Annotated in this window: 51 protein-coding genes and 2 pseudogenes (2 of these 53 only partly in view); 26 read left to right on the plus strand and 27 right to left on the minus strand. The window is 75.4% G+C overall.

Annotated elements, in window-relative coordinates:
• From K1J57_RS28915 to dnaK, 11 genes and pseudogenes are all read left to right on the plus strand, one after another.
• On the plus strand, positions 1-384 hold the 3' portion of the coding sequence (locus K1J57_RS28915; protein WP_220561864.1) for a DUF5996 family protein. It extends 576 nt beyond the left edge of the window; the window shows 384 of its 960 coding nt (coding positions 577-960); its start codon lies off the left edge, out of view; it ends in the stop codon at positions 382-384.
• Positions 385-577: 193 nt separating this feature from the next.
• Positions 578-1042, plus strand: coding sequence for a MarR family winged helix-turn-helix transcriptional regulator (locus tag K1J57_RS28920; protein WP_220561865.1), 465 nt, complete (start codon positions 578-580; stop codon positions 1040-1042).
• Between the two features lie 243 nt (positions 1043-1285).
• Positions 1286-2338 carry a pirin family protein gene (locus K1J57_RS28925; protein WP_220561866.1) on the plus strand — a complete coding sequence of 351 codons (1053 nt, stop codon included), beginning with the start codon at positions 1286-1288 and terminating at the stop codon, positions 2336-2338.
• 157 nt (positions 2339-2495) lie between these two features.
• Positions 2496-2894, plus strand: coding sequence for a GNAT family N-acetyltransferase (locus K1J57_RS28930; RefSeq protein WP_220561867.1), 399 nt, complete (start codon positions 2496-2498; stop codon positions 2892-2894).
• A complete protein-coding gene (locus K1J57_RS28935; protein WP_220561868.1) occupies positions 2891-3349 on the plus strand; it encodes a carboxymuconolactone decarboxylase family protein in 459 nt (152 codons plus the stop codon). Before K1J57_RS28930 ends, K1J57_RS28935 begins: the two co-directional genes overlap by 4 nt.
• A gap of 228 nt (positions 3350-3577) precedes the next feature.
• Positions 3578-4114 (plus strand): PadR family transcriptional regulator, encoded by a 537-nt coding sequence (locus tag K1J57_RS28940; protein ID WP_220561869.1) that lies wholly within the window; start codon positions 3578-3580, stop codon positions 4112-4114.
• Positions 4111-4851, plus strand: coding sequence for an ABC transporter ATP-binding protein (locus K1J57_RS28945; RefSeq protein WP_220561870.1), 741 nt, complete (start codon positions 4111-4113; stop codon positions 4849-4851). Before K1J57_RS28940 ends, K1J57_RS28945 begins: the two co-directional genes overlap by 4 nt.
• Complete coding sequence (locus tag K1J57_RS28950; protein WP_220561871.1) at positions 4851-6635, plus strand: ABC transporter permease; 1785 nt, start codon at positions 4851-4853, stop codon at positions 6633-6635. Before K1J57_RS28945 ends, K1J57_RS28950 begins: the two co-directional genes overlap by 1 nt.
• Before the next feature lie 113 nt (positions 6636-6748).
• Positions 6749-7204, plus strand: a complete 456-nt coding sequence (locus K1J57_RS28955) for a hypothetical protein (protein ID WP_220561872.1) — start codon at positions 6749-6751, stop codon at positions 7202-7204.
• Positions 7205-7382: 178 nt separating this feature from the next.
• Positions 7383-8024, plus strand: a pseudogene (locus K1J57_RS33795) (serine/threonine-protein kinase); the annotation flags it as partial.
• A gap of 93 nt (positions 8025-8117) precedes the next feature.
• Positions 8118-9578, plus strand: a pseudogene (gene dnaK, locus K1J57_RS33800) (molecular chaperone DnaK); the annotation flags it as partial.
• Between the two features lie 117 nt (positions 9579-9695).
• On the opposite strand, the gene K1J57_RS28965 reads toward dnaK, so the two are convergent.
• From K1J57_RS28965 to K1J57_RS28980, 4 genes are all read right to left on the minus strand, one after another.
• Positions 9696-10226, minus strand: coding sequence for a type I-E CRISPR-associated protein Cas6/Cse3/CasE (locus K1J57_RS28965; protein ID WP_220561874.1), 531 nt, complete (start codon positions 10224-10226; stop codon positions 9696-9698).
• A 221-nt stretch (positions 10227-10447) separates the two neighbouring features.
• Positions 10448-11770 (minus strand): aspartate--tRNA(Asn) ligase, encoded by a 1323-nt coding sequence (gene aspS / locus K1J57_RS28970; RefSeq protein WP_220561875.1) that lies wholly within the window; start codon positions 11768-11770, stop codon positions 10448-10450.
• Positions 11771-12363: 593 nt separating this feature from the next.
• Positions 12364-13548, minus strand: a complete 1185-nt coding sequence (locus tag K1J57_RS28975; RefSeq protein WP_220561876.1) for a 4-hydroxybenzoate 3-monooxygenase — start codon at positions 13546-13548, stop codon at positions 12364-12366.
• Between the two features lie 76 nt (positions 13549-13624).
• Entirely contained in the window at positions 13625-14365 is a 741-nt protein-coding gene (locus K1J57_RS28980; RefSeq protein ID WP_255646673.1) for an IclR family transcriptional regulator, read from the minus strand.
• A 68-nt stretch (positions 14366-14433) separates the two neighbouring features.
• Here K1J57_RS28980 and pcaH point away from each other — a divergent pair, with 68 nt between their 5' ends.
• The 5 genes from pcaH to K1J57_RS29005 are packed head-to-tail and all read left to right on the plus strand — an operon-like array spanning position 14434 to position 18542.
• Positions 14434-15216 (plus strand): protocatechuate 3,4-dioxygenase subunit beta, encoded by a 783-nt coding sequence (gene pcaH, locus K1J57_RS28985; protein WP_220561877.1) that lies wholly within the window; start codon positions 14434-14436, stop codon positions 15214-15216.
• Positions 15213-15803 (plus strand): protocatechuate 3,4-dioxygenase subunit alpha, encoded by a 591-nt coding sequence (gene pcaG, locus K1J57_RS28990; RefSeq protein WP_255646675.1) that lies wholly within the window; start codon positions 15213-15215, stop codon positions 15801-15803. Before pcaH ends, pcaG begins: the two co-directional genes overlap by 4 nt.
• Positions 15800-17029: a lyase family protein gene (locus K1J57_RS28995; protein WP_220561878.1), complete on the plus strand. Its 1230-nt coding sequence runs from the start codon at positions 15800-15802 to the stop codon at positions 17027-17029. Before pcaG ends, K1J57_RS28995 begins: the two co-directional genes overlap by 4 nt.
• Positions 17026-18219, plus strand: coding sequence for a 4-carboxymuconolactone decarboxylase (pcaC, locus tag K1J57_RS29000; protein WP_220561879.1), 1194 nt, complete (start codon positions 17026-17028; stop codon positions 18217-18219). The genes K1J57_RS28995 and pcaC overlap by 4 nt, the downstream gene beginning before the upstream one ends.
• 56 nt (positions 18220-18275) lie before the next feature.
• Entirely contained in the window at positions 18276-18542 is a 267-nt protein-coding gene (locus K1J57_RS29005) for a hypothetical protein (RefSeq protein WP_220561880.1), read from the plus strand.
• Between the two features lie 49 nt (positions 18543-18591).
• Here the strand turns inward: K1J57_RS29005 and K1J57_RS29010 are convergent, their stop codons facing one another.
• Both K1J57_RS29010 and K1J57_RS29015 read right to left on the minus strand, forming a co-directional pair.
• A complete protein-coding gene (locus K1J57_RS29010) occupies positions 18592-19449 on the minus strand; it encodes an NAD(P)H-binding protein (protein WP_220561881.1) in 858 nt (285 codons plus the stop codon).
• A 144-nt stretch (positions 19450-19593) separates the two neighbouring features.
• Entirely contained in the window at positions 19594-20784 is a 1191-nt protein-coding gene (locus tag K1J57_RS29015; protein ID WP_220565854.1) for an AI-2E family transporter, read from the minus strand.
• 236 nt (positions 20785-21020) lie between these two features.
• On the opposite strand from K1J57_RS29015, the gene K1J57_RS29020 reads away from it, so the two are divergent.
• From K1J57_RS29020 to K1J57_RS29030, 3 genes are all read left to right on the plus strand, one after another.
• On the plus strand, positions 21021-21386 hold the full coding sequence (locus K1J57_RS29020) for a helix-turn-helix domain-containing protein (RefSeq protein ID WP_220565855.1): 366 nt from the start codon (positions 21021-21023) through the stop codon (positions 21384-21386).
• Positions 21387-21515: 129 nt separating this feature from the next.
• The gene (locus K1J57_RS29025; protein WP_220561882.1) at positions 21516-22445 is read left to right on the plus strand and encodes a universal stress protein; all 930 of its coding nucleotides are present in this window, start codon (positions 21516-21518) and stop codon (positions 22443-22445) included.
• Positions 22446-22450: 5 nt separating this feature from the next.
• The gene (locus K1J57_RS29030) at positions 22451-23485 is read left to right on the plus strand and encodes an ArsR family transcriptional regulator (protein WP_255646676.1); all 1035 of its coding nucleotides are present in this window, start codon (positions 22451-22453) and stop codon (positions 23483-23485) included.
• 33 nt (positions 23486-23518) lie between these two features.
• On the opposite strand, the gene K1J57_RS29035 is transcribed toward K1J57_RS29030, so the two are convergent.
• The 3 genes from K1J57_RS29035 to K1J57_RS29045 all read right to left on the minus strand — a co-directional run bounded on the left by K1J57_RS29035 (position 23519) and on the right by K1J57_RS29045 (position 26192).
• Entirely contained in the window at positions 23519-24337 is an 819-nt protein-coding gene (locus tag K1J57_RS29035; RefSeq protein WP_220561883.1) for an NAD(P)H-binding protein, read from the minus strand.
• A gap of 113 nt (positions 24338-24450) precedes the next feature.
• The gene (locus K1J57_RS29040; protein WP_220561884.1) at positions 24451-25164 is read right to left on the minus strand and encodes a pyridoxamine 5'-phosphate oxidase family protein; all 714 of its coding nucleotides are present in this window, start codon (positions 25162-25164) and stop codon (positions 24451-24453) included.
• 74 nt (positions 25165-25238) lie between these two features.
• Positions 25239-26192 (minus strand): NAD(P)-dependent alcohol dehydrogenase, encoded by a 954-nt coding sequence (locus K1J57_RS29045; protein WP_220565857.1) that lies wholly within the window; start codon positions 26190-26192, stop codon positions 25239-25241.
• Positions 26193-26314: 122 nt separating this feature from the next.
• Here K1J57_RS29045 and K1J57_RS29050 point away from each other — a divergent pair, with 122 nt between their 5' ends.
• The 4 genes from K1J57_RS29050 (at position 26315) to K1J57_RS29065 (ending at position 31374) form a co-directional block, all read left to right on the plus strand.
• A complete protein-coding gene (locus tag K1J57_RS29050) occupies positions 26315-26965 on the plus strand; it encodes a TetR/AcrR family transcriptional regulator (protein WP_220561885.1) in 651 nt (216 codons plus the stop codon).
• 13 nt (positions 26966-26978) lie between these two features.
• Positions 26979-28415, plus strand: coding sequence for a PLP-dependent aminotransferase family protein (locus K1J57_RS29055; RefSeq protein ID WP_220561886.1), 1437 nt, complete (start codon positions 26979-26981; stop codon positions 28413-28415).
• Between the two features lie 407 nt (positions 28416-28822).
• Positions 28823-29620, plus strand: a complete 798-nt coding sequence (locus K1J57_RS29060) for a siderophore-interacting protein (protein ID WP_220561887.1) — start codon at positions 28823-28825, stop codon at positions 29618-29620.
• A gap of 146 nt (positions 29621-29766) precedes the next feature.
• Entirely contained in the window at positions 29767-31374 is a 1608-nt protein-coding gene (locus tag K1J57_RS29065; RefSeq protein WP_220561888.1) for a glycoside hydrolase family 10 protein, read from the plus strand.
• A 79-nt stretch (positions 31375-31453) separates the two neighbouring features.
• Here K1J57_RS29065 and K1J57_RS29070 read toward each other — a convergent pair whose 3' ends face one another.
• The 3 genes from K1J57_RS29070 to K1J57_RS29080 all read right to left on the minus strand — a co-directional run bounded on the left by K1J57_RS29070 (position 31454) and on the right by K1J57_RS29080 (position 34357).
• A complete protein-coding gene (locus K1J57_RS29070; protein WP_220561889.1) occupies positions 31454-32212 on the minus strand; it encodes a thioesterase II family protein in 759 nt (252 codons plus the stop codon).
• A gap of 208 nt (positions 32213-32420) precedes the next feature.
• Positions 32421-33074: a response regulator transcription factor gene (locus K1J57_RS29075; RefSeq protein ID WP_220561890.1), complete on the minus strand. Its 654-nt coding sequence runs from the start codon at positions 33072-33074 to the stop codon at positions 32421-32423.
• Positions 33059-34357, minus strand: coding sequence for a sensor histidine kinase (locus tag K1J57_RS29080; protein ID WP_220561891.1), 1299 nt, complete (start codon positions 34355-34357; stop codon positions 33059-33061). The genes K1J57_RS29075 and K1J57_RS29080 overlap by 16 nt, the downstream gene beginning before the upstream one ends.
• Positions 34358-34788: 431 nt before the next feature.
• On the opposite strand from K1J57_RS29080, the gene K1J57_RS29085 reads away from it, so the two are divergent.
• The gene (locus K1J57_RS29085) at positions 34789-35952 is read left to right on the plus strand and encodes an acyltransferase family protein (RefSeq protein ID WP_220561892.1); all 1164 of its coding nucleotides are present in this window, start codon (positions 34789-34791) and stop codon (positions 35950-35952) included.
• Positions 35953-36039: 87 nt separating this feature from the next.
• On the opposite strand, the gene K1J57_RS29090 is transcribed toward K1J57_RS29085, so the two are convergent.
• Positions 36040-37806, minus strand: coding sequence for an ABC transporter ATP-binding protein (locus tag K1J57_RS29090; protein ID WP_255646678.1), 1767 nt, complete (start codon positions 37804-37806; stop codon positions 36040-36042).
• Between the two features lie 229 nt (positions 37807-38035).
• Positions 38036-39784, minus strand: coding sequence for an ABC transporter ATP-binding protein (locus K1J57_RS29095; RefSeq protein ID WP_255646679.1), 1749 nt, complete (start codon positions 39782-39784; stop codon positions 38036-38038).
• A gap of 373 nt (positions 39785-40157) precedes the next feature.
• Between K1J57_RS29095 and K1J57_RS29100 the strand changes: the two genes are divergently transcribed.
• Both K1J57_RS29100 and K1J57_RS29105 read left to right on the plus strand, forming a co-directional pair.
• Positions 40158-41162, plus strand: a complete 1005-nt coding sequence (locus K1J57_RS29100; RefSeq protein ID WP_220561893.1) for an iron-siderophore ABC transporter substrate-binding protein — start codon at positions 40158-40160, stop codon at positions 41160-41162.
• Positions 41163-41295: 133 nt separating this feature from the next.
• Positions 41296-42087: a DUF4097 family beta strand repeat-containing protein gene (locus K1J57_RS29105; RefSeq protein ID WP_220561894.1), complete on the plus strand. Its 792-nt coding sequence runs from the start codon at positions 41296-41298 to the stop codon at positions 42085-42087.
• A gap of 255 nt (positions 42088-42342) precedes the next feature.
• On the opposite strand, the gene K1J57_RS29110 is transcribed toward K1J57_RS29105, so the two are convergent.
• The 13 genes from K1J57_RS29110 to K1J57_RS29170 form a co-directional block, all read right to left on the minus strand.
• A complete protein-coding gene (locus K1J57_RS29110; protein ID WP_220561895.1) occupies positions 42343-43062 on the minus strand; it encodes a TetR/AcrR family transcriptional regulator in 720 nt (239 codons plus the stop codon).
• A 127-nt stretch (positions 43063-43189) separates the two neighbouring features.
• Positions 43190-44584 carry an amidohydrolase family protein gene (locus tag K1J57_RS29115; RefSeq protein WP_220561896.1) on the minus strand — a complete coding sequence of 465 codons (1395 nt, stop codon included), beginning with the start codon at positions 44582-44584 and terminating at the stop codon, positions 43190-43192.
• Positions 44581-44973, minus strand: a complete 393-nt coding sequence (locus tag K1J57_RS29120; RefSeq protein ID WP_220561897.1) for a gamma-glutamylcyclotransferase — start codon at positions 44971-44973, stop codon at positions 44581-44583. Before K1J57_RS29120 ends, K1J57_RS29115 begins: the two co-directional genes overlap by 4 nt.
• On the minus strand, positions 44970-45824 hold the full coding sequence (locus tag K1J57_RS29125; protein WP_220561898.1) for an ABC transporter ATP-binding protein: 855 nt from the start codon (positions 45822-45824) through the stop codon (positions 44970-44972). The genes K1J57_RS29120 and K1J57_RS29125 overlap by 4 nt, the downstream gene beginning before the upstream one ends.
• The gene (locus K1J57_RS29130) at positions 45821-46687 is read right to left on the minus strand and encodes an ABC transporter ATP-binding protein (protein ID WP_220561899.1); all 867 of its coding nucleotides are present in this window, start codon (positions 46685-46687) and stop codon (positions 45821-45823) included. Before K1J57_RS29130 ends, K1J57_RS29125 begins: the two co-directional genes overlap by 4 nt.
• Positions 46684-47583, minus strand: coding sequence for an ABC transporter permease (locus tag K1J57_RS29135; RefSeq protein WP_220561900.1), 900 nt, complete (start codon positions 47581-47583; stop codon positions 46684-46686). Before K1J57_RS29135 ends, K1J57_RS29130 begins: the two co-directional genes overlap by 4 nt.
• Complete coding sequence (locus tag K1J57_RS29140; protein WP_220561901.1) at positions 47580-48653, minus strand: ABC transporter permease; 1074 nt, start codon at positions 48651-48653, stop codon at positions 47580-47582. Before K1J57_RS29140 ends, K1J57_RS29135 begins: the two co-directional genes overlap by 4 nt.
• A gap of 77 nt (positions 48654-48730) precedes the next feature.
• Positions 48731-50344, minus strand: a complete 1614-nt coding sequence (locus K1J57_RS29145; protein ID WP_220561902.1) for an ABC transporter substrate-binding protein — start codon at positions 50342-50344, stop codon at positions 48731-48733.
• Between the two features lie 213 nt (positions 50345-50557).
• Complete coding sequence (locus K1J57_RS29150; RefSeq protein ID WP_220561903.1) at positions 50558-52297, minus strand: hydantoinase B/oxoprolinase family protein; 1740 nt, start codon at positions 52295-52297, stop codon at positions 50558-50560.
• Positions 52294-54375 (minus strand): hydantoinase/oxoprolinase family protein, encoded by a 2082-nt coding sequence (locus K1J57_RS29155; RefSeq protein ID WP_220561904.1) that lies wholly within the window; start codon positions 54373-54375, stop codon positions 52294-52296. Before K1J57_RS29155 ends, K1J57_RS29150 begins: the two co-directional genes overlap by 4 nt.
• Entirely contained in the window at positions 54372-55667 is a 1296-nt protein-coding gene (locus K1J57_RS29160) for an amidohydrolase family protein (RefSeq protein WP_220561905.1), read from the minus strand. The genes K1J57_RS29155 and K1J57_RS29160 overlap by 4 nt, the downstream gene beginning before the upstream one ends.
• Positions 55661-56857, minus strand: coding sequence for an FAD-binding oxidoreductase (locus K1J57_RS29165; RefSeq protein WP_220561906.1), 1197 nt, complete (start codon positions 56855-56857; stop codon positions 55661-55663). The genes K1J57_RS29160 and K1J57_RS29165 overlap by 7 nt, the downstream gene beginning before the upstream one ends.
• Positions 56854-57671, minus strand: partial view of an FAD/NAD(P)-binding oxidoreductase gene (locus K1J57_RS29170; RefSeq protein ID WP_220561907.1) — the 3' portion only. The gene runs 595 nt beyond the window's last position; only the last 818 of its 1413 coding nucleotides appear in the window; the start codon falls outside the window, past its right edge; it ends in the stop codon at positions 56854-56856. The genes K1J57_RS29165 and K1J57_RS29170 overlap by 4 nt, the downstream gene beginning before the upstream one ends.

Raw genomic sequence — 57671 nt, forward strand, 5'->3', positions numbered from 1 at the left:
GCGCCGCCGCACCCGGGCGGAGCCCCCAACTGCGGGGACTGGGTCATGGTCGAGGGGTACTCGCGGGAGCTGTCCAGCTGCGGGTTCTGGCCCGGCGGCGGCGAGGGGGGCGCCTTCTACTCCTACGCCTACCCCGCACCCGAGGGGTTCGCCGACCACCCGGTCGGCCCCGAGGGCGCGTACTACAGCACCGAGTACCAACAGTTCCTGTTCCCCTACGAGGCCGCCCGCTCCGCTCCCGACCCCGACCGCGCGGTCGCGGAGTTCCTGCGCACCACCTACGAGGCCGCCGCGGACCTCGGGCGCTGGGACCGCACCGCGCTGGAGGACGACCCCCTGCGGTGGCGGGAGGAGGCGGCGTCCCGGGTGAACGGCGAGGGCTGACCGGGGCCGCCCGCCGGCCTCGGCGCCGGCTGCCGGGTCCCGCCGCCGGTCGGCGGGGCCGCCGCGGCCCGCCGGCCCGCGCACCGGAGCGGGGCCCGGCGGGCGGGTCGGCGGGCGCCTCCCCACCGGGGGCGCACCGGCGCCGATCGGGTTCAAGTGGATGAGGTGTCAACCACTTCGTTACACTGCGCCCATGAACGCGACGCCGCGCTGGCTGGCCCCGGACGAGAAGGCGGCCTGGGACGGCTTCATCCGGATGCAGGAGACGCTGCTGGGGCGCCTGGGCAGGCTCCTCCAGGCCGACTCGGGGATGTCCGCCTCCGACTACATCGTGCTCGCCAACCTCACGGAAGCGGGCGGGCGGATGCGCTTCCTGGAACTGGCCAGGCTGGTGCACTGGGAGAAGAGCCGCATGTCCCACCAGGTCTCCCGGATGGCGAAGCGCGGGCTGGTGGCCAAGGAGGACTGCCCCGACGACGCCCGCGGCGCGTTCGTCGTCGTCACCCCGGAGGGGTACGAGGCGATCGAGGACGCCGCGCCGCAGCACGTCGAGCACGTTCGCCGCCTGTTCATCGACGCCCTGACGCCGCACCAGCTCAGCACCTTCGCCCGGCTCACCAGGCGCGTCTCGGACCACATGGCCGAGCAGCCGGACTGACCGAACACCACGGCGGGGATCCCGCCTGGAGGGGACGGGGAGGGTGTACGCCCGGCACGGGCCGTCCCGGACTCCGCGCGGCACCGTCAGGGGACCCGGGGCCGTCGACGCGGGACGTCCGGCCCGTCCCCTACTCCACCGCGGTGCGCCGAAGGGGGACCGCACACCGCCCGGGGCGGAGGGAGCACGGCACCGTGTCCGTGCCCACCGAGTCCGTGCCCGCCGACCAGAAGGAAGAGCGCGATGACCAACCAAGAGACCCGGCCGGACACGCACGTGTGCGCCGACGGCGGGCTGCCCGGCCCGCTGGCCGCACGCGAGGACGGGGTGCCGGTCGAGATCATCACCGCCCGCGACGTGCCCCTGGGCGGGCCGCGCGCGATGAACGTGCGCCGCACCCTGCCGCAGCGCCAGCGCTCGCTGATCGGGGCGTGGTGCTTCATCGACCACTACGGCCCCGACGACGTGGCGGCCACCGGCGGCATGGACGTGGCACCACACCCGCACACGGGGCTGCAGACGGTCAGCTGGCTGTTCGAGGGGGCCATCGCCCACATCGACTCCGGCGGCCACAGCGCGGACGTCCTCCCCGGGGAGGTCAACCTGATGACGGCGGGGGCGGGCATCTGCCACTCCGAGACCTCCACCGCGGACTCCGGCCGGCTCCACGGGGTCCAGCTCTGGGTCGCCCTGCCGGAGGAGGCCAGGCACAGCCCGGAGCGCGGGTTCGAGCACTTCGTCCCCGAACCCGTCGGGTTCCCCGGGGGCTCCGCGCTGGTCTTCCTCGGCTCGCTGCTGGGCTCGCGGTCGCCGGTGGCCACGTACACGCCGCTGGTGGGCGCCGAATTGCGCCTCGACCCCGGCGCTGAGCTCACCCTCTCCGTCGACCCCGGGTTCGAGCACGGGCTCCTGGTGGACACGGGCGGGAGCGTCACCCTCGAAGGGGTGCACGTCCCCAAGGACGCCCTGGGCTACACCGGCATCGGCGCCCGGACACTGCGCGTCGCCAACGGGGGCTCCGAGCCGGCCCGGCTCGTGCTCCTGGGCGGCGCCCCCTTCGGCGAGGAGGTCGTCATGTGGTGGAACTTCCTGGGCCGGACGACGGAGGAGATCAGCCGGTACCGCGAGGAGTGGGAGGCCCAGGGCGAGCGCTTCGGCCGCGTCGAGGGGTACGTGGGTCACGGCGGCCCGGGCAGGAACCGCGAGGGGATGTCCAGGATCCCCGCCCCGGAGCTGCCCCCGGTCCGGATGCGGCCGCGCAAGAACCCGCCGCCCCACGCGCAGCTCAACGGCTGACCGGCGCCGCCTGTCCCGCCGACCGTACCGGTCCCGCCGGCCCGGCCGCCACCCGCCCCGCACGGGCGCACGAACCAACGCGACCACCGCACCCACCACTCCCGCCGTCCCCACCACCGACCCGGCCGGGCACCGTCCCCGCAGAGAGGCAGCCGAGATGACCGAACAGCACACCGACAGGACGGGCGCCCCCGTGTCCATAGCCCTGGACCGGACGCGCGCCGTCAGCGCCTACACCGTGAGCACGCAGGACGGCGCCCTCGCCGGGCGCGCGGACTTCGTCGACCCGCCCGGTGCCCCCGGCGAGCGCGTCTTCTTCCACACCGAGGTCGCCCCGGAGTTCGGCGGCCGCGGCCTGGCCGGGCTGCTCGTCCGCGAGGCCCTGGCCGACGCGGTCCGCGGGAACCTCACCGTCGTGCCCGTGTGCCCGCTCTTCGCCGCGCACCTGAAGAAGCACGGCGAGGAGTACACGGCCGGGGGCGGGCGGTTCCGCCGGCCCAGACCGGCCGACCTGGCCCTGGTCGAGGAGACCGTCAGGGGCGGGGGCGACGCGTGAGCGCGGAACGCCCCTACATCGACAAGGAGCACCCCGAGGTCTACCGGGCGATGGTCAAGGCGGCCGCCGCCTCCCGGACCGCGGCGAACGAGGCCGGGCTGGGCGACGACCTCATCGAGATGATCAACATCCGGGTGTCCCAGATCAACGGGTGCCCGACCTGTCTGAGCATCCACGCCGCGAAGGCGCGCAAGGCCGGTGTCGAGCAGAGCACGCTGGACGTGCTGCCGGCCTGGCGCGAAACCACCCTGTTCACCGACGCGCAGAGGGCCGCGTTCGAGCTGGCGGAGTCCCTGACGGTGCTCGACCCGACCGTCGACCGGCAGGCCGTCAACGCCCGCGCGGCCGCCCACCTGAGCACCGCCCAGATCTCCGCGGTGGAGTGGACGGCCACGCTCATCAACGCGTTCAACCGCATCTCGATCGCCAGCGGCCACCCGGTGGTCCGGCGGTAGAACGACCGCGCCGCCCGGGGGCTCCCCCGGCGCGGCGGCGGGCCCGGCGCCCGCGCCCCTTGCCGACAGGCTCCGGGCGCGGGCGCCGTCGTGTGCCGGGCCGGGGAGCGGGCCGCCCGGCCCCGGCCTCCGGCCCTCCCCTCCCCCGCAGGCGGACCCGTGCGACCGGGACGTTTTGACACCCGGATCGGATAACCGCTATCTATTGGCTAACCGTTAGGGGGCAGAGTGCAGGACGCAGTGCTGGCGATGCTCGCCAAGGAGCCGTCGCACGGGTACCGACTGCGCGCCCGGCTCCAGCAGAGCCTGGGGCCGCTGGGCGCGTCGATGAACCCCGGCCAGATCTACGTGACCCTGGGCCGACTGGAGAAGGCCGGGCTCGTGGTCTGCGAGCAGGCGGACGACGGCCTCCCCGAGCGGTCGGACCGCAAGGTCTACGCCCTCACGCCGGCCGGGCAGCAGCGCGTGGCCGCCTGGCTGGCCGAGGTGAACTGGCCCAAGCCCGACCTCGCGGAGTTCCACCTGAAGCTCGTCGCGGCCGCCGCGGCCCGGCTGGCCGACCCGGTCGAACTCGTGGCGGCGCAGCGCCGCGAACTGCTGCGCCGCCTGCACGAGGTGCAGCAGGCGGCACTGGCCGAGCCCGCGGGCTCCCCCGGCGTCCTGCTGCTGGAGGGGGTCGTCCTGCGGTTGCAGGCGGACCTGCGCTGGTTGGCCGCCTGCGAGCGGGCCTGGTCGAAAGCCGACGACGAATCCGAGGACAGATGAACGTGTCGAGTGCCGTGATCCGGGCCCGGGGCCTGGTGAAGCGCCACGGTCAGGGACAGGGCGGGTTCCGTGCCGTCGACGGGGTCGACCTGGACGTGCCCGAGGGCCAGATGCTGGCCGTCACCGGGCCCAGCGGCTGCGGGAAGTCCACACTGCTCCACCTGCTGGGCGGACTGGAGCGGCCCACGGACGGGGAGGTGTGGTTCGCCGGACGGCGCATCGACACCCTGAACGAGCGGGCCCTGGCCCGGCTGCGGTGCCGGTCCGCGGGCTTCGTCTTCCAGGCCTTCCACCTGGTGGAGGAGCTGTCGGCGGCGGAGAACGTGGAGCTGCCCGCCCTGCTGGCGGGGCGCTCCCGGCGCGAGGCCCGGCGCCGCGCGGGCCGCCTGCTGGAGCGGGTCGGGCTCGCGGACCGGGCGGGGCACCTGCCCGCGCAGCTGTCCGGCGGGCAGCGCCAGCGGGTCGCCATCGCCCGTGCGCTGGTCAACGAGCCCCTGGCCGTCCTGGCCGACGAGCCGACCGGCAACCTCGACAGCGCTGCGACGCTGGAGGTGCTGCGGATCTTCCAGGAGCTGCGCGCCGCGGGGCAGACCCTGGTGATCGTCACGCACGACGAGCGGGTCGCGGCCGTCGCCGACCGGGTGGTCTCGATGCGCGACGGCATGTTCGTCGACGACACCCGGCTGGCGGGCACGGGCACCGGGTGGCTCGGCGGCCTGGTCGGACTGGAGGACTGATGGGGCGCGTCGTGCTCGTCGCCCGGCTCGCCTGGGCCGGGATCCGCCGGCATCGAACCCAGGCGGTGATCCTGGTGCTCGCGATGACCGTGGCCACGGCCGCCGCGGCGACGGGGCTGTCCCTGCGCGGGGAGACCGAGTCCCTGTACATGCAGACCCGGGAGGCCACGGCCGGACCGGACGTGGTGGTGCTCGCGGCCGAAACGGACCTCGCCCCGGCCCCGGACCTGGCCCCGCTGGCGCGGGAGCCCGAGGTCGTCGCCCACAACGGGCCCTTCCCCGTCGTCTACGCCACCCTCACGGCGCGCGGGTACGACTCGCGGGTGGTGGTGCACGGGGCCGACGAGAACCCGGGCGAGGTCGGCCGTCCGCTGCTGACGTCGGGCGACTGGGTGAGCCCCGGAGGGGTGGTGCTGGAGCGGGGCTTCGCCACCGCCCTGGGCGCGGGCGTCGGCGACCGCGTGACCATCGCCGACCGCTCGTACCCGGTCGTGGGGACCGCCGTGACCGCGGCGACCGGTGTCTACCCCTGGGCGGCACAGGTCGGCCCCGGCGGCGGACCCACGGACTACAGCGGCCTGGCCTGGCTGACCGAGGCCGACGCCCGGGAGCTGGCCGCCCGGGACCTCCCCGTGGCCACGGCCCTGCACCTGCGGTTGCGCGACCCGGACCTGGCCGAGGAGTTCATCGAGGCCAACGCCTCCCCCGTCCCCGGGGTGGCGTACCGCAGCTGGCGGTCCATGGCCGAACAGGACGCCGTCCTGCTCCGCAACGTCCGGCCGATCCTGACCGTCGGCGGCTGGCTGCTGGGCTTCCTGGCCGTCACCGGGGTGGCGGTGCTGGCCGCAGGGCGCATCGTCGAGCAGACGCGCCGGGCGGGGGTGCTCAAGGCCGTCGGCGCCACGCCCGGCCTGGTCGCCGCCGTGCTGTTCACCGAGTTCCTGGCCCTGGCGCTGCTGGCGAACGCGCTGGGGCTGGTGATCGCCCGCCTGGCCCTCCCAGCGGTCGCCGCACCCACCGCCAGCCGGATCGGGGAGGCCGCCGGGCCCGGTTTCACGGCCGTGGCCGTGACGGTCGTGCTCTCCGTGGCCGTGGCGGCGCTGGCCACCGTGCGTCCCGCGCTGCGGACCCTGCGCGCCTCGACCGCCGCCGTCCTGGCGGACACCGCGCGGCGGCCGCAGGACCGCTCCCGGCTGACGGCGCTGTCCGCGCTGCTGCCCGCGCCGCTCATGCTGGGGCTGCGGATCACCGCCCGCCGGCCGGGCCGGGCCGTGCTGCAGGCGTGCTCCACGGCCGCCACGGTCATCGCCCTCACCGCCTCGCTGACCCTCTCCGTCCAGACCGTGCGGAGCTACGGCGTGTACGGCTCCTCGGACCTGGCCAACCTCCGGGACGTCCACGACCACCGCCTGCTGACGGTGGTCACCGTCCTGCTCGTCGTGCTCGCCGTCGTGAACACCGTCGCGTCCACGTGGACCACGGCCCTGGAGGCCCGGGTGAGCATGGCCGTCGCGCGGGCGCTGGGCGCCACCCCCGGGCAGATCACCGCGGGCCTGGCGATCGCCCAGCTCCTGCCCGGCCTGCCCGGCGCCGCCGTCGGCCTCTTCATCGGCGACGGCGTGCTCTCGCTCTTCGCCGCCCGGAACGCGGTCGAGGCCCCCACGCCCTGGCTGTTCGGCGCGGCGCTGGCGACCCTCGCGGCGACGGTGGCGCTCACGGCCCTGCCCGCGCGCCTGGCGGCCCGCCGGCCCGTGGCCCGGGTCCTCAGCGGCGAGACCCCCTGACCGCCCGGCCCGCGCCCCTCGGCGGGGCGGTCCCGGCCGGGAACGGGCGGCGGGCCGCGGTGTGTACGCTTCCCCCGGTGCCCCGCACGCCCCGCCCCCCCCCGGAGGACGCCTTGCGGAGATTCGCTCCGTGGATCGCGCTCGTGCTCGTGATCCTCTTCGTCACCCTCGTCCTGGGTGTCAGGTCCGTGCTCGTACCGGCGAACCGGCCCTTCGAGTACGGCGACGGGATCCGGATCCAGCTGCTGGGCATCTCCCACGAGGACGTCGGCGGGGAGGAGCGGGTCACCTGGGGAGTGGAGGTCATCAACGGGACGGGGAGGCCGCTGGACCTGAGCGTCTCCTCGACCTGCCGCCACGCCGCGTCGCCCTGGGAGGAGTCCGGCCCCTCCGCCCTGGCGGAGCGGAGCGGTGAGGAGGTCGGGCTCCCCGCGCTCCTCGCGACGAGCGTCGCGGACTCCTGCCCGTCACCGGAGTCGGGCCGGTGGTGGGTGTACACGCTCACCCTGGAGGACCGCACGGGCGGGACCGGCTCCCGTTCCGTCGTCTTCGCCGGCCGGGCCCACTGAGCGCCCGCTGGCTGGGCGGTCCCGGCGGGCCGGGTGCGGGTGTTCCGGCCTCGGCCCCTTACCCGCGCGGGGTCCCGCACGCCACAATCATCCCCATGACCGAGGCGAGGTGGGCATGCGGCAGGGGGTAGAGCTCAACGGCAGGTACCGGCTGGACTCCCGGCTCGGGCACGGGGGCATGGGGCAGGTGTGGAGGGCCCTGGACCTCGCCCTGGGACGGTTCGTCGCGGTCAAGCTCGTCCTCGACCACGCCCCCGAGGAGCTGGAGCACCGCCTGCGGCGGGAGGGCCGGGCGGCGGCCCGCCTGGACCACCCGTCGATCGCCAAAGTGTTCGACATCGGTGGACACGGCGGGCGCGTGTACCTGGTGCTCGAACTCCTCGAGGGCGAAGACCTCGGCCGGACGCTCGTCGGCCGCACCCGGGGCCTGGACCTCGGTTCCGTCTTGGACATCGGCGCCCAGGTCGCCGAAGGGCTGGCCGCCGCGCACGGGGCCGGCGTCGTCCACCGCGACATCAAGCCCGCTAACCTCTTCAGGGCGCCGGACGGCCGGGTGAAGATCTGCGACTTCGGCATCGCGTGGCTGGACGACGGTACCCACGGCCTCACCCGGGGGGCACTCGGCAGCCTGCCCTACATGGCGCCCGAGCGCTTCGACTCACGGCCGGTCGACGCCCGGACCGACCTCTACGCCCTCGGCTGCACCCTGTACGAGCTGCTGACGCTGGAGCCGCCCTTCACGGGCGACATGCCCGCCGTCATCCACGGGCACGTGAACAGGCCGCCCCGCCCGGCCTCGGCCCGGAGGTGGGACGTCCCGGAACCGCTCGACCGCCTCCTGCGCGAGCTCCTCGCCAAGGACCCCGGCGAACGCCCGCGGAGCGCCGGCGAGGTCGCCGAGCGCCTCCGGAGCATCCCGTTCAGTGCACGGAAACGCTCGTCGAGGGCCATCGGTATCGACCTCGGTACGACGAACTCCTGTGCCGCGGTCCTGGAGGGCGGTGAGCCCACGGTCATCACCAACGCCGAGGGCTCCCGCACCACCCCGTCCGTCGTCGCCTTCGCCAAGAACGGTGAGGTCCTCGTCGGCGAGGTCGCCAAGCGCCAGGCGGTCACCAACGTCGACCGCACCATCCGGTCGGTCAAGCGCCACATCGGCACCGACTGGACGGTGAAGATCGACGACAAGACCTTCAACCCCCAGCAGATCAGCGCCTTCATCCTGCAGAAGCTCAAGCGCGACGCCGAGGCCTACCTCGGCGAGGACGTGACCGACGCCGTCATCACCGTCCCCGCCTACTTCAGCGACTCCCAGCGCCAGGCCACCAAGGAGGCCGGCACCATCGCGGGCCTCAACGTCCTGCGCATCATCAACGAGCCCACCTCCGCCGCCCTCGCCTACCACCTGAAGAAGGAGGACGAGGCCACGATCCTCGTCTACGACCTCGGCGGCGGAGGCCTCGGCTTCGCCGTGGCGGACATCGGTGACGGCGTCGTGAACATCAAGGCCGTCGGCGGCGACGACCTGGGCGGCGACGACTGGGACCGGGCGATCGTCGACCTGCTGGTCGCGAGGTTCGCCGACGCCACCGGCGCGGACCCGACCGGGGACGGGACGGCCCTGGAACGCCTGCGCGAGGCCGCGGAGAAGGCCAGGACCGAGCTGTCCTCCTCCGGCGAGACGCGGATCGACCTGCCCTACATCACCGCCTCGGCCGAGGGCCCGCTGCACCTGCACGAGAAGCTCACCCGCACCGAGTTCCAGCGGCTGACCGCCGACCTGGTCGAGCGGACCGGGGTCCGGTTCCAGCTGGTCGTCGAGGACCTCCACCGGGTCCTCGAGAACGCCGGGATCGGCGGGGGCGAGATCGAACGCGTGGTGCTGGTCGGCGGCTCCACCCGCATGCCCGCCATCGCCGAGCTCGTCAAGGAGCTGACCGGCGGCAGGGAACCCGACAGGGGTGTCAACCCCGACGAGGTCGTGGCCATCGGCGCCGCGCTCCAGGCCGGCGTCCTCAAGGGCGAGGTCAAGGACCTCCTGCTACTGGGCGTGACCCCGCTGTCCCTGGGCATCGAGACCGAGGGCGGCGTGTTCACCAAGCTCATCGAGCGCAACACGACCATCCCGACCAAGCGCTCCGAGGTCTTCACGACCACCGGGGACGGTCAGGAACGTGCGCGTATACGCGTGTTCGAGGGCGAGCGGGAACTCACCCGGGACAACAGGGAGCTGGGCGTCTTCGACCTGACCGGTCTGTCCCCGGCGCCGCGCGGCACCCCGCGGATCGAGGTGGCCTTCGACATCGACGCCAACGGCATCGTCAACGTCACCGCCGAGGAGCTGGGCACCGGCCGCGGGCGGTCCTTCACCGTCGGGAGGGCCCCGTCGGACCCCGTCGCAGAGGAGGAGCGGACGGGGTACGGACTGGAGGCCGTGGGCAACGACGGGGACGCGAACGCGGGCGGGGACCCCTGACCCGGTGCGCGCCGCCTACTGCGGTGCCAGCGGGCTGACCAGGAGCAGCCCGGCGCCCGTGGCCGTGCCCGCGCCGATCCCGTTCAGGCACAGCTCCTGGAGCGCGTCGCTGTCCCGCACCACGGCCTCCCCCGTGAAGTGGTACCGGGCGGGCCTGCCGCCCAGGCGCTTCCACTTCGCCGAGGTGAGGTCCAGCGCTCCCGCGAACTTGCCGGACAGCCAGTCCTCGAACTCGTCCTCGGCCAGCGGGACCCGCTTGCCGCGCCGGGCGGTGGGCGCCGAGATGAGCTCCCAGCGGACGCTCTCGCCCTCGGGGTGCCGCGACAGCGGGTGGATCGCGGCGGAGGTCGCGCCGGGGACCTTGCCCCAGGCGGGCGCGGTGTCGGAGCTGATCACCAGTGTGCCCGGCGAGGTGCGCGCCCACAGCACGCGGGCCTCGGACGCGGGGTCGGGGTCGACGGCCCTGCGCACGGCCTGGCCCATGGCCGCCCACTGGTCCATGCCGCTGCTGCGCGCGGGGTCGAGGTTGATGCGGGCCAGGTACAAGGGGTTCCCTCCGGGTGTCCCCGCCGGTGCGGGGCTCGTGTTCGGTCACGGGGCGCGGAAGGTCCTGCGCGCCCGGGGTGAAACCACCACTGTACGAGGCCGCGGCCCCCGGTCGGCCCGGCGCGCGGCCGTCCCGCGGCCGTCCCCGCGGCAAGGGCGGGCGCTTCCACAGCGGAGGACGCCGTCCCCGCCCGCGGGGCCGCGGGCGGGGACGGCGCGGGTCACGGGGTGAGGCGGTGGGGTCCCCGGAACAGGAAGACCGCCTCCCGGATGGAGTCCAGGCCGAGCAGGACCATCAGCACACGGGCCAGCCCCATGCCGAACCCCCCGTGGGGCGGGCAGCCGTAACGGAAGCAGTCGAGGTAGTCGCGCAGCGGTCCGGTGCCCAGCCCCTTCTCCGCCGCCTGCTCCAGCAGCACGTCGTGGCGGTGTTCGCGCTGGGCACCGGTGGTGATCTCCAGCCCCTTCCAGAGCAGGTCGAAGCCGAGCGTCAGGTCGGGGCGCTCGGCGGAGCGCATGTGGTAGAACGGCCGGATCGTCGCGGGGTAGTGCGTGACGAACACGAACTCGTGCCCCGTCTCCTCCTCGACGTGCGCGGCCAGGCGCCGTTCGCCCTCCGGGTCCAGGTCCTCCTTGGCGCCCTCCGGGTCCCAGCCGCCGCGCCGCAGGACCTCCTGGGCCTCGGCCATCGTCATCCGGGGGAACGGGGTCTCCGGCACCGCGATGTCGGTGCCGAAGCGCTCGGCGACCGCGTCGCCGTGCGCCTCGGCGACCTTCGCCAGCGCGTGGGCGAGCATCCGCTCCTCGAAGGACATCACGTCCTCGACCCCGTCGATCCACGCCAGTTCCACGTCCACGCCCGTGAACTCGGTGGCGTGCCGGGAGGTGAAGGACGGCTCCGCGCGGAACACCGGTCCGACCTCGAAGACCTTGTCGATCCCCGCCGCGATCGCCATCTGCTTGAAGAACTGGGGCGACTGCGCCAGGTACGCGGAACGGTCGAAGTAGTCGAGCGCGAAGACGTCGGCCCCCGACTCGGAGGCGGCGCCCATCAGCTTGGGCGTGTGCATCTCCGTGGCGCCGGCGGCGTACGCGAACTCGCGCATGCCCTGCTCCAGGGTCGTCTGCACGGCGAACAGCAGTCCCGCCTCCGGGCGGCGCCGGACGTCGAGGAAGCGCCGGTCGAGGCGCTGCTCGATCCCCGTCCGGTCGTCGATCGGCAGCGGCGCCTCGGCCCTGTTGAGCACCTCCACCTCGTGGGGCACCAGCTCCAGGCCGCCGAGTTTGACGACGGGGTTGTCGACCACCGTGCCGGTGATCCGCACAGCGGACTCGGCGGTCAGGGACTCCAGTGCGGCCTCGACGGCGTCGCCTGCGCCGCGGCGCCGGTGGGTGATCTGGGCCGTGCCGGTGTGGTCGCGCACGACGACGAACTGCATCCGGCTCTGTCGCCGCAGGGTGGTCGCCCAGCCGCGGACCGACACCGTCTCGCCGACGTGTCGCCGCAGGTCGCGGACCAGGGTACGGCTCGTGGAACGGATCATCTCAAGTCCTCCGAGGACCTCGGAATGATCCCTTGGGGGCGTGGGCGATAAGGGAACTCGCGGTGCCACCACGCCTTCGCCGCCGACGGAGCGGCGGCCTCGTTCGGGCCCGGTCACGGGGGCCGGCCGGCGGGGCATCGGGCCCGGTGGCCGGACCGTTCCTCCCCGCACTCGGGAGGGTCTTCACCCCGGGGCGTGAAGCCGCCTTCCCAGCCGCCGGCGGCTCTCTGGGTCCACGCGGTCCCGCGGTTACTCGTCTCCGTCATCGCGTTGCCCCGACCCTACTGCACCCGCGCCCGCGGCGCTCGTGATCCCCGGTCCGGCCGGCGGCCTCGGGGCCCGGCCGACCGCATGGCCGCACCGCCCGTCGAACGCCGGGGCCGGCGGGGGCGGTCCCCGGCACGGCCGGTCGGGACCGGGCGCGCCGTCGTCGGCGAGCGCGTCCCCGAACCGCCGCGCCGCCGGGTGGTGAGCGGGTTCGAGAACGCGTTCGACGCCGATGGGCGGGCCCGCCCGGTGTCCGCGCCCCGCCGACCGGGGAACGCCCACCTGGCGCGCCCGCGCGGCACTCGGGACCGCCGACCGGCCCCGGGTCAGAAGCCGATGGGCAGGCCCGCGTAGTTCTCGGCCAGTCCCGTGGCGCCCGCCTCGCTGGTGGCGACCCAGCGGAGCTGGGACAGCTGCAGCTGGGTGTCGAAGGGGTCGGTGCCCGTGTGCAGCATGGTGGTCATCCACCAGGAGAAGTGGGTGCACCGCCAGACCCGGCGCAGCGCCGTGTCGGAGTAGGCGTCGGCCTGCCGGCTGTCGCCGCGCACCAGGTCGGCCAGGGCGGGGGCGAGCAGGGCCACGTCGGCGACCGCCAGGTTCAGGCCCTTGGCGCCGGTCGGCGGGACGATGTGGGCGGCGTCGCCCGCCAGGAACAGGCGGCCGTCGCGCATCGGCGTCTGCACGTAGGAGCGCATCGGCAGCACGCTCGTGTCGGTGATCGTCCCGGGTTCGAGCTCCCAGCCGTCCTGGCCGTGGCCGAGCCGGGCGGCCAGCGCGTCCCAGATGCGGTCGTGGCTCCACTCGTCGGCGGAGGTGCTGTTGGGGACCTGGAGGTAGAAGCGGCTGACGGTGGACGAGCGCATGGAGTGCAGAGCGAACCCGTCGGGGTGCCAGGCGTAGATGAGCTCGTCGGTGGAGGGGGCGACGTCGGCCAGCACGCCCAGCCACGAGTACGGGTAGACCCGCTCCCAGGTCCTGCGCAGGTCGGCGCCGACGGCGCCCCGGCTGGGCCCGAAGGACCCGTCACAGCCCGCCACCGCGCGCGCCCGCACCCGGTGCGGCTCCCCGGAGGGGTCGGTGAAGGTGACCGAGGGGGCCTCGGTGCGCAGGTCGTGCAGGGCGACGTCGGCGGCCTCGTAGTGCACCTGCTGCCCGGCGGCGGTGCGGGCGGCGATGAGGTCCTTCTGCAGTTCGGTCTGCCCGTAGATCCACACGCTGCGGCCGGTGAGGTCGACGAAGTCGAGGTGGTGGCGTTCCCCCGGCCACTGCAGGTGGATGCCGCGGTGCTCGTCGCCCTCGGCCTCCAGGCGGTCGGCCAGGCCCACCGAGCGCAGCAGCTCGACGGTGGAGTGCTCCAGCACCCCGGCGCGGATGCGGGAGGCCACGTACTCCTGCGAGCGCGCCTCGATGACGACGGACTCCACCCCCTGGGCGGCGAGCAGGTGGGAGAGCAGCATGCCGGCGGGGCCGGCGCCGATGATGGCCACGTCAGTGGTGGTGATCTGGGTCATGACCGCCATTGGACCGTGTCACAGCCCCGAATGCGGAACCCTTCCTTCCGCTCAGTGAAAAACCGCAGGTGAAAGGTCACAGCCTGCGGGAGATGCCCTGCGCCGCCACCTGGAGGGCCGTGACCAGCCTCCCCCGGTCGCGTTTGAGCGCGGGCACCACGACCGCGATCGCCGCCGCCACCTCCTCGCCCCGCCGCACCGGCACCGCCACCGAGCACGCCCCCAGGGTCATCTCCTCCACCGTGGTGGCGTACCCCTCGCGGCGGACCCGCTCCAACTGCCGCAGCAGCACCCCGGGCTGGGTGACGGTGTACGGCGTGACCCGGCGCAGCGACCCCAGCACCCGGGCGCGCACGTCCTCGGGGGCGTACGCCAGCAGCACCTTGCCGACCCCGGTGCAGTGCATCGGCAGGGTGGAGCCCACGCTGCTGACCACCGGCACCGACGCCCGGCCCGCCATCCGCTCCAGGTACAGCACCTCGTCGCCGTCGCGCACCGCCAGGTGCACGGTGGCCAGGGTGGTCGCGTACACGTCGTGCAGGAACGGCGAGGCCGCCTCGCGCAGCGTGGTCTGCACCGGCGCCAGCAGTCCGATGTCCCACAGGCGGCGGCCCACCACGTAGGAGCCCTCCTCGCGGGCCAGCGCCCCGTGGCGCACCAGCTCCCCGACCAGCCGGTGCGCGGTGGGCGGCGGCAGCCCCGCGCGCCGGGCGATGGCCGACAGCGACAGCCGCCGGTGGTGCTCGTCGAAGGCGCCCAGGACCGCCATGACCCTTCCGGCCACGGTCGCCCCGGGCGTACCGGTGTTCCCCGCCATGGGGAACATTCTTCCACTGAGCGGAAAGGAGAGCCACGCCACCCCGCCCCCGGCCGTAGCCTCCCGCCATGAACAGCACCCCCGTCACGGCGTCCGGCCTGGAGCCCCAGTCGGTGGTCAGCGAGGAGATCGCCGCCATCGAGGAGGCCCGCGCCCGCGGCGCCGCGCCCCAGCCGGCCCTGGACTACCCGCCCTACCGCAGCAGCGCGCTGCGCCACCCCACCAAGGACCCGCACCACACCGACCCCGAGACCGTCGAGCGCTGGGCCCCCTGCTTCGGCGAGCGCGACGTGGACCCGCTGGAGGCCGACCTGACCATCGGCGGGTCGGGCGAGCCGATCGGCGAGCGCATGGTCGTCGCCGGCCGGGTCACCGACGACCGCGGGCGGCCGGTGCGCCGCCAGCTGGTGGAGATCTGGCAGGCCAACGCGGGCGGCCGCTACGTGCACAAACGCGACCGGCACCCGGCCCCGCTGGACCCCAACTTCACCGGCGCGGGACGGTGCCTGACCGACGACGACGGGTACTACCGGTTCCAGACGATCAAACCGGGGCCCTACCCGTGGCGCAACCACCACAACGCCTGGCGCCCCGCGCACATCCACTTCTCGCTGTTCGGGACGGAGTTCGCCCAGCGGCTGGTCACCCAGATGTACTTCCCGGGCGACCCGCTGTTCGCGCTGGACCCGATCCTGCAGTCGGTCACCGACCCGAGGGACCGGGAGATGCTCGTGGCGGCCTACGACCACGACCTGACCACGCACGAGTGGGCGACCGGGTACCGGTGGGACATCGTCCTGGGCGGCGCGCACGGCACGCTCATGGAGCAAGAGGAAGGGGACGGCGCGTGAGCACCACCAGCGAGGGGGCGCGGCTGCGCGCCACCCCGGGACAGACGGTCGGCCCGTTCTTCCACTACGGCCTGCCCTACGACGGCGACCGCGACCTCGTGCCGCCGGGCTCGGCCGGAGCGGTCCGGCTGACCGGGCTCGTCACCGACGGCGCCGGGAACGCGGTCCCCGACGCCCTGGTGGAGGTCTGGCAGGCCCGGCCGGACGGCTCCGTGCCGCGCGAGCCGGGGTCGCTGCGCCGGGACGGGTGGACCTTCACCGGGTTCGGGCGCGCCTCGACCGGCCGCGACGGGCGGTACACGTTCAGCACCCTGGAGCCGGGGCCCACCGAACCCGGGGCGGCGGCGTTCTTCGCGGTCACCGTGTTCGCGCGCGGGCTGACGGACCGGCTGTTCACCCGCGCCTACCTGCCCGACGACGCCGCGGCGCTGGCCGCCGACCGGCTGCTGGCGTCGCTGCCCGCCGAGCGCCGCGCCACCCTGGTCGCCCGCCGCGACGCACAGGGGCTGGTGTTCGACATCCGCCTCCAGGGCGAGGGCGAGACCGTGTTCCTGGACCTGGCCGGGTACCGGACGCGGACGCCATGACCGACCTGTTCTGGCCCGGGGACGAGCGCGCGGGCGACCTGTTCACCGAACGCGCCTGGCTGTCGGCCATGGTCGCCGTCGAGCAGGCCTGGGCGGACTCGCTGGCCGGGGCGGGGATCGCCCCGGCCGCGGCCGACCTCTCCGGCCTGGTCGGCGCCGACGACCTGCCCGGCCTGGCCCGGGCCGCCGAGGGCGGCGGCAACCCCGTCATCGCCCTGGTCCGGCTGCTGCGCGAACGCGCCGACGGCCCCGGCGCCGCCTGGGTGCACCGCGGGCTGACCAGCCAGGACGTGGTGGACACCGCGCTGGTGCTGTGCGCCCGGGACACCGTCGCCCAGGTGCGCGCGGAGCTGCGCCGCCAGGCCGGCCACCTGGCCGGGCTGGCCGACGCCCACCGGAACACGGTGATGGCGGGGCGCACCCTCACCCAGCACGCGGTGCCCACCACCTTCGGGCTCAAGGCCGCCGGATGGCTGGGCGGGGTGCTGGACGCCGCCGACGCCCTGGACCGGCTCCGGTTCCCGGTGCAGGTCGGCGGTGCCGCCGGGACCCTCGCGGCCGTCGTGGACCTGGCCCGGGCGCGCGGCGCCGCCGACCCGGTGGCCGCGGCGACGGACCTGGCCGCCGCGACCGCGCGGCGGCTGGGGCTGGAGCCCGCACCGCCCTGGCACACCTCGCGCGGCACCGTCACCGCCCTGGGCGACGCCCTGGTGGCCTGCACCGACGCCTGGGGGAGGCTGGCCGCCGACGTCGCCACCCTGTCCCGGCCCGAGATCGCCGAGGTGGCCGAGCCCGCCGCCGACGGGCGCGGCGGTTCCTCGACCATGCCGCACAAGCGCAACCCGGTGCTGTCGGTGCTCGTCCGGCGGGCGGCCCTGGCCGCTCCCCCGCTGGCCTCGACCCTGCACCTGGCCTCGGCGCTGGCCGTGGACGAGCGCCCGGACGGGGCCTGGCACGCCGAGTGGGCGGCCCTGCGCACCCTGGCCCGGCGCACCGCCGTGGCGGCCTCCCAGACCGGGGAGCTGCTGGCGGGCCTGCGGGTGGACGCCGACCGGATGGCCGCCACCGCCGAGGGGGCCCGCGAGGGGCTGGCCGCCGAGGCCCGCGCCGTCGCCGCGTTCGCCGGCGCCGGCACCGAACCCGCGGAGGGGACGGCGGGCGCCGCCGACGCGCTCGTCGACGCCGTCCTGGTCCGCGCCGACCGCTTCATGGAGACCGACACATGACCATCCCGCACATCACCGGAGTCGAACTCGCCGGCGGGCCCGACCGGCCGCTGCTGCTCGTGGGCCCCTCGCTGGGCACCTCGGCCGCGGCATTGTGGTCGGCGGCCGCCGAACGGCTCGGCGACGCCTTCCACGTGGTGGGCTGGAACCTGCCCGGGCACGGCGGCGCCCCGGCCGCGGACGCGCCGTTCACCCTGGCCGAACTGGCCGCCGGGGTGCTGGCGTTCGCCCGGGGGGTGACCGCGGCGCGCGGGGACGCCGACCGCTCCTTCTGCTACGCGGGCGACTCCGTGGGCGGGGCCGTGGGCCTGCACCTGCTGCTGGACTCCCCCGAGGCGGTGCGCTCGGCGGCGCTGCTGTGCACGGGGGCGCGCATCGGCGAGCCCGAGGGGTGGCGCGAGCGGGCCGCGACGGTCCGCGCCTCGGGCACCCCGGCCGTGGTGGAGGCGTCGGCGAAGCGGTGGTTCGCCCCCGGGTTCGCCGAGCGCGAGCCGGCGGTCGTCGCCTCGCTGCTGCACGTGCTCCAGGACGCCGACGCCGAGGGCTACGCGCTGGTCTGCGAGGCCCTGGCCGGGTTCGACGTGCGCGACCGGCTCGGGGAGGTCACCGCGCCGGTGCTCGCGGTCGCGGGCGCCGAGGACGGCCCCACCCCGCCCGCCTCGCTGGAGGCCCTCGCCCATGGGGTGCGCCGCGGCCGGGTCGAGGTCCTGGACGGGGTGGCCCACCTGGCCCCGGCCGAGGCCCCGGACCGGGTCGCCGCCCTGCTGCGCGGACACTTCGCGGGGCCCTCCGCCGCCTCGGCCGATCCGGGCTCCCCGACCCAGGAGCAGGTGCGCGCGGCGGGCATGGCGGTGCGCCGCGAGGTGCTGGGGGACGCCCACGTGGACCGGGCGGTCGCCGCGACCACGGACTTCACCGCCGACTTCCAGGAGTTCATCACCCGCTACGCCTGGGGCACCGTGTGGACCCGCCCGGGCCTGGACCGGCGCAGCCGGTCGATGATCACCCTGACCGCGCTCATCGCCCGCGGCCACCACGAGGAGTTCGCCATGCACGTGCGCGCGGCCCTGCGCAACGGGCTGAGCGAGCAGGAGATCAAGGAGGTCGTGCTGCAGAGCGCGATCTACTGCGGCGTCCCGGACGCCAACTCGGCGTTCCGCATCGCCCAGCGCGTCCTGGCCGAGGGGTGAATGAGCCGAGGGGTGAATAATGGGCCGCCGCGACATCGGGAAGGGAGCGGCGGCCCATGGGACTGAAACGGTGGTTCGGGAAGAGGTCAGGCGGCGAGCCCCCGGCCTACGGGACCCGGCAGGAGCTGGCGGCGGCCGAGGAGCGCGTGCTGGAGGCGCTGCAACGCGAGTGCGACAGGATCCACGCCGACCTGGTGAAGGCGTACGCCCTGCTGCCCGCGGAACGCAGGCCGGACCTCCCGGAGGCGCCGCCGCGGTTCGCGGACCGCGAGCAGGCCCAGGCGTACATGGAGCACATGCGGACCCTGCTGAAGCGGCGGTGAGGCACGAAGGGGCCGGCCGGGAATCCGGCCGGCCCCGCCGCGCGATCCGTCAGAGCAGGTCGCGCAGGGTGTCGGCGATCGGGGTGGCCGGGCGGCCGATGAGGCGGCGCAGGTCGCCGGTGGGCTCCCCCAGCGCGCCGTCGCGGATGTTGCCGTCCAGGGCGGCCACGAAGGAGGCCGTCCCCTCGTCGAGACCGGCGCCGACCAGGGAGGCCACGTGCTCCTCGGTCGACAGGTCCTTGTAGACGACCTCGGTGCCCAGCACGGCCGAGAGCGTGTCGGCCAGCTCGGCGTAGGTCCAGGCGGTGTCGCCGGTCAGCTCGTACACCGCGCCCGCGTGGGACGCCGGGTCGGCGAGCACCGCGGCGGCGGCCGCCGCGAAGTCGCGTCGGGCGGCGCTGGGCACCCGTCCCTGCCCCGCGCTGCCGCTGAACTCCCCGTGGTCGCGGGCGGCGTGCAGCTGCGGCACGTAGTTCTCGTGGTACCAGTTGTTGCGCAGGACGGTGTGGGCGATCCCCGAGGCGGCGAGCAGCTCCTCGGTGGCCCTGTGGTCGGGGGCCAGCACCAGCACCGTGTCGTCGGCCCGGGGCGCGCTGGTGTAGACGATGTGCCCGATCCCGGCGGCGGCCGCCGCCTCGATCGCGGCCCGGTGCTGGGGCACCCGGCGGCCCGGCTCGCTGGTGGAGATCAGCAGCAGGGTGTCGGCCCCGGCGAAGGCGGGCGCCAGGGTGGCCGGGTCGTCCAGGTCGACGCGCGCCGTGCGCACCCCGCGTTCGGCGAGCGCGGCCAGGCGCCCGGCGTCGCGGCCCGCCGCGACGATCCCCTCGGCCGGGGTCCCCCGCTCCAGCAGCTCCTCCACGGTGAGGCGGCCCAGGTGGCCGGTGGCACCCACGATGACGACGGACATGAGCGATGGTCCTTCCCTTGCCGGACCGGGACGTCCCCGGTCGCTGCCCTGGGACAACCGCGCAGGTGGGAGGCACATTCCAAGGTTCCGGTACCCACCTTTTTATCAGGTACCCACCTCAAGGTTAGTCAGGAGGTCAGGGTGTCAGGGGGGTGTCGGGCCCGAGGCGGCGTCCGTCGCCCCGGAAGCGCCGCCGTCCCCGCCGGAGCCCTCCTCCGGCCCCTCCGCACCGCCCGGCGGCGGCTCGTCCCGCTCACCGTCCGCCGCCTCCGCCGGCTCCTCCGAAGCGCTCAGCAGCGGGTGCTCCTCCACCTCGTAGCGCCGGATGTAGGACCCCAGGAACGCCTGGAGGCTGGCGCCCATCGGCAGGGCGAGCAGCGCGCCCGGCGCCCCCATGATCGCCACGCCCGCCAGGACCGACCCGAAGGCCACCGCGGGGTGCATGTCCAGCGTCCTGGCGGTGATGCGCGGCTGGAGCACGTAGTTCTCGAACTGCTGGTAGACGACCACGAACACCAGCACCCACACCGCCGTCCAGGGCCCCTGCGGCAGCGCCACCAGCACCGGGACGAGCCCGCCGACGTAGGTGCCGACCGTGGGGATGAACTGCGACAGCACCCCGACCCACAGCGCCAGCGCGAACGCGAACGGCACGTCCAGGGCCGCCAGGACCAGGTAGTGCGCGATGGCCGAGACCAGGGCCATCAGCGCCCGCGAGTACAGGTACCCGCCGGTCTTCTCGATCGCGATCTCCCAGGCCCGCAGCACCTCGCGCTGGGTGCGCGGCGGCAGCACCGAGCAGATCACCCGGCGGAAGCGCGGGCCGTCGGCGCACAGGTAGAACGTGAACAGCGCGACCGCCAGCCCGTTGAAGAGCAGCCCCAGCAGGGTCGACCCCGCGCCCAGCGCGTTGTCGGCGATCCGGGAGGCGTACTGCTGGACCACCCCGCTGGCGCTGGTCACCGACTCCATGAGGTTGGTCGGCGAGTAGTCGGTGCCGAAGGTGGCGTTGGCCCACACCAGCGTCGCGCGCAGCATCCGGGGCGTCTCGGCCGCCAGGGACAGCACCTGCCCGATCAGCATGGAACCGAGCATGCTCAGGAACACCCCGGTCGCCAGCACCACCAGCAGCATGACCGCGCCGGTGGCCGGGCCGCGGGGCCAGTGGCGCCGGTGCAGCCAGTTGACGGCCGGTTCCAGCGCCAGCGCCAGGAACAGGGAGATCAGCAGCAGGACGATGAGCCCCTGCAGCTCCAGGAACAGCCACAGGGCCACGCCGAAGGCCGTGACGGTCCACATGACCATCAGGACCGCGCGGGGCAGCCACGGGGGCATGGTCCGCTGATCGGTGCTCGGGTCCCGGGGGGCCGGGGTGTTCGTCTGCAAGCCGGGGCTTCCTTCTCTTCGCTGGCCCTGCCGGGCCCGGGACCGTTCCCGTCCCGTCTACCGGACACTAGCCGCCCCGCGGGGTCCGCGGGGCTCGCGCGCGCCCCGGCCGCCGGCCCCGTCGTCCGCCCCGCCGTCCCTCCCGCGCGCCCGGGGCCGCCTGCGGGTAGGTTGGCGGGGTGAGCATGACCGGAGGTCTTCCCAAGGGCGAGGTGTTCAGCGCCGACTGCCCGTCCCGCCGCCTGCTGGGCGAGGTCACCTCCAAGTGGGGCGTCCTGGTCCTGGTGGCGCTGCGCGAGGGGCCGCTGCGCTGGAGCGAGCTGCTGCGCCGCATCGGCGGCGTCAGCGAGAAGATGCTCGCCCGCACCCTGCGCTCCTTCGAGGCCGAGGGCCTGGTGCTGCGCGACGCCCGCCCGGTGGTGCCGCCGCACGTGGAGTACAGCCTCACCGAGGCCGGGCACGAGGTCACCGCCCGGCTCGTCCCGCTGGTCGCCTGGGCCGAGGAGCACGCGGTCCGGACCTCCGGGGCGGGGGACCGCGCGCACGGCTGACCCGTGCCCCGCCCCCGGGCGCCCGAGTTCTCCGCCACACCAGCCGCGGTCCCGGTTCCCGTACCGCCCGTGGGGCACACTCCTCTCAGGGCGCGGAACGGGGCGCCAGGGGCGAAGGAGGCGGCAGCGATGACCGACGACCAGGGACGCGCACCGGCGGTGGTGACGGGCGTGGACGGCTCCGCGGAGGCGCGGGCGGGCCTGGAGTGGGCCTGCGCCGAGGCCGAGCGGAGAGGGTGGCCGCTGAAGGTGGTGCACGCCCTGTCCATGCCGGTCGTGGTGAGCGTCTACGCCGGGCGCACCCGGTTCCCTCCCAGTGAGGAGATCTCCGAGCAGGGCCGGCGCATCCTGGAGAAGGAGGCGGACCACGCCCGCGGGCTGCGCCCCGGGGTGGAGGTCCTCACCGACCTCGCCCTGGAGGAGCCCCCGGCGGCGCTGCTGCACCGGTCCGGCCCCGGCGACCTGGTCGTGGTGGGCTCGCGCGGCTTCGGCCCGGTCCGCGCGGCCCTGGCCGGGTCGGCGGGTATCCGCCTGGCCGCCCGTGCCGCCTGCCCGGTCGTGGTGGTGCCCCGGCCCGCCGAGGGCCGCCCGGTGCCCCTGGAGCCCCGGCGCATCGTGGTCGGCGTCGACGGGTCCCTGGACTCCCAGCACGCCCTGGACTTCGCCCTGCACGAGGCGGCCCGGATCACGGACTCCGAGGTGACCGTGGTCAACAGCTGGGAGGCGCCCACCCCGTTCGCGTCCCAGGCGCTGATCGCCTCGGGATGGACCCCGCCCGAGGACTTCCTGGACCGGCAGTCGGAGGAGATCGTCGCCGGGGTCCTGGCCGAGGTCATGGACGAGACCGTCGAGCACGTGGACGTGTCCGTGGTGCGCACCCGCAAGAACCCGGTGGAGGCCCTGGTGGAGGCCGGGGCGCAGGCCGACCTCATCGTGGTCGGCTCCCGGGGCCGCGGCAGCGTCCAGGGCATGTTCCTGGGCTCGGTCAGCCAGGGCGTCCTGCACACCGCCACCGTCCCGGTCGCGGTGCTCCCCCACCGCACCGGAAGCGAGGAGTGAACCCGTTGGGTGACACGAGCGAGGAAGCCCGCGCCCACCGCACCCTGGGCGGGATGCTGTTCGGCGGCATGGTCGCCCACCTCGTGGGCGGCGCCGTCCGCCTGGGCCTGCCCGACGCCCTGGGCGAGGGGGAGGCGACCGTGGCCGAGCTGGCCCGCGCCCTGGACGCGCGCGCCGACACCCTCGAACGCCTGCTGCGGGCGCTGGAGGCCGTGGAGCTGGTGGCCGAGACCGGCCCGGGCCGGTACGCCCTCACCCCGGCCGGGCACCTGCTGCGCACCGACCACCCCGACTCCCGGGCGGCCATCGCCCGGTTCTACACCGACGCGCTGCTGCTGGACTCCTGGCGGGAGCTGCCGCAGAGCGTGCGCGACGGCTCGGTGGCGTTCGAGCGCGTGCACGGCACGTCGTTCTTCGAGCACCTGGACGGGCACCCCGACCGGGCGGAGATGTTCCACGCCGCCATGGCCGACGGCACCCGCGGCACCGCCCGGGTGCTGCCCGACGCCTACGACTTCGCGCCGTTCTCCACGGTGGTGGACGTGGGCGGCGGCGACGGCACGCTGATCTCGGCGGTGCTGGCCCGCCACCCGCACCTGGCCGGCGTGCTGTTCGACGCGCCCGGCGGCGCCGCCCGCGCCCCGGCGGTCCTGGAGAAGGCCGGGGTCGCCGACCGGTGCTCGGTGGTGGCCGGGGACTTCTTCCGCTCCCTGCCGGCCGGGGACGTGATGCTGCTCAAGAGCATCGTCCACGACTGGGACGACGAGCGCGCGGCGACGATCCTGTCCCGCTGCCGGGAAGCGGTCTCCGACGGCGGCCGGCTGCTGCTGGTGGAGCCGATGCTGCCGGACGGCCCCGGCGCGGCCGGTCCGCCGGTGCCGTTCCTGAGCGACCTGAACATGCTGGTCAACACCGGTGGCCGGGAGCGCACCCGGGCCGGCTTCGAGGCCCTGTGCGCCTGGACCGGGTTCGCGCTGGAGTCGGTGCGCACGCTGCCCGCGCCCTCAGGGAACACGCTGGTCGAGGCCGTCCCGGTGTGAGGCCGGGCGGCCCTGAGGCCGCCCGGCACCGGCTCAGGCCCGGAAGGCGTCGGCGTTCTCGCGCGCCCACTGCGCGAAGGTGAGCGCGGGGCGCCCGGTGACCTCCCGCACCGTGGGCAGCACCCGGCCCGCCGTCTCGGGCGGGCCCAGGGCCAGGGCGACGCCGAACTCGACGTAATCCTCGGGGAAGCCCTGGGAGCGCAGGCGCTCGCGCTCCTGGTCCTCGGTCAGGTGCACCCAGCCGACCTCCGTGCCCAGCGCCTCCCCCAGGTCGCGCGCCCGCTCGGCGGGGGTGAGCGCCTGCGGGCCGGTCAGGACCAGGTCGCGGCCGCCCTGGCCGCCCTCGGTCAGGGCCGCGCCCGCGACGGCGGCGATGTCGGCCTCGTGGACCACGGCGCTGGGCCAGGCGGCCAGGGTCCGCACCGCGCCCGCCTCCCGCACGTCGGGGGCCCACTCCAGGGCGCCGGACATGAACTCCATCGGGGCCAGCACCGTCCACTCCAGGCGGTCGGTGCGCACGGCGTCCTCCATCGGGCTGCCGCCGAAGGCGCCCAGGACGGTGGCGCGCCGCACCCCGGAGGCGACGGCCAGCTCGACGATGCCGGCGGCCTCGGCCAGCTCGGCCCCGTCGTCGCCGCCGAAGGTGATGAGGTGGACGCCGTCCACCCCGGCGAAGGCGTCCTTCAGCGTGGCGGGGTCGGTGAGGTCGCCGCCCGCCACCTCCACCCCGGGGCCGAGGTCGGCCCGGTCGGGGCGGCGGGTGAGCGCCCGGACGGGGTGCCCCCGGTCGGCCAGCCACCGCACCAGGTGGCGCCCCACGGTCCCCGTCGCACCGGTCACCAGAACGGTCATGTCGCTCCCTCGTCTCGCGCGTTCCGCTTCGGTGACCCCACTCTCGCGGGGGTGGAGGCCACTTGGTGTCCTCCACTCGCACGGATTCCGGGAGGTTCCCGCCCCGCCCGGGGTCAGGCGGGCGAGCGGTGCTCCCGCAGGTGGCGCGGGACCCCGATGCCCGGCTTGAGCAGCGGGTCCGGCTCCGGCTCGCCGTACACCTGCCGGACGGGGACGATCCCGGCCCACACGTCCAGGTCCATGTCCTCCTCCTCGTCCCCCGGCGGCCCGGTGCGGACCTTCACCGACGCCTCGGCCAGGGACAGCGCCAGCACCCGGGTGGCCGCCATCTCCTTGCGGTCGGGCTCGCGGATCTCCGCCCAGCGGCCCGGGGCGATCTGCTCGGTCAGGGCGCGCAGCCCGGCCGTGCGCTCGTCCGGGTCGGTCACCACCCGCGGGCGGCCGTAGACCATCGCCGACCGGTGGTTCACCGAGTGGTGGAACGCCGACCGGGCCAGCACCAGGGCGTCCACGAGGGTGACCGTCACGCACACCTCGCCGTCGGCGTTCATCGACCGCGCCCCCGTGGACCCGTGCAGGTAGAGGGTGTCGCCGATGCGCCCGTAGGCGGTGGGCATCACGCGGGGGGCGCCGTCCACGACCACGCCCAGGTGGCAGAACAGGCCCTCGTCGAGCAGGGCGTACAGCTCGGCGCGGTCCTCGCGCTGCTTGTGCCTGCCCCGGCGCAGCCGGGTCCGGTCGGTGGCGGACAGGGGCGCGGACGCGGGGTCCGGGGCGGCCGGGGCCTGCGGGCCCCGGCCCGGAACGGTTTCGGTGGTCGAGTGCATGCCTTCACGTTAGGAGCCGGGTGGACCCCCGAACAGGGCCACTTCCGCCCCGAAACGCACGACCACTTCGGTGCTCAGGCGGTCGTGTCGACGACCACCTTGCCGCGCACGCCGCCCGCCTCCAGCGCACGATGCGCCCCGGCCAGGTCCGAGAGCGGGAACACCCGGTCCACCACCGGCCGCAGGTCGCCGGCCTCGACCAGGCGGGCCACCTCCTCCAGCAGGTCCCGGCGCGGGTTCCCGCTGAAGAACCGCACCCGGCCGCGGCCGTGCACCGCCGAGCCCAGGATGTACCCCAGGGACCGGAGCGGGCGGTCCAGGTCGAAGGACACCGCGACCATCCGCCCGCCCGGGGCCAGCAGGGCCCGGTAGGCGGGCAGGCCGGTGCCCACCGTGTCCAGGACGACGTCGAAGCGGCCCAGGTCGGCCGGGGCAGTGGTGCGGTAGTCGAAGGCCTCGTCGGCGCCCAGCTCCCGGGCCAGGTCCAGGTGCTCGGCCCGGGCCAGGGCGGTGACGTGCGCGCCGTAGGCCCTGCCCAGCTGCACCCCGCTCACACCGACGCCGCCGGTGGCGCCGCGCACCAGCAGCCGCTCCCCCGGGCGCAGCCGCGCCTTGTCGCGCAGGGCGGTGACGGTGGTGGTGGCCACCGGGATCGCGACCGCCTGGAGCGGGTCCATGCCCCGGGGGACGGCGGCGATCCGGTCGGGCGCCACCGCCACGTACTCGGCCGCGGCGCCGAAGCCGCGCAGCAGGCCCCAGACGCGTTCGCCGACCCCGACGCCGCGCACGTTCGCGCCCACCGCGACCACGTCGCCGACGAAGTCCAGGCCCAGCCGCCGGGGCGGCCCGCCCATGACCAGGCCGCCCAGCGGGCCCAGTGCGCCCGAGCGCCCCGAGAGCTCGCCGCCGTTGACACTGGTGGCCAGCACCCGCACCAGGACGCGGTCGTCGCCGTGGTCGGGCACCGGCAGGCGCCCCTGGTAGATCACCTCCGGCGGCCCGTACCGGTCGAACAGCGCCGCGCGCATCTCCTGTGCCACCCGTCTCCTCCGTTCACGGTGGGGTGTGCGGGCCGCCGTCCGGCCCGTGCCCCGTGAACGGTAACCAGGGAAACGGAGGGCATCGTCCACTTAGCGGTAATGTGAGACACATGCCCGGAGATCCGTCTCAGATGGCGTCGGCCGGACCCGCGCTGCGCGCCGACGCCCTGCGCAACCGCGAGCGCATCCTGCGCGCCGCCCGCGAGGCGTTCGCCTCCCACGGCATCGACGTGCCCATGGCCACCATCGCCCGCCGCGCCGGAGTGGGCACCGCCACCCTGTACCGGCGCTTCCCCACGCGCGACGACCTGGTCGCCGAGGCCTTCGCCGACCAGGCCTCCGCCTGCGCCGACCTCGTCGACCACGCCCTGGCCGACCCCGACCCCTGGCGCGGGTTCGCGGCCTCGCTGTACCGCATCGCCGCCATGCAGGTCGCCGACCGGGGGTTCGGCGCCGCGTTCCTGGGCTCCTCCCCCCTCTCGCCCGAACTGGAGGAGCGCCGCGCGCGGGCCGAGGAGGGGTTCGCGCGGCTGATCCTGCGCGCCAAACAGGCCGGGGCCCTGCGCGCCGACTTCGAGCGCACCGACCTCACCCTGGTCCTCATGGCCGTCGACGGCATCCGCGCCGACACCGCCGAGGCGGCGCTGGCCGCCGCCCGCCGCATGGTCGGCCACCTGCTGCGGTCCTTCCGCACCGACCCCGGCTCCGCGCCGCCGCTGCCGCCGCCCGCGCCGGTCGGCCTGTACCACCTCGAACTCTAGGAAGCCCGCGCCCGTGCCCCGACAGCACGCCGAACCGGCCCTGCGCCTGGACCGCTCCGGCGACGCGCCGCTCACCCTCCAGCTGGCCGCCGCCCTGCGCGCGGCCGTGACCGGCGGGTCCCTCACCCCGGGCGAGCGCCTGCCCTCCAGCCGGACCCTCGCCGCCCAGCTGGGGGTCAGCCGCACTGTCGTCACCGACGCCTACCAGCAGCTGTACGCCGAGGGGTGGCTGGAGGGCCGGCACGGGTCGGGCACCTTCGTCGCCCCGGGCGCCGCGCCCGCGCCCGCCGAGCCCGCCCCCATCGAACCGGCCTGGCGCACCGCCGCCGCCCGCAGCGGCCGCACCGCGACGGAGGACCGGCCCACCCGCGCCGAGCTGCGCGAACGCGGTCTGATCGACCTGCGCCCGGGCGCGCCCTGGGTGGGGTCGGTGGACCGGGCGGCCTGGCGGCGGGCCTGGCGCGCCGCCGCCGACCTGCCCCAGGACGACGACCCGGACCCGCGCGGCCTGCCGGAGCTGCGCTCCCTGCTCGCCGAGCACCTGCGCCGGTACCGCGGGATCGCCGTGGGCCCGGAGAACGTCCTGGTCACCCGCGGCACCGGCAACGGGCTGGACCTGGCGGGGGCGGCGCTGATCGCCCCGGGCGACCGGGTGGGGGTGGAGGAGCCGGGGTACGGGAAGGCCCGCGCCGTGCTGGCCGCCCGCGGGGCGCGCATCGTCCCGTGCCCGGTGGACCGCGACGGGCTGGTCGTGGACGCGCTCCCCGACGGCCTGGGCCTGGTGTACACCACCCCGGCCCACCAGTACCCGCTGGGCGGGCGGCTGCCGGTGCCCCGCCGCGAGCTGCTGATCTCGTGGGCGCGGGCGACGGGGGCGGTGGTCATCGAGGACGACTACGACGCCGAGTTCCGCTACGACGTGGCCCCGCTGCCCGCCCTGTACGGGATGGACCCGGGGCGGGTGGTGCTGCTGGGGACCCTGTCCAAGACCCTCACCCCGGACCTGGGCATCGGGTGGATCGTCGCCGAACCCGACCTGGTGGAGCACCTGGCGCGGGTGCGCCGCAACCTGACCGACCGCACCCCGGGCCCGGTGCAGGCCGCCACAGCGCTGCTGCTGGAGCGCGGCGACCTGGACCGGCACCTGCGGCGGATGCGCGCCGAGTACGCGCGCCGCCGCGCCCTGCTCATCGAGTACCTGGGGCCGCGCCTGACCGGGGACACCGCGGGGCTGCACGCGATGCTGCCGCTGCCCGCCCGCGAGGTGGCCCCGGTGGTCGCCGAGGCCGCCGCCCGCGGCGTGGTGGTCGACGACACCGGCCGCACCAGCCACGGCGAGCCGACCGTGCACGGCCTGGTCCTGGGCTACGGCTCGGCGTCCCCACCCCAGCTGCGACGCGGCTGCGCCGTGCTCGCCGGCATCCTCGACCGCCGCCTCGGCCCCGCCTGACCCGCTCCGGTCCGGCCGGTCCGCGCGTCCCGCGGCACGAGGTGCGGCCTCACCCGCCGGCCCGTGTCATCGCCCCTTCGCTCATCGGGGCCTCAGGAGTGATCCCGCCCGGGCGACGACCTCCCGGCGGCCGCCGTCGGGGCCCACCCGCCAGGCGGTGAACCCGCCGCACACGATGCACCCCGGTGCGCAACCACGGCTCGGAGTGGCTGACGCCGTACGTCCAGGGGCGTACATATCCGGACATGGCCAGGGGCAGGTCGGAACCGTCGGGGACATGGGGCCTCCAAGGTCGGGAAGGCGATTCCAGAGGGGCCGGTCGGCGGGCCCGGGTCGACGGGGGCGGGTTGGTAAGGCTAACCTCAGGGACGTTCGTGCTCGTTCGTCCGATCCGAGAAGAGTGCCCCGTGCGTGTCGAGAACCCCGCCCACCGCGCGATCATGCGCGCCCGCGTCGTGCGCACCGAGCGGGTCACCAAGCACTTCATCAACATCACCCTGGGCGGGGAGGAGCTCGCGGACTTCGAGTTCCTGGGCCGCGACCAGTTCGTGCGCCTGTTCCTGACCCGCCCCGGCCAGGACCGCCTGCACCTGCCCACCGCCACCGACCGCCGCTGGGTGTCGCAGCTGTACGACATGCCCAAGGAGCGCCAGCCCTACGTGCGCAACTACTCGGTGCGCCGGTTCGACGCCCCGGCCCGGGAGATGGACATCGAGTTCGTCGACCACGGCGAGGGCGGCCCGGCCTCGGCGTGGGCGCGGGCGGCGCGGCCCGGAGACGAGATCGGCCTGCTCACCGACGGCGTCTACTACCTGCCCTCCCCCGGCGCCGGGTTCCAGCTGCTGGTGGGCGACGAGAGCGCGCTCCCGGCGCTCGTGTCGACCCTGGAGCAGGCGCCCGAGACCCTCAGGGCCCGCGTGTACCTGGAGGTGCCCTCGGCCGACGACGTCCGCCCGCTGCGGTCGCTGCCGGGGGTCGAGGTGCACTGGCTGCCCCGCGCCGACCCGCACGCGGTGCCCGGCCGCCTGGCCCTGGAGGCGGTGCGCGCCGCCGAGCTGCCGCAGGAGCGCCTGTACTGCTTCGTCGCCGGGGAGAACGCGCTGCCCACCGAGCTGCGCCGCCACCTGGTGCGCGAGCGGGGCGTGGCCAAGGACGACATCACCTTCATCGGCTACTGGAAGCACGGCCAGGCGGTGACCGACTGACCGGACGCACAGAGCCGCACTGGTTTACCCGGCGAAGGTAAAATTATTCTCTTCGAGGCTCCTGTGTGTCTGAAATGTTATGTAATGACCTACTCTGATGCCTGGTGCGCCGCACGGCGCCCCGAGCCAGGCCCCGAGGAGGTCACGTGGCATCCGGCCGACACAGCACCCGCACCGCTCCCCGCCCCTACAGGAAGTGGGCGGCCTTCGGCGCCGCCGCGGCGGTGATCGCCGCCGGCTACGCGGTCGCGGGCGCCGCCGACGCCCCCGCGCCCGGCCCCGGCGCCTCCCTGTGCCGGGCCGCGGACGACAAGCGCGAGATGCGCGGCGCCTGGCTGACCACCGTCGGCAACATCGACTGGCCCTCCGAGCCCGGCCTGTCCGCCGAGGAGCAGCAGGCGGAGCTGGACGCGCGCCTGGACGAGGCCGCCGAGCTGGGCCTGAACACCGTGTTCCTGCACGTGCGCCCCACCACCGACGCCGTCTACGAGTCCGACCTGGAGCCCTGGTCGCGCTACCTCACCGGCGAGCAGGGCGGCGACCCCGGCTACGACCCGCTGGAGTACGCCGTCGCCGGGGCCCACGAACGCGGCCTGGAGCTGCACGCCTGGTTCAACCCCTACCGCGTCGGCATCTCCTCCGACCTGGAGACCCTCGCCGACGACCACCCCGTCAAGGAGCACCCCGACTGGATGGTCCGCTACGGCGGCGAGGGGTTCCTCGACCCCGGCAACCCCGAGGTGCGGGCCTGGGTCACCGACGTGATCATGGACGTGGTCGAGCGCTACGACATCGACGGCGTCCACTTCGACGACTTCTTCTACCCCTACCCCAAGGACGGCGAGGAGTTCGACGACGACGCCTCCTGGGAGGCGCACGGCGGGGACTTCGACGACCGCGACGACTGGCGCCGCGACAACGTCAACCGGTTCGTCGCCGGGATCCACGAGCGCATCGAGGAGGAGAAGCCCTGGGTCCGGTTCGGTATCTCCCCGTTCGGGATCTGGCGCAACGCGGGCAGCGACCCCGCCGGGTCGGACACCGACGGCCTGGAGTCCTACGCCGCCCAGCACGCCGACACCCGCACCTGGATCCAGGACGGCACCATCGACTACGTGGTCCCGCAGCTGTACTGGGAGCGCGGGTTCGCCGCGGCCGACTACGAGGTCCTCACCGACTGGTGGGCCGACCAGGTGGAGGGCACCGGCGTGGACCTGTACATCGGCCAGGCCGCCTACCGGGCGGGCGAGCCCGGCTGGCGCGGCGAGAGCGCCCTGTCCGACCAGCTCGACTACTCCGACAGCGTCGAGCAGGTGGGCGGCGACGTGTACTTCTCCTTCACGTCGCTCACCGAGGAGGCCGCGGAGGCGTTCGGCCACCTGCGCGAGGAGTACTACTCCGACCCGGCGCTGCCGCCCGTGGCGGACGTGGCCCCCGACACCGACCCCGAGGTCGGGGAGGTGCGCGGCCTGAGCGCCGAGACCGGCGAGGACGGCACCGAGCTGTCCTGGAAGGAGCTGGACGGGGCCCGCTCCTACGCGGTCTACCGCGTCGGCGCCGACCAGGCCGAGGCCGTGGCCTCCGGGGACATCGAGGACGTGTGCGAGGCGCTGACCGCCGACGCCCTGCTCGGGGTCACCGGCACCACCTCCTGGACCGACCGCTCCGACGGGGAGGGCGCCTACGTCGTGACCGCCCTGGACCGGTACCGGATCGAGGGACCCGCGGCGGACCCGGTGGACCCGCGCCTGTGACGGCTCCCCGCCCGTGACCGGGGGCGCGGCCGCGGCGGGAGGGCCGTCCCCTCGGGGGACCTCCCGCCGGCCGCCCCGGTCAGACCGCGCCGGCGAGGTCGCGGACGAGGACGCGCAGCACCTCGGCCCGGTGCCGGACGGGGAAGAAGTGGCCGCCGGGCAGCACCTCCAGGACGTGCCCGCGCGTGGTGAGATCGCCCCAGCGGTCCACCTCGGCGGGTGGGACCGAGGGGTCGTCGGCCCCGGCCAGCGCCGTAATGGGCACGTCCAGGGGTTCGGGGGCGGCGGGCCGGTAGGCGTCGACGAGCCGGTAGTCGCCGCGCACCGAGGGCAGCACCAGGGACCGCAGGTCGAGGTCGTCCAGCAGGCCGGGGGGCGTGCCGCCGAGCTTTTCGATGACGGCGACCAGGCCGTCGTCGTCCAGCAGGTGGACGCCGGAGGCGGGCCCCTCCCGGCCGGGGGCGCGCCGCGCCGACGCGAACAGGCGCACCGGCGGGCCCAGCGGACCGCCTGCCAGGCGGCGGGCCGCCTCGTAGGCGACCAGCGAGCCCATGCTGTGGCCGAGCAGCGCGTACGGGCCGGTCAGGTGGCCCTCCAGGGCCGCCGCGGCCCCCGCCGCCAGGTCCTCCAGCCGCGCGGCCAGGGGCTCGCCGAACCGGGTCTCCCGGCCGGGGTACTGCACGACGACCGACGCGAACCCCTCCGGCAGGCCTGTCGCCCACTCCCGGTAGAAGTTGGCCGTCCCGCCCGCGTGCGGGAAGAGCACCACCGTCAGCCGGGCCCCGGGCCTGGCATGGAAACGGCGCAGCCAGGGCGTCCCCGTGTCGGGAACGGTCATCGCGGCCCACCGACCTCTCGTCTCGGCGCGTTCGGGGCGGGTCCCCGGCGCGTCCGCCCAGCCTGCCACCGGCCGCCCGACCGCCCACCACCGCCCCCTCGGCCGTGCACGCGGACCGGGGTCCGGAGCACCCGCGTGCGGGGCGCCCCCGGCGGGGCCGCGGTCAGGGCCGGGAGTGCGGCGGGCCGTCCGCGGGCCGCGGCACGGGTCAGGTCCTGCCGGCCGCCCCGAGAAAGGTGAGAACGGCGCGGACACGGCGGTTGCCGTCGGCGTCGGCCTCGATGCCGAGCTTCGCGAAGATCGCCGTGGTGTGCTTGCTGATCGCCCCCTCGCTGAGGAAGAGGCGCCGGGCGATGGCCTGGTTCGACAGCCCCTCGGCCATCAGCGCGATGACGTCGCGCTCGCGGGCGGTGAGGGCGTCCAGGGGCGACGCGGAGCCCGCGTTCATGATCTTCGCGACGACGGCGGGGTCGAGGGAGGTGCCGCCGCGGGCGACCCGTTCCACCGCCTCGATGAACTGGTCGGCGTCGAACACCCGGTCCTTCAGGAGGTATCCCACGCCGCCGCCTCCCGCGGCGAGCAGCTCGCGCGCGTAGAGCTGTTCGATGTGCTGGGACAGGATGAGCACCGGCAGGCCCGGCTGTCCGCGGCGCGCCTCCAGCGCGACCTGGAGGCCCTCGTCGGAGAAGGTGGGCGGCAGCCTGACGTCGACGACGGCCACGTCTGGCCGGTGCTCGGCGAGCAGCCGCAGAGCGGTCGGCCCGTCACCCGCGGAGGCCACGACCTTGTGTCCGTAAGCCTCCAACAGCCGAACCAGGCCGTCCCGCAGGAGGTAGAGGTCTTCTACTACGACGATGCGCACGGCACCTCCACGGTGATACGGGTGGGTCCGCCGGGCGGGCTGTCGATCCGGAGGACACCGTCGAATGCGTTGAGGCGGGTCCTGAGCCCCGCCAGCCCCGATCCGGCACCGGCGCGGGCCCCTCCGCGGCCGTCGTCGGCGACGGTGACGGCGACGCCCTGGCGGGTGCGGTCGATGGTGATGTCGATGGCCGACCCGTGCGAGTGCTTCACGGCGTTGGTCACGAGTTCGGCGGTGGCGAAGTACAGACCGGACTCGATCGGCGTCTCCAACCGGTGCTCCAGCGTGGAACGGACCTCGGTCCGCAGGGGCGCGTCCAGGGCGAGCGCGCGGATCGCGTCGACGAGCCCGCGTTCGGCGAGGACCGGCGGGACGATCCCCCGCGCGAGCTCCCGGAGCTCGCGCAGGGCGGCCAGCGAGTTCTCCCGGGTCTGCCTCAGCAGCTCCCTGACCTCGGTCTGGTCGTCGTCCAGCAGCCGCTCGGCCGCGCTGAGCGAGAGGCCGATGGAGACGAGCCGCGCCTGGGCCCCGTCGTGGAGGTCGCGCTCGATCCGGCGCAGCTCGGCCTCCTGCGCGTGGGTGAGGTCGGCCCGCCCCTGGACCAGCGCGGCGATCCTCGCGGCGAACCGCGCGGGGGCCGACGGGCCGAGGAGGCGCCGGGCCGAGGGGACGGCGACCCGCCATCCCACCGGGAGGAGGAGCACTCCGAGGAGCGCGACCGCCACGGCCACGGGTGTTCCGGCCCAGTCCGGCACCGGCGGGGGCGGCGACCACCGCCGCACCACCGCGGCGGCCCCCGCGGCCGTCAGCGCCAGCGGGGCCGCCGCTGCCGCCCCGGCGGTGAACGGGGCGGCCAGGAGCCACAGCATGTCGCGCCAGGCGGCGGGGTCGTACACCCGGGACAGGATCCACCGGTGGAACAGCGAGACCCAGCGGAACCTCTGGTAGTCGTACCCGTTCCACCAGTAGCGCGTCGCCATCCTGGTCACCGGGACCAGGGGCCGGTAGGAGTCGGGGATCGCCGTTCCGGTCCAGCGCAGGACCAGCGACCGCACGGCGCCGCAGACGGGGCGTGGGAACACCACGAGGCAGGGCACCGCCACGCCGAAGACGCACCAGAAGGTCCCGAACGCACTGCCCGTCAGCCGGAGGAAGAAGAACGCGGCGGCCACCCATATCCCGGGGACGAACGCGGTGAGCACGAGGAGAACGGAGGAGCGCACCGCCCCCTGGGCGAAAGGGCGCGCGACGGCGAGGAGGGGTCCGCCGGGGGGCCGGTCCATGCTCTTCTCCGGTTCTCCGGCCGGGGGGCGCGGGTCCCGCCGCGGCCGTGGACGGGGGCGTTTCTCGGGACGGGCGGTCCCGGCCGACCGACGCCCGGTGCGGCGCGGCCCGGCCGCCCACCGCCATTCTCCCGGGCGGCCCCGCCGAGCGCATCCGTCCGGAGCAAGTGTGGGTCCAGACCCACCCCGGACCGGGGCCGGGACGGATTCCCGCGCGGACGGGTGGTCCCTAGCCTCGGTTCAGGGCCGCTGGAGACCCCGGGGCCCGGCTCTTCCGCCCCTGCTCCTCCGCCCCCGGTGCCGACGCGTACGGCGGTGCCCCTTCGCGACGCCGCGCAACGGCGCCGGACCGCCCCGCGTGGCCACCCCCCGGCGTGCCCGCGGACCCGGGCGGCCCCTCCCGCGCCACGACCCCCGAGGAGAAACGAACCATGTCCCTGCCCACCGGTGCCCCGGCCGTGCGGTCCGCGGGCGTCCCGCGGCTGCTCTACCTTGACAACCTGCGCACCGCCCTGACGGTGCTGGTGGTGCTGCACCATGCCGCCATCGCCTACAGCAACGTGCCGCGCTGGTACTACCTGGAGCCGGCCGCCGACCCCTCCGGGATGTTCTTGGACCTGATGCTGGTGTTCGACCAGGCGTTCTTCATGGGTGCGTTCTTCCTCATCGCGGGCCTGTTCCTCCCGGGCTCCCACGACCGCAGGGGCGGCCGGGGCCTCCTCGGGGAACGCCTGCTGCGTCTGGGGATCCCGCTGCTGGCCTGGCTGCTGTTGCTGCGCCCTCTGGTGACGGTGGGCGAGTACACGGCGGAGAGGGACGCGGCCCTCGCAGAAGGGAGCGCGCTGCCCTACTGGGAGTACTACCTGACCTCGCTCACCCCGGGGCCGATGTGGTTCGTGGAGGTGCTGTTCGTGTTCAGCGCGCTCTACGTCCTGTGGCGGTACCTGACGCGCGGAGGCCGGGGCGCGGACCGGCCGTCGCCGGAACCGGGGCGGGCGCCCGGCCCGGTCGCGGTCGCGGGCTTCGTCCTTGGGCTGGGCCTCGCCGGTTACGGGTGGCGGATCTGGCTGCCGATGGACGCCGGGTTCCTGGGCCTGCCCACCCCCGCCTACCTGCCGCAGTACGCGGCGCTGTTCACCGTGGGGGTGCTCGCGGCCCGGCGCGGCCTGCCGGCGGGCCTGTCCGGGAAAGCCGGACGGGCGGGGTTCGCCGCGGCGGGCGCGGCCGCGGCGGCGATCCTCGTCCTCATCGTCGGCTCCTCCGGGGGAACGGAGTTCCTGGGCGGCGGGACCTGGCAGTCCCTGGTGATGGCGGTCTCCGAGTCGGTACTGGCCGTCGGGCTCATCACGGGCCTGCTGGTGCTGTTCCGGGACCGCCTGGACCGCCAGGGGGCCTTCGGGCGGTTCCTGTCGGAGCACGCCTTCACCGTGTACGTGGTCCACCCGGTCGTGCTGGTGGCCCTGGGATACGCGTTCAGCGTGGTGCAGGCGCCGGCCGTGGCGAAGTTCGCGCTGGTGGCGGCCCTGGGGCTGCCGCTCTGCTGGATGCTGGCCTTTCCCGTCCGTGCGCTGCCGGGGGCCCGGAAGGTGCTCTGAGCCCGCCGCCCGGCCCCGGCGGGCCCGGACTCCGCCGGAACCCGCGCCCCGCACGGCCGGCCGGCGCGGTGCCCGCCGGGCCGGGGCTCAGGCGGTGCCCTGCCAGCTGCGCCACAGGTCGGCGTAGCGGCCGCCGGCCGCCACCAGGTCGGCGTGCGGCCCCTGCTCGACGACGCGGCCGCGGTCCATCACCACCACCCGGTCGGCGGCCTGCGCCTGGGTCAGCCGGTGCGCCACCACCAGTGTGGTGCGGCCCTCGGTGGCCGCCAGGGAGGCCCGCTCCAGGCGGCGCGCACCCGCGCTGCCCGCTTCAGCGGTGGCCTCGTCCAGCACCGCGACCGGCGGGTCGGCCAGCACCATCCGGGCCAGCGCCAGGTGCTGGGCCTGTTCGGCGGTGAGCGGGTGGCCGCCCTCGCCGACCACGGTGTCCAGCCCCTCGGGCAGCGCCCGCACCCAGCCGAGCGCGTCCACCCGCTCCAGCGCGGCCTCCGCCTCGGCGGCGTCCGCCCCGGGGCGGGCCAGCCGCAGGTCCTCCAGCAGGGTCCCGGCGAACACGTGGGTCTCCTGGCTGACCAGGTACACGTGCCCGCGCAGCAGGCGCTCGCCCAGGTCGGCCAGAGGCACCCCGCCCAGGTACACCTCGCCCGTGTCGGGGACGCGCAGGCCCGTGATCACCGCCGCCAGCGTGCTCTTGCCCGCGCCGCTGGCGCCCACCAGCGCCACCCGTTCCCCGGGGGCGATCTCCAGCGAGACCCCGTCCAGGGCGGGCGGGGTGTCGGGGCCGTACCGGTGCGCGACCTCCTTGACCCGCACCGACGCGTCCTGCGGCTCGCGCGGCCGTTCCGGCTCGGGGGCCTCGGGCAGGTCCACCACCCCGGCGAGCCGGGCCAGGCTCGCCCCGGCCGACTGCACCTCGTTGAAGTTCATGACCAGGAACATCATCGGGCCGAACAGCCGGTGGAAGTACAGCGCCGCGGCGGTGACCGCGCCCACCGTCACGAGTTCGCCGCGCACCAGCCAGAACCCGGCGACCAGCACCGCCGTCAGCCCCACGCACTCCGCGCCGTTGAGCCGCGACCCGAACCGGGTGAGCAGCCGGAACACCGACAGCGTGATGTCCATGGCCGCCAGGGACCGGTCGGAGACCCGCCCCTCGTGCTCCTCCTCGCGCCGGTAGGCGCGCACCGCCGACCGCCCGCGCAGCGCGCCCATCATGGCGTGCGACCGCTCGCCCATCGCGATCCGCTCGCGGGCGTAGTAGGGGCCCGAGAGCGGCAGGTACCAGCGGGCCGCCCACACGTAGACCGGCAGGGCGCACAGCCCGGCCAGGCCCAGCCGCCAGTCCAGGGCGGTCATCCCGGCCGCCGTCGACAGCACCATGGCCAGCGCGATCACCACGTCGGGGCCGTTGCGGGCGATGCCGGTGGTGACCACTGCGACGTCGTCGCCCACCCGGGACAGCAGGTCGCCGATGCGCACCCGCTCCACCTGAGCGGCGGGCATGTGCAGGACCCGGTCCATGACCCGCTCGCGCAGCCGCGCCAGGATCCGCTCCCCGGCCCGTGTCACCAGCCAGGCGCCCGCCCCGGTGAGCAGGCCCCCGAGCAGTGCCGCCGCGGCGATGATCCCGGCCGCGCGCAGCACCGCGTCCAGTCCGGCGCCGCCGGAGATGTCGTCGACCATGGTGCCCAGCGTCCAGGGGGCGACCAGGCCGACCGCGCTGCCCGACAGCACCACGACCAGGGACAGGGGCGTGCCCCAGCCGCTGCGCCGCACCCCGTCGCCGAGCACCGCCCAGGTGCGCCGGGCCGACGCGGTGGGCAGCAGGTCCGCGTGTTCGTCGATCGCGCTCACGCGGTCACCGTCCTTTCCGTGCCCGGCGCGCCCGCGCCCGGGGAACCTGCCTCTGTGCCCGGCGCCCCGCCCCGGGCGGGTCCGCCGTCCGCCGCCGTGCCCGGGAGGGCGGGACCGCGGGGTGGTGCCGCCACGCGGCGGGGCACGCCGCGGCCGGGCCGTGCCGCCGGACCGCGGTGGCGCGTCGCCGCGCGGGGGAAACTCCCGGCTGAGCGGGAGGGAAGGGGAGTCACCGCAGGACCGCCTCGGCGTAGGCGGGGTCCCGGCCGACCAGCTCGGCGTGGGTGCCCACGGTCCGGACGCGCCCCTCCTCCAGGACGACCACCCGGTCGGTGCGGGAGAGCAGCGCCGGGCTGGCGGCCACCACGAGGGTGGCCCCCGCCGGGGCGCGGTCGGCGCGGGCCCGGGTCAGTCCGCGGGCGATCGCCTCCTCGGTGACCGCGTCCACGGCGGTGGTGGGGTCGTGCAGGACCAGCACCGGCGGGTCCGCGGCCAGGGCGCGCGCCAGGGCGGCGCGCTGGCGCTGCCCGCCGGACAGGTTCGCGGCCCGGTCGGCGATGGGCCGGTCCAGGCCCTGGGCGTGCCCGGTGACCAGGTCCTCGGCCCCGGCGGCGCGCAACGCCTCGCGCAGGTGCGCCTCGTCGCGGTCGCCGCCGGTGGCCAGGTTGGTGCGCAGCGTGCCCTCGAACAGGGTCGCCCCGTGCTCCTCCACCAGGACGGCGGCGCGCAGCGCGGCCAGGTCGAGCTCGTGCACGGGCACTCCGCCCACCGCGGCCCGGCCCTCCTCGACGTCCTCGGGGACGGCCCGGCCCGACAGCAGCTCCAGCAGCGCCTCGGCGTCGCGCGGGTCGGTGGCCAGCACGCCCACGGTCTCGCCCGGGGCCAGCCGCAGGTCGACCCCGCGCAGGGTGCGGTAGGCGACCCCGTCCAGTTCCACCACGGGCTCGGCCGGGACCGGCCGCTCGCCGGGGGTGACGGCGGCGGGGGCGGTCAGCAGCCGCACCAGGCGGCGGGCCGAGGCGCGGGAGGTGGCGAAGAGCTGGCCGACCATGCCCAGGCCCTGGACGGGTTCGGCCAGGAACTGGGCCAGGCCCACCACGGTGATGAGCTCGCCGATGGTCAGCCGCCCCTCCAGCGCCATCCAGCCGGCGACCGCGGCCACGCACGCCAGGAACAGCACGCCCGCGGCCGACACCATGCCGCGGTACACGCCGTTGCTGGCCGCGGCCGACACCGAGGCGGTGAGGGCGACGCCGCTGGCCCGGCGGTAGCGGTCAGCGGCGGCGCGGCGGGCGCCCATGCCCATGAGCACGCGCAGGCCGCCGACCAGGTCGGTGGCCAGGGCGGTGGCCCCGGCGGCGGTGGCCTGCTTGGCCTCGCTGCGCCGGGTGATGCGGGCGGCGGGGAAGCGCAGCAGCAGCATCATCAGCGGCACCCCGACCAGGACGCCGATCCCCAGGGGGACGTCGATGGCCAGCAGGGCGACGGTGGTGACGGTGATCGCGCTGCCCATGGCGATGAGCCCGATCCAGGCGCGCACGTACTGGGACGCCTGCTCGGCGTCGGAGGTGGCCACGGACAGCAGTTCCCCGGCGCGCAGTCCGCTGCGCTCCCCGCGCGGGTCCAGGGCCCGGCGGGCGGCCTCCACCCGCAGCAGGTGGGCCTCGTTCTCGGCGGCCCGCATGGAGAACCGGGCGCCGATGCGGTAGGCGAGGGCCAGCACCGTGAACAGGGCGGCCATGCCCAGGACGCACAGGGCCAGGGCGCCGACGTCGCCGGTGAAGACGGCCCGGTCGATGGTGACGCCGATGGCCACGGGGACCAGGGCCTCGGCGAGCTGGTGCAGGGAGTGCAGGGCGGTGGCGCAGGCGGCGTCGCGGCGGTTGCGGCGCAGGGTGCGCCGGCCCAGGGCGCGGACGTCGGCGGGGACGCCGTCGGGGGTGCGCGCGTCGGCGGGGGCGTCGGCGGTTGCGCTCACGCGGCCGTCCCGTCCGGGCCGGGGCGTACGCCCGCCCTTGAACATGTGGTCATCCGATCGTCCCATTCCCTGTCGTCGTGCCGCGAACAGGCTAGCCAGGCCCGGACACCGCCGCGAACGCGCCCCCGCGGGGCACGGGAGGGCCCCGTGGGTCCGGCCCGCAGCGGCCCCCGTCGACCATGACCCACGTCACACGCGCGCCGGCGCGCGGGGCACCGGCCGTGCCGGAACCGCCCGCGGGCGGGGCTCACCGCATCGCCGACCCCGCGGCGCGCCGTTCATCCCGGTTTGCACCCACCCCGGAGTCCATCACTATGATTCACCTTAGGCAAGCCTAAGCTGACCGTGACCTTCCCGAGAATGATGAGGCTCCATGAACCGTGGCCCGCTGACCCGCGGCGGCGCGATCGCCGCCGGCGCGCTCTCCGTCCTGATGCTCGCCGCCTGCGGCGGCGGGGCGGCCGAGGAGCCCGACTCCCCCTCCGGCGGGGCCGCCGAGGGCTACCCCGTCACCGTCCCGACCCTCTTCGGGGACGTCACCGTCGAGGACCGCCCCGAGAACGTGGTGGCCATGGGCTGGTCCGACGCCGAGACCGCGCTCGCCCTGGGCGTGCAGCCGGTCGGCGTCGCCGACTGGCAGGCCTACGGCTCCCCCGGCGTCGGCCCCTGGGCCGCCGACCTGTTCGACTCCGAGCCCGCCCAGCTGGCCACCCTGGAGCCGAACCTGGAGGAGATCGCGGCCCTGGAGCCCGACGTCATCCTCGACACCCGCTCCGACAACAGCCGGGAGCGCTACGACCTGCTCTCCCCGGTCGCCCCGGTGATCGGCCCGCCGCCCGGCGTGGAGGTCACCTACGGCACCACCTGGCAGGAGCAGACCCGCCAGGTCGCGCTGGCCCTGAACGAGGAGGAGCGCGGCGAGGAGCTGGTCTCCGAACTGGAGGGGGAGTTCGAGGCCCTGCGCGAGGAGAACCCGGACTTCGCCGACGTCACCATCGCCGTGGGCGCCTACTTCGACGGCCAGTACGGCGCCTACGTGCCCGGCGACAGCCGCGTCGACGTGCTCCAGGACCTGGGCTTCGAGTACAAGTCCGAGATCACCGACATGGCCGACGGCGCGTTCTACGTCGACCTCAGCCCGGAGCTGGTGGAGGTCCTGGACGCCGACCTGACCATCGTCTTCCCGATCGGCGACGTCGCCGAGACGCTGAAGGAGGACCCGGTCCTGCAGGGCATCGGCTCCGCGCAGGACGAACGCCTCATCATCCTGGACGACCCGGAGCTGGCCAACGCCTTCTCCAGCGGCTCCACCCTGGGCGTCTCCTACGCCCTGGAGGGCATCGTCCCCCTCATCCACGAGGCGCTCGGCCGGGAGTGACGTCCTCCGCGAGCGCGCGGGGGCCCCGGGGCGTCCGCCCCGGGGCCCCCGGCGTTCCGGCCGGGTCCGCGCTTGACCCGACACGTGCCCGCACGTGGGGGTCCGCTGCCGGCGGGCGCACTAACGTCGCGGCATGAGCAACGCCCGCGTCCCGTCCCGCCGCGCCCGGAGGGTCCGCGCGGCCCTGCGCCGCCCCGCCGCGGCGACCGCGGTAGGCATCCTGATACTCCTGGCCGCCACGGCCTGCGCCCCGGACCGGGCCCCCGAACCGGAGCAGGCGGGCTTCGCCCCCTCCTCCGACCTGCTCACCATCGACGCCGACAACGGCGACCTGCGCGTCTCCCCCGGCGACGTCGACGAGGTCGAGGTGACCCGCTGGATCTCCTCCGGCTCCCTGCTGGGCTCCCCCGAGGCCGACTGGGGCCTCACCGGCGACACCCTCCGGCTGCGCGTGCGCTGCGGGGCCTTCACCGACTGCGAGGCCGAGTACGAGGTGATCGTCCCGGAGGGCACCACCCTCACCGTGGTGAGCGGCAGCGGCGACATCACGGCCTTCGGCTTCGTCCGACCCCTGACCGCGACCAGCGGCGACGGCCGCGTCTCGGTCTCCGACACCATCGGTCCCCTCACCATGGCCAGCGACGGCGGCGACCTCATCGGCCGGGGGCTCGCCTCGGACGAGGTGGAGGCCGTCACCGCCGACGGCGACGTCGACCTGGAGCTCACCGCCGTCCCCGACGCCGTGACGGTGCGCACCGGCGACGGCGACGCCGACATCACGCTGCCCGAGGCCGCCTACGCCGTGGACGCCTCCTCCGGCGAGGGCGAGGTGGTCACCGAGGTCGACACCGACCCCGGCAGCGCGCACCGCGTGGACGCCGCCGCGGGCGGCGACCGCGTCCGCCTGCTCACCGGCCCGGTCTGAACCTGCCGGAGCCGACGCGCGCCGTGGGCGGTGTGTGCTGTGGGCGGTGTGTGCCGTGGGCAGTGCGCGCCGTGGGTGGTGTGCGCTGTGGGCGGTGTGCGCTGTGGGCGGTGTGTGCCGCGACCGGCACCACCGTCGGCACGTGTCGCGACCGGTGCGTGCGGTGGGCGCCCCGCCCGGGGCCACCGCCGTCGGGGCATGCCCCGCCCCGCGATTCCTCGGTCGGTCCGTGCGGCCCGGGACCGCCGCCGCGGATCAGGCGGGCGGGGGCCGGTGGGACGCCAGCCGGACCAGCAGCTCGTCCACCAGGGCCGCCTCGCCCGGGGTCAGCAGCCCGCCGGCCCCGCCCCGGGACAGCAGCACCCGCAACGCGTTGGCGTGGGCGGACACCCCGGTGTCACCGGCGCCCTCCGTCCGCGCGGGGCCGGTGACCACGGCGGCCAGCACGGCCTCGCGCACCGCCTCCGACAGGCGCGGGTCGTCCGCGCCCCGCTCGATGAGGCGCAGCACCACACCCCTCCCGGCGGTGTGGATCATCTCCGCCGCGGTCTCGGCGTCGACCGCCAGCCGCCCGGCCTCGGCGACCCGGCCGACCAGCCCCCGCAGGATCTCCTGCGCCCGGGCCGCCGCCTCCCCTCCTCCGCCGCCGGAGGCGCCGGGAGCGTACATCAGCACGTAGTGGGCGGGGTTGTCCAGCCCGAAGCGGACGTGCAGGTCCCAGCCCGCCCGCAGGTCCTGGACCGGGTCCCCGGTGGCGACCTGGGCCTGCTTCCCGGCCAGGTAGCGGTCGAACCCGTCGGCGGCCACGGCGTCGAACAGCCCGGCCATGTCCCCGAACAGCCGGTAGAGGGTGGGCGGCTGCACCCCGGCGGCGGCGCTCACCGAGCGCGTCGTGACGGCCTCGCGCCCCTGGCGGGTGAGGATGTCCGCGGCGGCGTCGATCACGCGCCGCCGTGTGTCCTGCCTGTCTCCCATGCACTCCAGGGTATCGGCGGTAACAGCGACCCGTTATCCCTTCTAACGCCCGCGTCCCCGGCGGCCTCCCGACCGGCCGGGTACGGCGCCGCGGTGGACCGGTCCCGGCCCACCGCGGCGCCCTCCCTCAGTGCAGCGTCCCCACCGGCCCCGAGGGGAGGTTCCTCCCCAGGGGCCGGGGGTCGGCCAGCTCCCCGTCGCGGACCACCACCCGTCCGCCCACGACCACCGTGCGGGCCCGGCCCGTCAGCTCGCGGCCCTCATAAGGGGTGTAGTCGGTGGCCATGTGCAGGTCCCCGGTGCGCACCGTCCACCGGGCGGCCGGGTCCCACAGCACGATGTCGGCGTCCGCCCCCGGAGCCAGCACCCCCTTGCGCGGGTACAGGCCGTTGAGGCGCGCCGGGGCGGCCGCCACCAGCTCCACGAACCGGGTGGCGGGCAGCCCCCGCGCCGCCACGTACTCCGAGTACAGCACCGCCAGGCGGGTCTCGACCCCGGGCAGCCCGTTGGGCATGGCGCGCACGTCGTGGCGGTAGCGCTCCTTCTGCGCGGTGTCGTAGCAGCAGTGGTCGCTGCCCACCGTGCTGATCTCGCCGGTGAACAGGTGCCGGCCCAGTCCCTCGACGGTGGCACGCGGGCGCAGCGGAGGGCAGCACACGAACCGCTCGGGGTGCTCGCCCGCGTAGGCGGACTCGTCCAGCACCAGGTGGTGGGCGACCGCCTCGCTGTAGGCGCGCCGTCCGCGCCGCCGGGCCGCCGCGACCAGTTCGACGGCCTCGGGCGAGGACTGGTGGACGAAGTACACGGGCGCGTCCACGGACTCGGCGATCGCCAGCACCTCGGCGACCGAGGCCGTCTCGGCGAGCCCGGGCCGGGTGTCGCCCATGTGCTCGGCCCCCGTGCGGCCGCGGGCCCCGCTCCGCTCCTGGGCCTCCTCGATGATGTGGTCGGCCTCGCAGTGGATCACCACCATGCCGCCGGTGGCGCTCACCGCCTTCATGGTCCGCAGCACCGTGTACTCGTCGGCCATGGTCTCACCGCGGTAGGTGGTGAACATCTTGACGGTGCTCACCCCCAGCCCCGCCATGGCGCGCAGCTGCTCCTCGGTGGTGTCGTCCCAGGTCACCACGCACCCGTGCAGGGCGCTGTCGCACAACCCCTGCGCGGCGGCCCCGCGCCGCTCCAGCACGGCCTCCAGGGGGTCCTGCCCCGGCCGGGGGATCGCGAAGTCCACGATGGTGGTGGTGCCCCCGAAGACCGCGGCGGTGGTGCACCCCCGGTAGTCGTCCAGGGAGGTGAACTCGCCCGAGGTGAAGCCGACGTGGCAGTGGGGGTCGACGCCGCCCGGCAGCACGAGCAGGCCGGTCGCGTCGACCTCCTCGGGGCGGGACCCGTCCGGGGCGGGGGCGCCGGGCTCGGCCAGCGCCGTCACCCGGCCCGCGGAGACGAACACGTCGGCCGCGCCCTGCCAGCCGGCGTTGACGACGGTGCCCCCGCGGACGACGAGGTCGGCGGCGCTCACAGCTCCTCCCCGGCGGCCAGGTGGGCGCGCCAGCCGCCCCGGTCGCTGATGTCGCTCACCCCGGGCAGGCCCAGGGAGGCGGCGCGCATGCGCATGGCCAGCGCCCCCGACCCGTCGGCCATCTCCACCACCCCCAGCTCCAGCTCCTCGGGCTCCTCGGGCAGCAGGCGCTCGCGCAGCTGCGCGTACTCCACCTCGTACAGCTCCCCGGGGACGGCGCGCCCGTCCTCCCCGACCGGGTGCAGGCCCGGGAACTCGTCGCGCACGGAGTAGAAGCGGTAGCGCGGCGCGGTCAGCGCCGGGCCCAGGAACCGCGCCCCCTCCAGGGCGTGGCTGATCTCTCCGCCGGACATGGCCTGGCCGTTGACGAACATGCGGACGGTGGTCACCGGTTCTCCTCGGGGTCTCGGTGTGCGGGGACGGGGCGGCGGGCGGCCGCGCGGGCGCGCTCCGCCGCGGGGTCGGGGACGGGGACGGCGTCGAGCAGCGAGCGGGTGTAGGGGTGGGTGGGCGCGGTGTAGACCTGCTCGCGGTCGCCCAGTTCGACCACCCGCCCGGAGTTCATGACGGCGACCCGCCCGCAGAGGTGGTGGACGACCGCCAGGTCGTGGGCGATGAAGAGCAGCGCCAGCCCGAGCTTCTCCCGCAGGTCGCAGAACAGGTCCAGGACCTGGGCCTGCACGGAGACGTCGAGCGAGGCCACGGGCTCGTCGCAGATGAGCAGGTCCGGTCCGACCGCCAGGGCACGGGCGATGGCGATGCGCTGGCGCTGGCCGCCGGAGAAGGAGCGCGGGTAGCGGTCCAGGTGCTCGGACCCCATGCCCACCGTCTCCAGGATCTGGACGGTGCGGTCCCGGCGGCGCGCCCGGTCGGGCTCGATGCCGTGGACGTACATGCCCTCGCCCACGAGCTCGGCCACGGTCATCCGCGGGTTGAGCGAGGAGTAGGGGTCCTGGAACACCATCTGGACCCGCCGCCGGATGGCGCGCAGCTCCCGGCCCCGGGCCCCGGTGACGTCCCGGCCCGCCACCAGGACCCGGCCGGAGTCGGGGCGCACGAGCCCGGCGACGCAGCGCGCGGTGGTGGACTTGCCCGACCCCGACTCGCCGACGAGCCCCAGCGCCTCCCCCCGGCCCACGGTGAAGGACACGTCGTCGACCGCGCGGGTCCCGGCGTTCCCGGGGAAGGTCTTGACCAGGTTGCGGGCCTCCAGGAGGGGGGCCTCCCCTGCGGTGTTCACAGTGCTTCTCCCTCGGAGGCGGCGGGGACGGGGGCTCCGGCGCCCAGCCGGCGGCCGGGCCGGTCGCCGATGCGGGGGACGGCGTCGAGCAGGGACCGGGTGTAGGGGTGGGACGGGGCGGTGTAGAGCCGGTCCACGTCCGCCTCCTCCACGATGAGCCCGTGGCGCATGACGGCGACCCGCTGGGCGAACCCGGCGACGATGCCCAGGTCGTGCGTGATGAGCAGGACCGCCATGCCCCGCTCCCGGGCCAGCCCCTCCAGGAGTTCCAGGACCTGGGCCTGGACGCGCACGTCCAGCGCGGTGGTGGGCTCGTCCGCGATGAGCAGCCGCGGTTCGGCGATCACCGCGATGGCGATGACCACGCGCTGGCGCATGCCCCCGGAGAACTGGTGCGGGTAGTCGTCGAAGCGCCGGCCGGGGTCGGCCACCCCGAGCCGGCCCAGCAGGTCCACGGCGCGGCGCCGCGCCTCCCGCCGCCCCACGCCCCGGATCCGCAGCGGCTGGGTGATCTGCCAGCCCACGGTCTTGACGGGGTTGAGCGAGGCCAGCGGGTCCTGGAAGACGAGGCCGGCGCGGGCGCCGCGCACGCGGCGCACCTCCCGCGGCGCCATCTCCAGGACGTCGTCCCCCTCCAGCAGGATGCGTCCGCCGGTGCGGGCCTCGGGGTCCAGGCGCAGGACCGAGCGGGCGGTCACGGACTTGCCGGACCCGGACTCTCCCACCAGGGCGACCCTCTCGCCCGCGGCGACCGCGAGGTCCACGCCGCACACGACCTGTACCGGCCCCTCCGGGCCCGGGTAGGACACGGTCAGCCCGCGGATGTCCAGCAGCGGGCTACCTTCCGTGGGGTGCGCGCTCATCGGCGCCCTCCCGTTCTCAGGGTGGGGTCGGTGCGCACGCGGAGCCAGTCACCGACCAGGTTGAAGGCGACCGCGGTGATGGCGATGGCCAGTCCGGGGAAGAGCACCGTCCACCACGCGGTGACGGCGGTGTCGCGCGAGGCCGCGATCATCGCGCCCCACTCGGAGGCGGGCACCTGGGCGCCCACGCCGACGAAGGACAGGCCGGAGATCACGAGCATCACGGCCGACACGTCCAGGGTGGTCTGGACGTACAGGGCGCTCAGGGAGTTGGGGAGCACGTGGCGCAGGACCAGGCGGGTGCGGGACACGCCCAGGACCCGCGCGGACTCCACGAACTCGGCGTCGCGCACCTCGCGGACCAGGGTCCGCACCAGCCGGGCGTAGCCCGGCCACCAGGTGGCCGCCAGGGCGATCACGGCCGACTGCAGGCTCGGCCCCATGGCGGCGGCCAGGCCCAGGGCCACGACGATCGCGGGCAGGGAGAGGCCGATGTCGCAGATCCGCATGAGGACCTCGTCGACGATCCGGCCGCCCAGCGCGGCGGCCGTGCCGATCACGGTGCCGATCAGGGTGGCCGCGGCGATGACGGCGACGGTGGCCAGCAGGGTGGTGCGCCCGCCGGCCAGGATGCGGCTGAGGATGTCCCGGCCGTTGGCGTCGGTGCCCAGCCAGTACTCGGCGCCCGGCGGGACCAGGGCGTCGGGCAGGTTCACGGCGTAGGGGTCCATCGGGGCCAGGTAGGGGCCTACCAGGGCCAGGAGGACCATGAGCCCGGCCGTGCCCAGGGCGATCCGGTCGATGGCGGTGGTGTGCCCGCGCCGGTCTCCGCCGAGGCGGGCCAGGAGGGCGCGCGGTCCCGCGGACCGGGCGGGAGCGGGTGTGGTGGTGGTCATGTGCGCTCCCCGGCGGTGTCGAAGGCCTGGGCGGCGGACTCGTCCGCGACCGCGCGACCGCGCCGCCCGCCCCGCCGCAGGCGCGGGTTGAGCCACAGCTGGAGCAGGTCGACGGCGAAGTTCGCGAGGATGAAGACGACCCCGATCACCAGGACGGCGCCGATGACGGCGTACAGGTCGTTCTGTAGGACGGCGGTGACGGAGTAGGCCCCCACGCCCACGCGGCCGAAGATGGACTCCACCAGGACGGTGGACCCCAGCATCCAGCCCAGCTGCATGCCCAGGATGGTGCTGGTGGGCACCAGGGCGTTGCGCAGGCCGTGGGAGACGACCACCCGCCACTCGGAGGCCCCGGTGGCGCGGGCCAGGGTGATGTAGTCGGCGTCCAGGGCGCCGATCATGGTCGAGCGCAGTGTCCGGGTGACCACCGCGACGTAGGACGCGGCCAGTGTCACCGCGGGCAGCGCCAGGTGGCTCAGCGCGTCGGCGAAGGCGGCGAGGTCCCCGGCCAGCAGGGCGTCGACCGTGGTCATCCCCGTCACGGCGGGGACGCTCGCACCGAAGCCCAGGTGCCCGGTGAGGGGGAACAGCCCCCAGCGGGCGGACAGGAACGCCTGGAGTATCAGGCCCAGCCAGAAGACCGGGACGGCGGCCCCGAGCAGGGCGACCAGGCGCGCGGCCAGGTCGGCCGCCCGGCCCCGCCGGTAGGCGGAGACCACCCCCAGGGGGAGCGCGACGGCGATGTTGACGAGCATCGCGGCGCCCACCAGCTCCACCGACGAGGGCAGCACCCGGCCGATGTCGTCGAGGACGGGCCGCTGGGTGAAGACCGAGGTGCCCAGGTCCCCCTGGGCAACGCGGCCGATGTAGGAGACGTACTGTTCGGGGACCGGCCGGTCCAAGCCCAGCCGTTCGCGGGCGGCCTCGACCTGTTCCGCGGTGGCGTTGCGGCCGGCCGCGGCACGCGCCGGGTCCCCGGGCAGGACCTGGGTCATGAGGAACGTGACGGTGATGAGGCCGGCCAGGACCAGGATCATCATGCCCAGCCTCCGGGCGATGAACGAGAGCACCGTGCCTCCCCTTCCGGGTGGTGGTTCTGCGGGGGTGCGGGCGGCGCCGCGCCTTCCGGCGCCGCCCGGGGCGGGCCTCAGCCCTTGCTGATGCGGTACACGTCCACGGTCTGGTGGTGGGCGGGGTCGTAGGCGTAGCCCGAGACCCCCTCGCCGATCACGGTGACGTACTGCGGGTTGGACAGGACCATGGCCGCGTGGTCGTCGGCGATGATGTCCTGCGCCTCGTTGTAGGCCTCGCACCGCTCGTCGGGATCGGTCGCGGTCTGGCCGCGCTCGACGAGGGCGTCGACGTCCTCATCGGAGTAGCCGCCGAAGTTCAGCCCGCCGCCGGCGTTGGAGGAGTGGAAGCCCTGGTACAGCACGGCGGAGGCGTCGGGGAAGGCCGGGAAGGAGTAGATCATCCCCAGGTCCGGGACGTCCTCCGGGGCGGAGGTCATCTCGATGTACTGCGGGTAGGTGATGGCCTGGAGCGTCAGGTCGACGCCGACGTCGGCGAGGTTGGACTGGAGCAGGGTCGCGGCCTGCTCCATCTCGGCCGTGGCCTCCAGGTAGGTCATGGTCAGGGAGGTGCCCTCCAGCCCCTCGTCGGCGAGGATCTCCCGCGCCCTGTCGGGGTCGAAGGAGGGCCGGGCCACGTCGGGGTCGTGGCAGGGCATCCCGGCGGCCAGGACCCCGCGGGCGGGCTCCCCGGCGCCCTTGAGGATGCTCTCCACGTGCTGGTCGTAGTCGTAGGCGTAGGAGACGGCCTCGCGCAGCGCCCGCTGCTCGGTCTCGCCCTTGCCGGTCATGTCGAACAGGGCGTAGAGCTGCACGTTGGTGTCGGCGCGGTCGACGGTGAACCCCTCGGCCTCCAGGGCCTCCCAGTCCTGGGGGGAGATGTCCATGGCGATGTCGATCTCGCCCTGGCGCAGGGCGGTGGCCTGGGTGGAGGCCTCGGCGAGGTAGCGGAACACGACGTTGCGGGCCTGCCCGTCGACCCCGCCCCAGTAGTCTCCGAACAGCTCGAAGGAGGCCTCCTGGTTGGGTGTGTACCCGGTCAGGCGGTAGGGGCCCGACCCGGCGTCGTTGGCCGACAGCCACTGCTGGCCGTCGTCGCCGCCCGCGTTCTCCTCCACCAGGTCGGCGTTGAGCAGGTACACCCGGCTCAGCGCGGACAGGAACGGGGCGGAGGGCTCGGACAGGGTGATGGTCACCCCGGTGTCGCCGTCGGCCTCGGCCGACTCGTAGGCGGACAGGAACGAGGCCACGCCGATCTGGAGGCGCTGGACGCGGTCCAGGGTGTAGACGACGTCGGCGGCGGTGAGCGCGGACCCGTCGTGGAAGACCACGTCGTCGCGCAGGGTCAGTTCGATGGTGGTGCCGTCCTCCGACACCGTCCACTCCGAGGCCACCGAGGGGACGAGCTCGGTGCCCTCGAACCGGACCAGGGTGTCGTAGGCCGGGCGGACCACCTCGTTGACGGTGGAGTTGTCGGCCTGGACCGGGTCGAACGTGGCCGGGGGCTCGTTCTCGGCGATGACCAGCGAGGCGGCCCGCAGGTCCGCGCCCGCTCCCCCCTGCCCGCCGCCGCAGGCGGTGATCAGCAGGGAGGCCGCAAGGAGGGTCGCGCCAGCGGCGGCGCGGCGCCCGGCGGGTCCGCCCGGACGCGGTGTGTGGTGTCGGCTCGGCCGACCGTGGAAGTGTCTCACTGGGGATTGCCTGCCCTTCGTCCTGTGGAGGTCCTGGTGCGGGACCGCCTGCCCCGACGGCGCCCGGGGGCGCCACGGGCCGTGCGCGGGGCGTGCGCTGCGGCCTCGGTACAGCGGGAACGGGACTTCGCGTCCGTGTCCCGCCGGGGGTTCGTCCGCGCGGGCGCGGTGCGCCCGCGCGGACGACTCGTGCTGCGGTCCGGCCCGGGGCGCTCAGGCCCCGGGGTCCGCACCGGTGTGCGCCGTCCTCTCCGGGGTGGGGCTCCAGGTACCGTCGGCGGCGACCTCCACCCCGTAGTGCTCACGGGCGGCGCGGGCGGTGACGTAGCCGTCCAGGACGTCGGCGACCACCGCCTCGGGGTCGCGCTCCAGGGGGTCGCCGTAGCCGCCGCCCCCGGCGGTCCGGTTGGCGAACCGGTCCCCGGCGGCCATGGGCGCCCGGTACATGCCCACCCGCTTCTCCCGGTCCGTGCCGGGCCACAGGTCCATGTGGCTGGGCTCGGGCTCGTGGCCCCCGTGCATGGCCCAGGGCCGGGTCTTGCTCTTCTTCTTCATGGACAGGACCTCGCCGGGCGCCGTGTAGCGCACCACCCGCTCCACGCCCAGGCCGCCCCGGTGGCGGCCCGGGCCGCCGGAGTCGGGGATCAGCTCGACCTTCTCGTGGAAGAGCGCGGCCTTGTGCTCCAGCACCTCGACGGGGGTGTTGCGCACCGTGGTCTGGGAGGGGTGCTGCTGGGCGGTGCCCCCGTCGTGGTCGCGGGCCGCGCCCCAGCCGATGCCCTCGTTGTTGCTGACCACGTAGTCGCGTCCGGTCCGGGGGTCGTTGCCCAGGGCCATGAACCCGGGCTCGTCCCCGCCGCTGGAGGCGGGGAGGCTGTCGATGACCCCCGCCAGCGCCTTGTAGATCAGCTCGAACGCCACGATGGCGCTCCACTGGGTGAAGGTCGCCGCGGGGTAGACCGCGTGGAAGAACGTGCCGGGGTCGGCCACGACCTTGAGCGGGCGGAAGTGCCCGGCGTTGGTCGCCTCGTCGCGCGTGGTCAGCCCCTTGAAGGCGGCCTTGGCCAGGCCCAGGGTGGAGCCGATGGGCAGGTTGACCGGGCCCGCCACGGCGCCGGAGGACCCGTTGAAGTCGACGGTCATCTCGTCGCCGGCGATGGTGACCTCCACCGCGATGCGGATGGGGTCGTCGGTGACGTAGTCGTCGTCGACGTAGTCCACCGCGCTCCACGTGCCGTCGGGCAGGGCGGCCACCGCGCGTCGGGCGACCCGCTCCCCGTGCTCGATGACCTGGTGGACGGCCTGCTCCACGGTGTCGCCGCCGAACTTCTCCCATACCTGGCGCAGCCGCTCCTCACCGGTGCGCAGCGCGGCGAGCTGGGCGTGGAAGTCGCCGATGGTGGCCTCGGGGAGGCGGGAGTTGAACCGGATCAGCTCCAGGATGTCGCGGACCACCTCGCCGTCGGCGACGATCCGGGTGCCGGGGAAGATCAGCCCCTCCTGGTGCATGTCGGTGGAGTCCAGGACGTACCCGGCCTCCTTCGCGCCCAGGTCCATCCAGTGCGCCCGCACCGCCAGGTAGGCGGCGGGCCCCTCGTGGCCGTCCCGGAAGACGGGGGCGCAGAGCATGGCGTCGTAGGAGTGGGCGCCGCTCCAGTACGGGTAGTTCATGAGGTAGACGTCGCCGGGGCGCATCGCCCCCTCCCCCACGTACTCCACCAGCTTCAGGAGCGCGTGGTCGTTGGCGCCCAGGAAGTGGGTGATGCCCGCGGCCTCGGCCATGAGCCGGCACGTGGAGTCGTAGATGGAGATCCCGAAGTCGAGCACGTCGTAGATAACGGGGTTGAACGCCGACCGCACCAGGGTGCGGCGCATCTGCTCGGCGACGGAGTGGACGTAGTTGCGGATGACCTCGACGGTGGCACCGTCCAACGGTGCCGCGTTGGCGCTCACTCCTGCTCCTCCCGGTCGGTGTCGCTGTCCGTGCCGGCCGCGGTGACCAGCAGGTGTCCGTAGGCGTCCAGGGTCAGGACCTGGTCCCCGAACAGGACGGTGGTGGCGGTGCCCTCCTCGACGATGGCCGGCCCCGCCACCCGGTGGCCGGGCGCCAGGTCCTCGCGCCGGTGGACGGCGAACTCCGCCACCGCGCCGGTCGCCAGGTCGAAGGCCTTGCGGGAGCCGCAGGCGACGGCGGGTCCCCGGGCGGGCTCCTGCGGGGCCAGGGCCGGCTTGGGCAGGCGGCCCACGGCGCGCACGCGCACGGTCATGACCTCGCAGGGCTCGTCCATGGCGTGGCCGTAGCGGGAGCGGTGCAGGGCGTGGAACCGGTCCCGGACCGCCGCGGCGGTGTCGCCGGGCTCCAGGTCGATGCCCAGCGTGTGCTCCTGGCCGCGGTAGCGCACGTCCACCCGGCGGACCAGGCGGCCCTGCTCCTCGCGGATGCCCTGCTCGGCCAGGACCGCGCGGGCCTGGTCCTCCAGCTCCCCGAACACGGGTGCCAGGCCGGCGAGGCGGTCCTCGTCCAGGGGGCGCAGGACCGTGCCGGAGAACTCGTATTCCAGGTCGGACATCAGCATGCCGAAGGCGGAGAACGCCGCCGGGACGCGCGGCACGACCGTCGTGGCGATGCCCATCTCGCGGGCGAGCATGGGGCCCAGCATCGGGCCGGCGCCTCCGAAGGCCAGCAGGGTGAACTCCCGCGGGTCCAGGCCGCGCTCCACCGTGATCTCGCGCAGCGCGCCCACCGAGCGGGCCATCATCACGCGGAAGACGCTGGCCGCCGCCTCTGCGGTGTCCACGCCCAGGGGTTCGGCGATCCTGTGCCGGACGGCCTCGGCCGCCGCGTCGGCGTCCACGCCCATCCGGCCGCCCAGGAACTCCGCGGCGTCCAGGTAGCCCAGGGTGAGGGCGGCGTCGGTGACCGTGGGCTCCGTCCCGCCCTGCCCGTAGGCGACCGGGCCGGGCACGGCCCCCGCGCTGTGCGGGCCCACGCGCAGCAGGCCGTCGTCGACCCAGGCGATGGAGCCTCCCCCGGCTCCGATGGTGCGCAGGTCGAAGATCGGGATGAGCAGCGGGAAGCCGTCGATGTCGGCCTCGTGGACCTCGCTGGGCTCGCCGTCCACGATCACGCACGAGTCGATGCTGGTGCCGCCGACGTCGAAGGAGAGCAGGCGGTCGATGCCCAGCACCGAGGCGAGGTGCCCCGCCCCCACCACGCCTCCGGCCGGCCCCGACAGGACCGTGGTCAGCGGCGCGGACCTGGCCAGGCCGGAGGTCATCGCGCCGCCTCCCGAGCGCATGATGTGCAGCGGGTCGGCCAGCCCCTTGTCGCGCAGCCCCGCCTCCAGCGCGCTGATGTAGTCGTTCAGGACCGGGCGGATGTAGGCGTCCATGACGGCGGTGCTGGTGCGCTCGTACTCGCGGTACTCGCGGGTGATGTCCGTCGACAGCGACACCGACACGTGCGGGAAGGCCTCCCGCAGGACGGCGCCCGCGCGCTGCTCGTGCTCGGGGTTGGCGTAGGAGTGCAGGAAGCACACGGCGATGGAGCCCAGCCCGTGCTCCTCCACCAGGACCCGGCCCGCCTCGCGCACCGCGTCCTCGTCCAGGTCCCGCACCACCCCGCCCTGGGCGTCCATCCGGCCGGGGACCCCCAGGCGGTGGCGCCGGGGCACCAGCACCGGGGGCGGGGCGTAGGAGAAGTCGTACATGTGGTCGGCGGGGATGGCGGCGCGGGCGACCTCGAACAGGTCGCGGAAGCCCTCGTTGGTGATGATGCCGACGTCGGCGCCGCGCCGCTGGAGGATGGCGTTGAGCCCCAGGGTCGTGCCGTGCACGAAGGCGGCCACCGGCGCCAGGTCCTCGGCCAGGCCGCGGACCGCCTCCATCACCCCGGCGGCGGGGGCGGCGGGCGTGGTGGAGGCCTTGTGCAGGCTCACCCGGCCGGTGGTCTCGTCGTAGGCGAGGGCGTCGACGAAGGTGCCGCCGATGTCCACCGCCAGACGCAGCGGTCGCTCGTTGGTGTCCGTCACTTGCGGCCTCCTGGGAAGGTCTTCGGAAGGTCGTTGCGGACCACGCCGCCCGCCTGGAGGACCAGGGGGATGTCGTGGAGCGCGGTGATGTCGGAGGTGGGGTCGGCGCCCACCGCGATGAGGTCCGCGGCGTACCCCGGGGCGACCCGGCCGATCCCGTCCTCCAGCCCGACCAGGCGGGCGGCGTTGACGGTCGCGGCCTGGAGGGACTCCAGCGGGGAGAGCCCGGCCAGGGTGAGGAACTCCATCTCCCGCACCTGGGTGACCGTGCCGTCCATGGGCTCGCCCGGCGGGTAGTCGGTGCCGGTCACGATGGTGATCCCGGGCGCCTCGGGGTCCAGGGGGTCGGTGCGGCGCACCGCCGCCGCGCGGCGGATGCTCTCCAGGTGCTGTGGGCCGACCCGCATGGCCAGCTCGATCTGCCACTCGGAGAAGTCGTGGGCGCGCATCCAGTCCGGGCACCGGGTCACGGTGAGCGTGGGGGTGAGGAAGACGCGGCGCCGGGCCATCTCCGCCACGGTGGCCTCGTCGAGGTCGTAGCCGTGCTCGAAGCCGCGGACCCCGCAGGCCATGGCCTCCCGGATGGCCTCGGAGCCGCCCGCGTGGGCGACGACGTAGGTGCCGTGCTCCCGGGCGGCGCGGACGGCGGCGCGCATCTCCTCCTCGGAGGTCTGGGAGCCGTTGAAGGTCTCCCCCAGGTGCGCGATGCCGCCGGTGATGAAGATCTTGATGTGGTCGGCGCCGGCGTCCAGCTCGGTGCGGGCCGCCTTGAGGAACTCGTCGTGGCCGTCGGCGAAGACGCTCAGCCCGCCCTTGCCGTGGCCGCCGGTGGTGGAGACCGCCTTCCCGCCTCCCATGATGCGCGGGGCGGGGGCCCAGCCCTTGGCTGCGGCGTCCCGCAGCAGCAGGTCGGCGCGGTTCTGCTCGCCCAGGGTGCGCACGGTGGTGACCCCGGCGCGGAGCGCGTCGCGGGCCCGGGCCGCGGCCCGCAGGACGGTGGTGGCCGGGTTCTCGCCGTAGTCGGCGGCGTCGAAGGGGTACAGGACCGACAGGTGGGTGTGCACCGAGATCAGGCCGGGCATCAGGTGGCGTCCGCCCAGGCTCAGGACGGCGGCGCCGGGCGGCGGGGCGTCGTCCCCGATCCGGGCGATACGGCCGTCGCGGATCTCGACGGTGCGGTCGCGCGCCACCGAGCCGGTGAGGACGTCGACCACATGGGCGTCGGTCAGCCACAGGGAGGCGTCGGAGCCCTCCTGCCCTGCGGCGGGTCGGGCGCGGTTGTGGTTCAGCACGGTGCGGTTCCCTTCTCGGTGTGTGCGGGGGCGGCGGGGTCGGCGTCCCCGGCTGGGGCCGTCAGCCGGTCGGGGGCGAAGGCGGAGACGTCGATCCGCGGGCGCTCGCCCCGGATCATGCGGGCCAGGGTCTCCCCCCACAGGGGGGCGAAGGTGAAGGCGTAGGTGCCGCCCGCGACGTACAGGCCCTCCCGGCCGGGCACCGGCCCGATCACCGGCATCTCGTCGGGGGTGGCGGCCAGGGGCCCGGCCCACATGCGCAGCAGCCGCAGGCGGGCCAGGAAGGGCAGGATGCGGACGGCCTGGGCGACGTTGCCCGTGAGCCCGGCGACACCGGCGGAGCTGCGCCCGTCCAGGTCCATGCGGCGGGCGGGCCAGCCGCCGCCCAGCAGCAGGTTCCCGGCGGTGACCTGCTTGACGGACATGCCCTCGCCGATGTGCTGCACCAGGTGGTGCAGCACGGGCCGCTCCCGGACCGTGACGTGCATCTGGATGGCGACGGGCGACATCCTCATGTCCACCCCCGCCAGGGCGCTGACGTCACTGATCCAGGGGCCGGCGGTGTTGACCACCACCGGTGTGTCGTGGCGGCCGCGCGGGGTGCGCACCCGCCAGGCCGGTCCGCGCCGCTCCAGGCCCGTGACGGGGGTGAAGGCCTCCACACGGGCGCCCAGGCGGCGGGCCGCGGCCAGGTAGGCGGGGGCGGCCTTGAGCGGGTTGGCGTAGCCGTCGTGCGGGCACCACGTGGCGGCGGTGACCGTGGGCCCCAGCAGCGGCAGGGCGTCGCGGGCGGCGTCGCCGTCCAGGAGCTCGGTCCGCAGCCCGGCGCGGCGCTCCCACACGTGCTTGGTGCGCAGCTCCCGGCGCTGTTCGGCGGTCTCGGCGACCATGAACCCGCCGTTCCTGCGCACCTCCAGGTCCGCGTCGAGCCGCTCCTCGGCCAGGGCCCACAGCCCGTCGGCGGCCTTCTGCGCGGGGAGCAGGGCCTCGCTGTCCAGGGGGACCGCCTGCCCGGGGCGGCGGGTGTGCACCGCCTGGATGTGCAGGTTCCCGGCGGTGGTGCCCGACCCCTCGCGGTTGGGGGCGCCGCGTTCGAGCACGAGGACGGACAGGCCCGCCTCGGCCAGTTCCAGGGCGGTGGCGGCACCGAGCACGCCGGCGCCGACGATCACCGCGTCGTAGGCGTTCACACGTCCTCCCCGGGGGTGTCGGCCAGTTCCAGCACGGCGGCGAGCGGCAGCGGGCGCAGGGGCACCCGGGCGGGGACCGTCCCGGTGCCCGGGCCGCCGGCGCGCAGCGCCTCCAGGGCGGGGCCGCACTCGCGCGCCTGGCACAGGCCCATCCCGGCGCGGGTGCCGCCCTTGACGGCGGGGACGTCGGAGCCGCCCTCGGCGGCGGCCGCCGCGCGCACGGCGTCGGCGGTGACGCACTCGCAGCGGCACACCAGCGTGGGCCCGGGCAGCCGGCGGGCCAGCGCGGGGACGAGCTCGGCGGGCGCCGGGTACAGGGCGGCCGTCAGGCGGGTGAACCCGGCCAGCGACGCCAGGTGCACGGCCAGCCGGCGGCGCTCGCCCCGGTCGGGGGCGCGGCCGGAGGAGGCGAGGATGTCCAGTGCGGCCGCCCGGCCGCGGGCCAGCGCGGTGGGCGCCCCCGCCGCGCCCGCGGCCTCGCCGACCACGTACACGTGGGGGACGGAGCTGCGCCCGGTCGGGGTGAGCCGGGGCACGGTGTCCCCGGTGGCCGGGTCCCGGTCCACGGCGCAGCCCAGGAGCCGGGGCAGGTCGGCCTGCGGGCGGAACCCGTAGCCGACGCAGAGCAGGTCCACGCCGTGGCGGGCCACGACCCGTTCGGGGTCGGAGAAGCGGGTCAGGGTGACCGCCTCCACGCGGTCCGCGCCGTGGGCCCGCGCCACGACGGTGTCCTGGTGGACGCGCACCCCGTGCCGCGCCAGGCGGGCGGCGTAGGAGGCCAGCTCCGCCAGGCGGGCGGGGAAGCGCAGTGCGC

This window comes from Nocardiopsis sp. MT53 (assembly GCF_019598965.1).
Classification (GTDB): domain Bacteria; phylum Actinomycetota; class Actinomycetes; order Streptosporangiales; family Streptosporangiaceae; genus Nocardiopsis; species Nocardiopsis changdeensis.

Bases quoted from the DNA above. Each gene is read 5' to 3' on its own strand.
- K1J57_RS28920 (WP_220561865.1), top strand. From the start codon at position 578: ATGAACGCGACGCCGCGCTGGCTGGCCCCGGACGAGAAGGCGGCCTGG.
- K1J57_RS28925 (WP_220561866.1), top strand. From the start codon at position 1,286: ATGACCAACCAAGAGACCCGGCCGGACACGCACGTGTGCGCCGACGGC.
- K1J57_RS28930 (WP_220561867.1), top strand. From the start codon at position 2,496: ATGACCGAACAGCACACCGACAGGACGGGCGCCCCCGTGTCCATAGCC.
- K1J57_RS28945 (WP_220561870.1), top strand. From the start codon at position 4,111: ATGAACGTGTCGAGTGCCGTGATCCGGGCCCGGGGCCTGGTGAAGCGC.
- K1J57_RS28950 (WP_220561871.1), top strand. From the start codon at position 4,851: ATGGGGCGCGTCGTGCTCGTCGCCCGGCTCGCCTGGGCCGGGATCCGC.
- aspS (WP_220561875.1), bottom strand. From the start codon at position 11,770: ATGATCCGTTCCACGAGCCGTACCCTGGTCCGCGACCTGCGGCGACAC.
- K1J57_RS28975 (WP_220561876.1), bottom strand. From the start codon at position 13,548: ATGACCCAGATCACCACCACTGACGTGGCCATCATCGGCGCCGGCCCC.
- K1J57_RS28980 (WP_255646673.1), bottom strand. From the start codon at position 14,365: ATGGCGGGGAACACCGGTACGCCCGGGGCGACCGTGGCCGGAAGGGTC.
- pcaH (WP_220561877.1), top strand. From the start codon at position 14,434: ATGAACAGCACCCCCGTCACGGCGTCCGGCCTGGAGCCCCAGTCGGTG.
- K1J57_RS28995 (WP_220561878.1), top strand. From the start codon at position 15,800: ATGACCGACCTGTTCTGGCCCGGGGACGAGCGCGCGGGCGACCTGTTC.
- pcaC (WP_220561879.1), top strand. From the start codon at position 17,026: ATGACCATCCCGCACATCACCGGAGTCGAACTCGCCGGCGGGCCCGAC.
- K1J57_RS29005 (WP_220561880.1), top strand. From the start codon at position 18,276: ATGGGACTGAAACGGTGGTTCGGGAAGAGGTCAGGCGGCGAGCCCCCG.
- K1J57_RS29010 (WP_220561881.1), bottom strand. From the start codon at position 19,449: ATGTCCGTCGTCATCGTGGGTGCCACCGGCCACCTGGGCCGCCTCACC.
- K1J57_RS29015 (WP_220565854.1), bottom strand. From the start codon at position 20,784: ATGCCCCCGTGGCTGCCCCGCGCGGTCCTGATGGTCATGTGGACCGTC.
- K1J57_RS29020 (WP_220565855.1), top strand. From the start codon at position 21,021: ATGACCGGAGGTCTTCCCAAGGGCGAGGTGTTCAGCGCCGACTGCCCG.
- K1J57_RS29025 (WP_220561882.1), top strand. From the start codon at position 21,516: ATGACCGACGACCAGGGACGCGCACCGGCGGTGGTGACGGGCGTGGAC.
- K1J57_RS29035 (WP_220561883.1), bottom strand. From the start codon at position 24,337: ATGACCGTTCTGGTGACCGGTGCGACGGGGACCGTGGGGCGCCACCTG.
- K1J57_RS29040 (WP_220561884.1), bottom strand. From the start codon at position 25,164: ATGCACTCGACCACCGAAACCGTTCCGGGCCGGGGCCCGCAGGCCCCG.
- K1J57_RS29045 (WP_220565857.1), bottom strand. From the start codon at position 26,192: ATGCGCGCGGCGCTGTTCGACCGGTACGGGCCGCCGGAGGTGATCTAC.
- K1J57_RS29050 (WP_220561885.1), top strand. From the start codon at position 26,315: ATGCCCGGAGATCCGTCTCAGATGGCGTCGGCCGGACCCGCGCTGCGC.
- K1J57_RS29070 (WP_220561889.1), bottom strand. From the start codon at position 32,212: ATGACCGTTCCCGACACGGGGACGCCCTGGCTGCGCCGTTTCCATGCC.
- K1J57_RS29080 (WP_220561891.1), bottom strand. From the start codon at position 34,357: ATGGACCGGCCCCCCGGCGGACCCCTCCTCGCCGTCGCGCGCCCTTTC.
- K1J57_RS29085 (WP_220561892.1), top strand. From the start codon at position 34,789: ATGTCCCTGCCCACCGGTGCCCCGGCCGTGCGGTCCGCGGGCGTCCCG.
- K1J57_RS29100 (WP_220561893.1), top strand. From the start codon at position 40,158: ATGAACCGTGGCCCGCTGACCCGCGGCGGCGCGATCGCCGCCGGCGCG.
- K1J57_RS29105 (WP_220561894.1), top strand. From the start codon at position 41,296: ATGAGCAACGCCCGCGTCCCGTCCCGCCGCGCCCGGAGGGTCCGCGCG.
- K1J57_RS29110 (WP_220561895.1), bottom strand. From the start codon at position 43,062: ATGGGAGACAGGCAGGACACACGGCGGCGCGTGATCGACGCCGCCGCG.
- K1J57_RS29130 (WP_220561899.1), bottom strand. From the start codon at position 46,687: ATGAGCGCGCACCCCACGGAAGGTAGCCCGCTGCTGGACATCCGCGGG.
- K1J57_RS29135 (WP_220561900.1), bottom strand. From the start codon at position 47,583: ATGACCACCACCACACCCGCTCCCGCCCGGTCCGCGGGACCGCGCGCC.